58 protein-coding genes (1 of these 58 cut by a window edge) are annotated in these 55,824 nt (G+C 68.3%); 16 read left to right on the forward strand and 42 right to left on the reverse strand.

Features of this window, described 5'->3' with window-relative positions; genetic code table 11:
- Positions 1–55: 55 nt before the first annotated feature.
- From BJG92_RS02620 to lysS, 3 genes are all read right to left on the reverse strand, one after another.
- Positions 56–382 (reverse strand): Lsr2 family protein, encoded by a 327-nt coding sequence (locus BJG92_RS02620; protein WP_232082465.1) that lies wholly within the window; start codon positions 380–382, stop codon positions 56–58.
- Between the two features lie 134 nt (positions 383–516).
- Positions 517–708, reverse strand: a complete 192-nt coding sequence (locus tag BJG92_RS02625) for a hypothetical protein (protein ID WP_232082466.1) — start codon at positions 706–708, stop codon at positions 517–519.
- A 2-nt stretch (positions 709–710) separates the two neighbouring features.
- The gene (gene lysS, locus BJG92_RS02630) at positions 711–2,243 is read right to left on the reverse strand and encodes a lysine--tRNA ligase (protein WP_232082467.1); all 1,533 of its coding nucleotides are present in this window, start codon (positions 2,241–2,243) and stop codon (positions 711–713) included.
- Positions 2,244–2,432: 189 nt separating this feature from the next.
- On the opposite strand from lysS, the gene BJG92_RS02635 reads away from it, so the two are divergent.
- Together BJG92_RS02635 and BJG92_RS02640 are read left to right on the forward strand one after the other, a co-directional pair.
- The gene (locus BJG92_RS02635) at positions 2,433–3,059 is read left to right on the forward strand and encodes a thymidine kinase (RefSeq protein WP_232082468.1); all 627 of its coding nucleotides are present in this window, start codon (positions 2,433–2,435) and stop codon (positions 3,057–3,059) included.
- 61 nt (positions 3,060–3,120) lie between these two features.
- Positions 3,121–3,954, forward strand: a complete 834-nt coding sequence (locus tag BJG92_RS02640) for an alpha/beta fold hydrolase (RefSeq protein ID WP_232082469.1) — start codon at positions 3,121–3,123, stop codon at positions 3,952–3,954.
- 94 nt (positions 3,955–4,048) lie between these two features.
- Here BJG92_RS02640 and BJG92_RS02645 read toward each other — a convergent pair whose 3' ends face one another.
- The 15 genes from BJG92_RS02645 to dacB form a co-directional block, all read right to left on the reverse strand.
- On the reverse strand, positions 4,049–5,530 hold the full coding sequence (locus BJG92_RS02645) for a DHA2 family efflux MFS transporter permease subunit (RefSeq protein ID WP_232082470.1): 1,482 nt from the start codon (positions 5,528–5,530) through the stop codon (positions 4,049–4,051).
- Positions 5,531–5,730: 200 nt separating this feature from the next.
- A complete protein-coding gene (panC, locus tag BJG92_RS02650) occupies positions 5,731–6,630 on the reverse strand; it encodes a pantoate--beta-alanine ligase (protein WP_232082471.1) in 900 nt (299 codons plus the stop codon).
- A gap of 4 nt (positions 6,631–6,634) precedes the next feature.
- Positions 6,635–7,570, reverse strand: a complete 936-nt coding sequence (locus BJG92_RS02655) for a Rossmann-like and DUF2520 domain-containing protein (protein WP_232082472.1) — start codon at positions 7,568–7,570, stop codon at positions 6,635–6,637.
- The gene (locus BJG92_RS02660; RefSeq protein WP_374199752.1) at positions 7,563–9,161 is read right to left on the reverse strand and encodes a PH domain-containing protein; all 1,599 of its coding nucleotides are present in this window, start codon (positions 9,159–9,161) and stop codon (positions 7,563–7,565) included. Before BJG92_RS02660 ends, BJG92_RS02655 begins: the two co-directional genes overlap by 8 nt.
- 1 nt (position 9,162) lies before the next feature.
- The gene (locus BJG92_RS02665) at positions 9,163–9,675 is read right to left on the reverse strand and encodes a PH domain-containing protein (RefSeq protein WP_232082473.1); all 513 of its coding nucleotides are present in this window, start codon (positions 9,673–9,675) and stop codon (positions 9,163–9,165) included.
- On the reverse strand, positions 9,656–10,177 hold the full coding sequence (locus tag BJG92_RS02670) for a DUF3180 domain-containing protein (protein WP_232082474.1): 522 nt from the start codon (positions 10,175–10,177) through the stop codon (positions 9,656–9,658). The genes BJG92_RS02665 and BJG92_RS02670 overlap by 20 nt, the downstream gene beginning before the upstream one ends.
- Positions 10,174–10,704, reverse strand: a complete 531-nt coding sequence (gene folK / locus BJG92_RS02675) for a 2-amino-4-hydroxy-6-hydroxymethyldihydropteridine diphosphokinase (protein ID WP_232082475.1) — start codon at positions 10,702–10,704, stop codon at positions 10,174–10,176. The genes BJG92_RS02670 and folK overlap by 4 nt, the downstream gene beginning before the upstream one ends.
- Positions 10,701–11,060, reverse strand: a complete 360-nt coding sequence (gene folB / locus BJG92_RS02680; RefSeq protein ID WP_232082476.1) for a dihydroneopterin aldolase — start codon at positions 11,058–11,060, stop codon at positions 10,701–10,703. The genes folK and folB overlap by 4 nt, the downstream gene beginning before the upstream one ends.
- Positions 11,061–11,074: 14 nt before the next feature.
- The gene (gene folP, locus BJG92_RS02685) at positions 11,075–11,992 is read right to left on the reverse strand and encodes a dihydropteroate synthase (protein WP_232082477.1); all 918 of its coding nucleotides are present in this window, start codon (positions 11,990–11,992) and stop codon (positions 11,075–11,077) included.
- A gap of 11 nt (positions 11,993–12,003) precedes the next feature.
- A complete protein-coding gene (gene folE, locus BJG92_RS02690) occupies positions 12,004–12,651 on the reverse strand; it encodes a GTP cyclohydrolase I FolE (protein ID WP_232082478.1) in 648 nt (215 codons plus the stop codon).
- 9 nt (positions 12,652–12,660) lie between these two features.
- The gene (gene ftsH, locus BJG92_RS02695) at positions 12,661–14,727 is read right to left on the reverse strand and encodes an ATP-dependent zinc metalloprotease FtsH (RefSeq protein ID WP_232082479.1); all 2,067 of its coding nucleotides are present in this window, start codon (positions 14,725–14,727) and stop codon (positions 12,661–12,663) included.
- 247 nt (positions 14,728–14,974) lie between these two features.
- The gene (gene hpt / locus BJG92_RS02700) at positions 14,975–15,526 is read right to left on the reverse strand and encodes a hypoxanthine phosphoribosyltransferase (RefSeq protein WP_232082480.1); all 552 of its coding nucleotides are present in this window, start codon (positions 15,524–15,526) and stop codon (positions 14,975–14,977) included.
- A 29-nt stretch (positions 15,527–15,555) separates the two neighbouring features.
- Complete coding sequence (tilS, locus tag BJG92_RS02705) at positions 15,556–16,593, reverse strand: tRNA lysidine(34) synthetase TilS (protein WP_232082535.1); 1,038 nt, start codon at positions 16,591–16,593, stop codon at positions 15,556–15,558.
- 116 nt (positions 16,594–16,709) lie between these two features.
- Positions 16,710–17,828, reverse strand: a complete 1,119-nt coding sequence (locus BJG92_RS02710; RefSeq protein WP_232082481.1) for a zinc-dependent metalloprotease — start codon at positions 17,826–17,828, stop codon at positions 16,710–16,712.
- 82 nt (positions 17,829–17,910) lie between these two features.
- On the reverse strand, positions 17,911–19,401 hold the full coding sequence (dacB, locus tag BJG92_RS02715; RefSeq protein WP_232082482.1) for a D-alanyl-D-alanine carboxypeptidase/D-alanyl-D-alanine-endopeptidase: 1,491 nt from the start codon (positions 19,399–19,401) through the stop codon (positions 17,911–17,913).
- A gap of 152 nt (positions 19,402–19,553) precedes the next feature.
- On the opposite strand from dacB, the gene BJG92_RS02720 reads away from it, so the two are divergent.
- From BJG92_RS02720 to BJG92_RS02735, 4 genes are all read left to right on the forward strand, one after another.
- The gene (locus BJG92_RS02720; protein ID WP_232082483.1) at positions 19,554–20,042 is read left to right on the forward strand and encodes an inorganic diphosphatase; all 489 of its coding nucleotides are present in this window, start codon (positions 19,554–19,556) and stop codon (positions 20,040–20,042) included.
- A 156-nt stretch (positions 20,043–20,198) separates the two neighbouring features.
- Positions 20,199–21,533, forward strand: coding sequence for a carboxylesterase family protein (locus tag BJG92_RS02725; RefSeq protein ID WP_232082484.1), 1,335 nt, complete (start codon positions 20,199–20,201; stop codon positions 21,531–21,533).
- 60 nt (positions 21,534–21,593) lie between these two features.
- A complete protein-coding gene (locus tag BJG92_RS02730) occupies positions 21,594–22,349 on the forward strand; it encodes a DUF429 domain-containing protein (RefSeq protein WP_232082485.1) in 756 nt (251 codons plus the stop codon).
- A gap of 139 nt (positions 22,350–22,488) precedes the next feature.
- The gene (locus BJG92_RS02735) at positions 22,489–23,088 is read left to right on the forward strand and encodes a helix-turn-helix domain-containing protein (protein WP_232082486.1); all 600 of its coding nucleotides are present in this window, start codon (positions 22,489–22,491) and stop codon (positions 23,086–23,088) included.
- A 34-nt stretch (positions 23,089–23,122) separates the two neighbouring features.
- Here the strand turns inward: BJG92_RS02735 and BJG92_RS02740 are convergent, their stop codons facing one another.
- The 4 genes from BJG92_RS02740 to serS all read right to left on the reverse strand — a co-directional run bounded on the left by BJG92_RS02740 (position 23,123) and on the right by serS (position 26,799).
- Positions 23,123–23,515 carry a DUF1761 domain-containing protein gene (locus BJG92_RS02740; RefSeq protein ID WP_232082487.1) on the reverse strand — a complete coding sequence of 131 codons (393 nt, stop codon included), beginning with the start codon at positions 23,513–23,515 and terminating at the stop codon, positions 23,123–23,125.
- Between the two features lie 49 nt (positions 23,516–23,564).
- Positions 23,565–24,494 carry an AraC family transcriptional regulator gene (locus BJG92_RS02745; protein ID WP_232082488.1) on the reverse strand — a complete coding sequence of 310 codons (930 nt, stop codon included), beginning with the start codon at positions 24,492–24,494 and terminating at the stop codon, positions 23,565–23,567.
- Between the two features lie 29 nt (positions 24,495–24,523).
- Complete coding sequence (locus tag BJG92_RS02750) at positions 24,524–25,417, reverse strand: HAD family hydrolase (protein ID WP_232082489.1); 894 nt, start codon at positions 25,415–25,417, stop codon at positions 24,524–24,526.
- A 101-nt stretch (positions 25,418–25,518) separates the two neighbouring features.
- Positions 25,519–26,799 (reverse strand): serine--tRNA ligase, encoded by a 1,281-nt coding sequence (serS, locus tag BJG92_RS02755; RefSeq protein ID WP_232082490.1) that lies wholly within the window; start codon positions 26,797–26,799, stop codon positions 25,519–25,521.
- A gap of 78 nt (positions 26,800–26,877) precedes the next feature.
- On the opposite strand from serS, the gene BJG92_RS02760 reads away from it, so the two are divergent.
- Positions 26,878–27,942, forward strand: coding sequence for a diacylglycerol kinase family protein (locus BJG92_RS02760; RefSeq protein ID WP_232082491.1), 1,065 nt, complete (start codon positions 26,878–26,880; stop codon positions 27,940–27,942).
- Here BJG92_RS02760 and BJG92_RS02765 read toward each other — a convergent pair.
- From BJG92_RS02765 to BJG92_RS02775, 3 genes are all read right to left on the reverse strand, one after another.
- A complete protein-coding gene (locus tag BJG92_RS02765) occupies positions 27,939–28,175 on the reverse strand; it encodes a hypothetical protein (RefSeq protein ID WP_232082492.1) in 237 nt (78 codons plus the stop codon). The two genes, BJG92_RS02760 and BJG92_RS02765, sit on opposite strands and share 4 nt — an antisense overlap.
- Positions 28,176–28,269: 94 nt before the next feature.
- Positions 28,270–29,250, reverse strand: coding sequence for a prephenate dehydratase (gene pheA, locus BJG92_RS02770; protein ID WP_232082493.1), 981 nt, complete (start codon positions 29,248–29,250; stop codon positions 28,270–28,272).
- Positions 29,251–29,268: 18 nt separating this feature from the next.
- Positions 29,269–29,595: a rhodanese-like domain-containing protein gene (locus tag BJG92_RS02775; protein ID WP_232082494.1), complete on the reverse strand. Its 327-nt coding sequence runs from the start codon at positions 29,593–29,595 to the stop codon at positions 29,269–29,271.
- Positions 29,596–29,706: 111 nt separating this feature from the next.
- On the opposite strand from BJG92_RS02775, the gene BJG92_RS02780 reads away from it, so the two are divergent.
- The 5 genes from BJG92_RS02780 to BJG92_RS02800 all read left to right on the forward strand — a co-directional run bounded on the left by BJG92_RS02780 (position 29,707) and on the right by BJG92_RS02800 (position 35,814).
- Positions 29,707–30,561 carry a peptidase E gene (locus BJG92_RS02780; protein WP_232082495.1) on the forward strand — a complete coding sequence of 285 codons (855 nt, stop codon included), beginning with the start codon at positions 29,707–29,709 and terminating at the stop codon, positions 30,559–30,561.
- Positions 30,554–31,996, forward strand: coding sequence for an amidase (locus tag BJG92_RS02785; protein WP_232082496.1), 1,443 nt, complete (start codon positions 30,554–30,556; stop codon positions 31,994–31,996). Before BJG92_RS02780 ends, BJG92_RS02785 begins: the two co-directional genes overlap by 8 nt.
- An 89-nt stretch (positions 31,997–32,085) precedes the next feature.
- Positions 32,086–33,207 carry an alcohol dehydrogenase catalytic domain-containing protein gene (locus BJG92_RS02790; protein WP_232082536.1) on the forward strand — a complete coding sequence of 374 codons (1,122 nt, stop codon included), beginning with the start codon at positions 32,086–32,088 and terminating at the stop codon, positions 33,205–33,207.
- 167 nt (positions 33,208–33,374) lie between these two features.
- A complete protein-coding gene (locus BJG92_RS02795) occupies positions 33,375–34,880 on the forward strand; it encodes a peptide MFS transporter (RefSeq protein WP_269461669.1) in 1,506 nt (501 codons plus the stop codon).
- Between the two features lie 4 nt (positions 34,881–34,884).
- Positions 34,885–35,814 (forward strand): phosphotransferase, encoded by a 930-nt coding sequence (locus tag BJG92_RS02800; RefSeq protein WP_232082497.1) that lies wholly within the window; start codon positions 34,885–34,887, stop codon positions 35,812–35,814.
- On the opposite strand, the gene BJG92_RS02805 is transcribed toward BJG92_RS02800, so the two are convergent.
- Positions 35,765–36,376, reverse strand: a complete 612-nt coding sequence (locus BJG92_RS02805; protein WP_232082498.1) for a DUF4190 domain-containing protein — start codon at positions 36,374–36,376, stop codon at positions 35,765–35,767. The two genes, BJG92_RS02800 and BJG92_RS02805, sit on opposite strands and share 50 nt — an antisense overlap.
- Before the next feature lie 135 nt (positions 36,377–36,511).
- Between BJG92_RS02805 and pgm the strand changes: the two genes are divergently transcribed.
- Positions 36,512–38,185 (forward strand): phosphoglucomutase (alpha-D-glucose-1,6-bisphosphate-dependent), encoded by a 1,674-nt coding sequence (gene pgm, locus BJG92_RS02810; protein WP_232082499.1) that lies wholly within the window; start codon positions 36,512–36,514, stop codon positions 38,183–38,185.
- A gap of 43 nt (positions 38,186–38,228) precedes the next feature.
- On the opposite strand, the gene BJG92_RS02815 is transcribed toward pgm, so the two are convergent.
- On the reverse strand, positions 38,229–39,392 hold the full coding sequence (locus BJG92_RS02815) for a diguanylate cyclase (RefSeq protein WP_232082500.1): 1,164 nt from the start codon (positions 39,390–39,392) through the stop codon (positions 38,229–38,231).
- Positions 39,393–39,715: 323 nt separating this feature from the next.
- A complete protein-coding gene (locus BJG92_RS02820; RefSeq protein ID WP_232082501.1) occupies positions 39,716–40,321 on the reverse strand; it encodes a malonic semialdehyde reductase in 606 nt (201 codons plus the stop codon).
- A gap of 201 nt (positions 40,322–40,522) precedes the next feature.
- Between BJG92_RS02820 and BJG92_RS02825 the strand changes: the two genes are divergently transcribed.
- Complete coding sequence (locus BJG92_RS02825; RefSeq protein ID WP_232082502.1) at positions 40,523–41,878, forward strand: uracil-xanthine permease family protein; 1,356 nt, start codon at positions 40,523–40,525, stop codon at positions 41,876–41,878.
- 117 nt (positions 41,879–41,995) lie between these two features.
- Here BJG92_RS02825 and BJG92_RS02830 read toward each other — a convergent pair whose 3' ends face one another.
- Complete coding sequence (locus BJG92_RS02830; protein ID WP_232082503.1) at positions 41,996–42,238, reverse strand: hypothetical protein; 243 nt, start codon at positions 42,236–42,238, stop codon at positions 41,996–41,998.
- A 257-nt stretch (positions 42,239–42,495) separates the two neighbouring features.
- On the opposite strand from BJG92_RS02830, the gene BJG92_RS02835 reads away from it, so the two are divergent.
- Positions 42,496–43,002: a DUF6328 family protein gene (locus BJG92_RS02835; protein ID WP_232082504.1), complete on the forward strand. Its 507-nt coding sequence runs from the start codon at positions 42,496–42,498 to the stop codon at positions 43,000–43,002.
- A 157-nt stretch (positions 43,003–43,159) separates the two neighbouring features.
- On the opposite strand, the gene BJG92_RS02840 is transcribed toward BJG92_RS02835, so the two are convergent.
- The 12 genes from BJG92_RS02840 to BJG92_RS02895 all read right to left on the reverse strand — a co-directional run bounded on the left by BJG92_RS02840 (position 43,160) and on the right by BJG92_RS02895 (position 54,177).
- Positions 43,160–44,284: a glycerate kinase gene (locus BJG92_RS02840; protein ID WP_232082505.1), complete on the reverse strand. Its 1,125-nt coding sequence runs from the start codon at positions 44,282–44,284 to the stop codon at positions 43,160–43,162.
- Between the two features lie 39 nt (positions 44,285–44,323).
- Positions 44,324–45,121 (reverse strand): glycerophosphodiester phosphodiesterase, encoded by a 798-nt coding sequence (locus BJG92_RS02845; protein WP_374199753.1) that lies wholly within the window; start codon positions 45,119–45,121, stop codon positions 44,324–44,326.
- A gap of 67 nt (positions 45,122–45,188) precedes the next feature.
- On the reverse strand, positions 45,189–45,437 hold the full coding sequence (locus BJG92_RS02850; protein WP_232082506.1) for a hypothetical protein: 249 nt from the start codon (positions 45,435–45,437) through the stop codon (positions 45,189–45,191).
- 132 nt (positions 45,438–45,569) lie between these two features.
- Positions 45,570–46,388 carry an HAD family hydrolase gene (locus tag BJG92_RS02855; protein WP_232082507.1) on the reverse strand — a complete coding sequence of 273 codons (819 nt, stop codon included), beginning with the start codon at positions 46,386–46,388 and terminating at the stop codon, positions 45,570–45,572.
- 54 nt (positions 46,389–46,442) lie between these two features.
- A complete protein-coding gene (locus BJG92_RS02860) occupies positions 46,443–46,955 on the reverse strand; it encodes a YbhB/YbcL family Raf kinase inhibitor-like protein (RefSeq protein ID WP_232082508.1) in 513 nt (170 codons plus the stop codon).
- A gap of 13 nt (positions 46,956–46,968) precedes the next feature.
- Entirely contained in the window at positions 46,969–47,937 is a 969-nt protein-coding gene (locus BJG92_RS02865; RefSeq protein ID WP_232082509.1) for a carbohydrate kinase, read from the reverse strand.
- A 61-nt stretch (positions 47,938–47,998) separates the two neighbouring features.
- Entirely contained in the window at positions 47,999–49,363 is a 1,365-nt protein-coding gene (locus tag BJG92_RS02870) for a rhodanese-like domain-containing protein (RefSeq protein WP_232082510.1), read from the reverse strand.
- Between the two features lie 71 nt (positions 49,364–49,434).
- Complete coding sequence (locus BJG92_RS02875; protein ID WP_232082511.1) at positions 49,435–49,737, reverse strand: rhodanese-like domain-containing protein; 303 nt, start codon at positions 49,735–49,737, stop codon at positions 49,435–49,437.
- Positions 49,738–49,837: 100 nt separating this feature from the next.
- Complete coding sequence (nhaA, locus tag BJG92_RS02880) at positions 49,838–51,187, reverse strand: Na+/H+ antiporter NhaA (RefSeq protein ID WP_232082512.1); 1,350 nt, start codon at positions 51,185–51,187, stop codon at positions 49,838–49,840.
- Between the two features lie 75 nt (positions 51,188–51,262).
- The gene (locus tag BJG92_RS02885; RefSeq protein ID WP_232082513.1) at positions 51,263–51,958 is read right to left on the reverse strand and encodes a TrkA family potassium uptake protein; all 696 of its coding nucleotides are present in this window, start codon (positions 51,956–51,958) and stop codon (positions 51,263–51,265) included.
- On the reverse strand, positions 51,951–53,342 hold the full coding sequence (locus tag BJG92_RS02890; RefSeq protein ID WP_232082514.1) for a TrkH family potassium uptake protein: 1,392 nt from the start codon (positions 53,340–53,342) through the stop codon (positions 51,951–51,953). Before BJG92_RS02890 ends, BJG92_RS02885 begins: the two co-directional genes overlap by 8 nt.
- Before the next feature lie 43 nt (positions 53,343–53,385).
- On the reverse strand, positions 53,386–54,177 hold the full coding sequence (locus BJG92_RS02895; RefSeq protein WP_232082515.1) for an alpha/beta hydrolase: 792 nt from the start codon (positions 54,175–54,177) through the stop codon (positions 53,386–53,388).
- A gap of 244 nt (positions 54,178–54,421) precedes the next feature.
- On the opposite strand from BJG92_RS02895, the gene BJG92_RS02900 reads away from it, so the two are divergent.
- Positions 54,422–55,528: a GTP pyrophosphokinase family protein gene (locus BJG92_RS02900; protein WP_232082516.1), complete on the forward strand. Its 1,107-nt coding sequence runs from the start codon at positions 54,422–54,424 to the stop codon at positions 55,526–55,528.
- A gap of 13 nt (positions 55,529–55,541) precedes the next feature.
- On the opposite strand, the gene BJG92_RS02905 is transcribed toward BJG92_RS02900, so the two are convergent.
- Positions 55,542–55,824, reverse strand: partial view of a protein-tyrosine phosphatase family protein gene (locus tag BJG92_RS02905; RefSeq protein ID WP_232082517.1) — the 3' portion only. The gene runs 158 nt beyond the window's last position; 283 of the gene's 441 nt are visible here — the last part of the coding sequence; its start codon lies off the right edge, out of view — the gene reads right to left on this strand; the stop codon is at positions 55,542–55,544.

The raw sequence follows: 55,824 nt of genomic DNA on the forward strand, positions 1-55,824 counted from the left end.
CACGGCGATGCCCCCGCCGGAAGGGCGGGGGCATCGTCATTGCCGGAGCATAAGTCTAGGAATTCGCCTGTTGGTAGGCTTCCTGAATTTCAGCCTGGATACGCCCGCGGCTGTTTACCGCATAGCCGTTGTCGCGGGCCCACTGACGGATCTGCGCAGAGTCTTGATTCCTGCCGGTCGATATCTTGGTGCGGGTGGCACGGCCGCTGGAAGTCTTGCGTGCGTGTGAAACAAAGCGCTCAACTGCAGAGCGGAGTTCTGCAGCATTGCCGGAGGACAGGTCAATTTCGTAACTGACGCCGTCCAGGCCGAACCGGACAGTCTCGTCCGCGGATCCCCCATCCAGATCATCAACGAGGATGATTTTAACTTTCTGTGCCATTAAAGACTCTCTTTCCATGAAGGACGAGCATTTAGAAAAGCAGGATGTATCTGCTTTAAGTATCCTCCGCTTTACGGCAGTGAGTCAAAGCGGTAAATATTTTCTAAAGAAAATCCAAAGGAAGGAATAGTCCGCTATTTGTTCATACCGGGCGAATGGCCGTTGTCCGGCGCGTTATCGGCCCCGGGCGCCTTTCCCTCGGCTTCGGCCTGGGCGCGCGCCTCGGCCTGGCGCTCCGATTTGTCCGCATTGAAAATCGATTTCATCGCGAACCAGAAAATCAGGCCGACGACGGCGGAGGGCAGCAATACGGCGATGTACTCCACAGTCAGTGTCCTTCGGGCTTCAGCAGGGGGAACAGGATGGTCTCGCGGATACCGGCCCCGGTGAAAAGCATGACAAGGCGGTCGATGCCCAGGCCTATGCCACCCATGGGCGGGGCGCCGTACTCCAGCGCGCGGAGGAAGTCCTCGTCCAGCTGCATGGCCTCGACATCGCCGGCGGCGGAACGGCGGGATTGCTCGGTCAGACGTTCGCGCTGGATCACCGGGTCCACGAGTTCGGAGAACGCCGTGCCGCGCTCCATGCCGCCGATGATGAGGTCCCAGGCCTCGATCAGCCGGTCATCCTCGCGGTGCTGGCGGGCCAGCGGCTGGGCGGACGGCGGGTAGTCGTAGACGAAGGTGGGGTTCAGCAGGGTCGGCTCGACGAGTTCACCGAAAAGTTCGACGACGAGCTTCTCGGCATCCCAGGTGGCGTCGACCTTGACCTCGTGCTTGGCGGCGAGCGCCAGCAATTCCGCGGCCGGCGTTTCCGGGGTGATGTCCTGGCCTAGGGTTTCGGAGAGTCCCGGGTACACCGCCATCCAGGCCCAGTCGCCGTCGAGGTTTATCTCACCGGCCTCGGTCTGCAGCACCCGGCCCACCCCGGCGGCGTCGGCGGCGTCGAGGATGAGTTCCTTGATCCGGTCCGCCATGACGAACTGGTCGGCCCACGCCTCGTAGCTTTCCAGGGTAGTGAATTCCGGGCTGTGGGTTGAGTCGACGCCTTCGTTGCGGAACACGCGGCCCATGTCGTAAACACGGTCGATCCCGCCGACGACGGTGCGCTTGAGGTACAGCTCGGTGGCGATGCGCAGGGTCATCTTCTGGTCGAAGGCGTTCATGTGCGTTTCGAAGGGGCGGGCCGTGGCGCCGCCGTGGACCAGCTGGAGCATCGGGGTTTCCACCTCCACGTAGCCCTGGCGGTGCAGGGTCTCGCGGATGGACCGCGTGATCGCGGCCCGCGTGTAGACCATTTCGCGGGCCTCGTCGCGGACGATCAGGTCCACGTAGCGCTGGCGGACGCGGGTTTCCTCGTTGAGCTCTGCGTGCAGCACCGGCAGCGGGCGCAGCGCCTTGGACGCCATGGACCAGGAATCTGCCATGACGGACAGCTCGCCGCGGCGCGAGGAGATGACCTCACCCGTGATGAAGACGTGGTCGCCCAGGTCCACGAGGGCCTTCCAGTCGGCGAGCGACTCCTCGCCAATGTTGGCCAGGCTCAGCATGACCTGCAGCCGGACGGCCTTGCCATCGACGCCGCCCTCCTGGAGCGTGGCGAAGCAGAGCTTGCCGGTGTTGCGGATGAAGACGATGCGGCCGGTCACGCCGGCGACGTCGCCTGTGGTTTCGTCGGCCTGGAGGTGGGCGTATTTTTCGCGGATTTCAGTCAGCGAGTGCGTGCGCCCAACACCCACCGGATACGCCTCGATGCCGCGCTCAATCAGCTTGGCGCGCTTCTCCATGCGGATGCGCGTCTGTTCGCTGGCGTCGTGGTGCTCGGCGGCGGTGTTCGGGGCGGGGGTGTTTTGGGAAGTCACAATCCCCAAGTTTACCGGGAGATCCGGCCGCACGGGTTCTGCCCGGCGTGCGCCCGGCGTGCGCCCGGGCAGCGCCCGGTCTGCGGGAGTTCGGGATCAGGCCGGACGGGCGCGCAGGCGCCCGCCCGGGCCGGGCCGTTCGGGGCCCGGGCCTTACAATCGGTGGGCGACCCTTTCGAAAGGACCCCCTTGGCCAAGCTCTACTTCCGCTACGGCGCCATGAACTCCGGCAAGTCAACGGGCCTCCTGCAGGCGGCGTTCAATTACGAGGAGCGGGGTCAACGGGTCCTGCTGGCCAAGCCGGATGTGGACACCAAGGGCGACTCGGACGTCGTTTCCCGCCTGGGCATGACCCGCTCGGTGGACTTCCTGATCCCTGCCGGGGCTTCCGCGCGCGACTTGTTCACCGCCCAGGCCCACGGGGACGACCCCGATGCCCTGCTGGAGCATGTGGACACCAAGCCGGTGGCCTGCCTCCTGGTTGACGAGGCCCAGTTCCTCGCACCGGAACAGGTGGACGACCTCTTCCGCATTGCCGTGATGGACAACGTGCCGGTGCTCGCCTACGGCATCCGCACGGACTTCCGCACCCGCGCGTTTCCCGGGTCGCTCCGGCTCCTGGAGATTGCGCACACACTCGAAGAACTCAAGACCATCTGCCGCTGCGGCCGCAAAGCCATCTTCAACACCCGCCGGGTGGGCAGCCAGGTGGTGTTCGACGGCGACCAGGTCGCCATCGACGGACAGGACGTCTGGTACGAGTCGCTCTGCGGCTCCTGCTACCTCGAGGTTTCCGGCGGCCGGCTCGGCAACTAGCGGAACCCGTCCGGCAGGGACCCTACTGCCCCGTAGCAACGGCCTCGGCTAGGCTCGGGGCATGACCCGCGAGAACATCAGAACCCCCGACGGCGGAACGATCGAGCTTTTCAGCACGGGCGCGGAGCTCGCCGCGGCGGGCTCCGGCGTCGTCGTCGTGCAGGCATCAATGGTGACGGCCGCGGATTACACGCGCTTTGCGCAGAAACTCAGCGCGTCGCTGGGCCGGCCGGTGCACACCTTCAACCGGCGCGGGCGCGGCTCCTCGTCCCCGCAGCCGGAGGACTACACCCTTGACGTGGACATCCGCGACCTCGACGCGGTGATGAAACATACCTCCAGCACGGACGTGTTCGGGCACAGCTTCGGCGGGGCGGTGGCCCTGCACGCGGCCCGCACCCTGCCGGTGGAACGCCTCGCCGTCTTCGATCCGGCGGTTTCGGTCAACCACTCCGTCTCGGCGGACTGGACCACCGAATATGAGCGCGCGACGGCGGCCGGCGAGGACGACCGCGCCCTCGCCGTCCTGCTCAAGGGCCTCGAGACGGGCAGCGCGCTGTCGCGGATGCCGCTGTCCATGCTGACGCTGGCCAACAAGCTCGCGGCCGGCACCCCGATCGGCAAGCAAATGCGGGAGCTCATGAAGACCGGCGTCCGGGAGATCAAGGCCATCATCGCCGCGGACATGCCTGCCGAGCCGTTCCTGGATCTGCCGCTGGAGACGGTGATCATTGTGGGCGAAAAGAGCCCGGCCTACTTCGGCGTGGCCTGCGCCCAGATCCACGATGTGCTCTCGGGCTCGAGCTACACGATCCTGCCGGGCATGGGCCATGACGGCGCCATCAAGGCCCCCGACAGGCTCATCTCCGAGCTGAGTGAGTTCTTCGCAGGCTGACCCCAACGCCTGAAACCAACGCCTGAAACCAACGCGGGGTCACTTGGCGCCCATTCCGGCCGGTCGGATGGGCGCCAAGTGACCCCGCGTTGCGTTAGTGGGGGGCCGGTTGGTCCGCGCCGGCGGTCTTGCGCATCATGGCGGACAGTACGACGGCGGCGAGGGCTATGACCGCCGCCGTCAGGAACGCGGCATGCATGCCGGCGATGCTTCCGGAGGCCGCGGACACGACGGCGTAGATCGAGACCAGGAGGGCCGTGCCGGCAGCACCGGCCACCTGCTGCAGTGTGCTCATGATCGCCGAACCGTGGGAATAGAGGTGCGGCGGCAGCGGATTCAGGCCGGTGGTGAAGGCCGGGGTCAACACGAGCGCCAGGCCCAGGCTCAGCCCGACGTGCAGCGCGATGATCCAGCCCACCGGCGTCTTGGCGTCAAGCAGGGAGAACTGGAACAGGGCCACGACCATCAGTGAGGAACCCGCCAGGGTCAAGGGCAGGGGCCCGACCTTGTCGAAGAGGCGGCCGATAACCGGGCCCAGAAGACCCATCGCGAGGCCGCCCGGGAGCAGGGCCAGGCCTGTTTCCAGCGACGTCAGCCCGCGGATTTCAAGCAGGTAGAGCGGAAGCAGGATCACGGCACCAAACAGGGCGATCATCGCGACGACGAGCAGCAGCACGGAGACCGTAAACATCCGGAACGTGAAGGCGCGCAGGTCCAGCAGGGGCGCTTCAGCCTTCTGCAATTTCAGCTGCCGCAGTACGAACACCAGCATGGCCGCGATGCCGACGGCCAGCGCAACGACTGCCGGGGATCCAGGGCCGACCTGTCCCCCGCCGATCTGGCTCAGGCCGTACACCAGGCCGCCGAACGCGGGGACCGTCAGCAGCACGGACAGGGCGTCAAGCCGGGTCTTCTCGGTTTCGCCGATGTTCGTCAGGTACCTGGCGCCGATGGCAAACGCCGCAAGGGCAATCGGCAGCACAAACACGAACATGAAGCGCCAGGAAAAGTGCTCCAGGATCAGGCCGGACACGGTGGGACCCATGGCTGGCGCCACGGAGATGGCTATACTCACGTTGCCCATCACGGCACCGCGGCGCGAGATGGGAACCAGCGTGAGGATGGTGGTAATCAGCAGGGGAAGCATGATGGCCGTACCGCCGGCCTGAACCACGCGGGCCAACAGGAGGACTTCGAAGCCCGGTGCCAGGGCCGCGAGGAGCGTGCCGCCGGAGAACAGGCCCATCGCCAGCATGAAGACGGCCCGGGTGGACAGCCGCTGCAGGATGAAGCCCGTCGTGGGGATCACTACCGCCATCGTGAGCATGAAGCCGGTGGAGAGCCACTGCACCGTGGGGGCATTCACGCTAAGGTCCACCATCAGCCGCTGCAACGCGACATTCATGATGGTTTCGTTCAGGATCACCACGAACGTGGCCACCAGCAGCGTGCCGATGATGGTGACGGATTCCCGGGACAGCTTCTCCGGGGGCGCGGGCAGTGCCGCCCCGGCCGCGTCGGTCCGGGCGGCCTGCGTCGAATCGCCGTGGGCTTTTGAAGAGACTTCTGCTGGCATGGGTATTCCCTCAGGGAGTGCGGCGTGGGGTCCGGCGGCCGGGGCCGCCAACCCTCCTTCCAACCGGCGTCACCCCCCGGTAATTCCCGCCGGGAGCAACTTCCCGCCGTCGGAAATGCAACGCGGGGTCACTTACGGCCCGTGACAGGGCCGCCCATGGGCCGTAGGTGACCCCGCGTTGCTTTGGTGGTGGGGCTGCGTCAGGAATTCAGCGGGACGTTGTCGATCAGCCGGACGGGGCCCACTTTGGCCGCGATCAGGGCCAGGCCCTCCCCGCGGAAGGGCGTGTCTTTGCAGTTCTCGGCCAGCGGCTCCAGGGTGTGCGGATCCACCACCTCGAAATAGTCCAGCTGCACGAGCGGCTGCGAGTCCACGAGTGCCCGGGCGGATTCCAGATCGAGGGGCTCGTGGGCGTTCGCGCGGTCCTCGATGAGCAGGAGCGCGCGGGACAGGACCAGGGCGGCCTCGTGTTCCTCCGTCGAGAGGAAGCGGTTGCGGCTGGACAGCGCCAGGCCGTCCGCGGAACGCACGATCGGCACGGGGACGATCTCCACCGGGAAGTTCAGGTCTGCCACCATGCGCTGGACCAGCGCCAGCTGCTGGGCGTCCTTCTGCCCGAAATAGGCGCGGTAGTCGGGCAGTTGGGAACGGGCAGCCGCGCCCGGGGTTCCGACGTGGAGCAGTTTGGCCACCACGGTCAGGGCGCCGTCGAAGTGTCCGGGCCGGGACGCGCCCTCCCATTTCTCCGCCAACGGCCCCGCCGTGATCCGGACCATCGGTTCCCCGCCCGGATAGACCTCCTCCACGCCCGGCGCGAAGACCAGATCCACGCCCTCGGCCTCGAGGAGGGCCAGGTCAGCTTCCAGGGTCCGGGGGTAGCGCTCCAGGTCAACGGCCTCGCCGAACTGCAGCGGGTTGACGAAGATGCTGACGACGACGACGTCGTTCTGGGCGACGGCGGTGCGCGCCAGCTGGGCATGTCCCGCGTGCAGGGCGCCCATGGTGGGCACCAGGCCCTGCGAGGTGCCCCCCTTCTGCCGGAGCAGGCGCGCGCTTTCCGCGCGGAGGCCGGCGGCCGTGGTCACGAGTTGGATCGCCACGTTTCTAGTGTCCTTCCGGGGGTTGCCGGCCGTCGGGGTCCGGGTCGTCGGGGTCCGGGCCCTCGAGGGCCCGTGCGATGCCCTCGAGCTGGTCCGGCAACAGCTGTCCGCGGCTTCCTGCCCGGCGGGCAGTCGCCCGGGCCATGGCCAGGTACGCCTCCAGAATATCGCTGCCGGAGCCGCCGTCGTGCTCCCGCAGGGCGTCTGCGTGTGCCGCCACGGTCCCGACGTCCCCCCGGGCCACCGGGCCGGTGAGGGCCGATTCGCCCGAGGCGAGCGCGTTTTCCAGGGTGGCGCGCAGCAAGGGACCCAGCATCCGTTCCGGGGCCTCGACGCCGACTTCCCGGAGGAGCTGGGAGGCTTGCGCGACGAGTGTGACGAGGTGGTTCGAGGCGTGCGCGAGGGCAGCATGGTAGAGCGGGCGGTCCCCTTCCGCGATGGCGACGGGCTCTGCCCCCATCTCGACGACGAGGGCCTGCGCGATCGGAAGCATCGCGGCGTCGGCTGTGACCCCGAAGGTGCAATCGAGCAGCCGGGTGAGGTCCAGGCTCATGCCGGTGAACGTCATGGCGGGGTGCAGTGCCAGCGGGATGGCACCCACGGAGCGGATGGGGTGCAGGATCCCGACACCGAACCGGCCCGAGGTGTGGGCCACGAGCTGGCCGGGCTGCCAGGCGCCCAGTTTTGCCAGGCCGTCCACGAGGGGTCCGAGCGCATCGTCGGGGACGGCCAGGAGCACCAGTTCGGCGCGCTCGACGATGTCCTGAATGTCGAGGACCGGCACGCCGGGAAGCAGGGTTTCCGCGCGTTCACGGCTGGCATCCGAGACCGCCGAGACGCCGATCACGGCGTGTTCGGCACCGCGCAGGGCCGCCCCGAGGACGGCACCGACCTTGCCGGCTCCGATAATTCCGACGCCGAGTCGTCCTGGCTTAGCCATGGTGCGGGCCTTCCTTGTTGCTGGGTTCTTCCCGGGGTTCGGCCTCAACGGCCGGGGCTGGTGCAGCCACAGGCGGCCGGACCTGCTCCAGCCAGTGCTCGCTGGTCTGCCGTCTCCGCGCGGCGCGGGCCCGTGCCGACTGCGCCTCGAGCAGTGCCCTGCCCTCCTCGAGGCCGGCTTGGATGAGCCTCGGGGCAACAGGGCCGGCGGTTGTGTGCAGGACAAGGTCCACGACGCCGAAGCGGCGGGCCAGCGGCCCCTGCTCCAGAGCCATGGACTGCGTGCGCTGGTGCGGAACCAGCACGAGGTGCCGCCACCACCGGCCCGAACGGATCAGCAGCGCCGTGTCCGTGGCGGAGTAGCCGTTGCGCCGCCAGCCCAGCGGCGCCAGCAGCCGGGCGCGGCGCGGCGTGGTGACGAACCCGCCGTCGTTTGCCGGCGCGGCCCCGGACGCGGACGCGGACCCGGACGCGGGCGCCAGCCCGTTGACCCCGGCGGTGAAAACGCGCACCGGATCCGTGGTGCCCGGGTCGGGCAGGACCAGGGAGAGCATCGTCAGCACCTCTGCGAAGGTTCCCACCGGCAGCAGGGTGGTCCGCGCCGAGTTCTCGCCGTTGTTTCCGGCAGCGCCGTAGCCTGCGACGTTGACCTGGATGCGGTACCAGCCGAAGATCCGCCACAGCGGCGGCTGGCTGACCCGCAGCGCCTGAATCCGGCCCGGCGGCAGCGTCTGCGCCTGGGTGTCCAGGAGCCCGTAGCGCAGCCGGATGCCGTCCGGGGAAATGGCGGCCGTGAAGTTGTAGCCCTTGTTGAAGGAGGACCAGTACGCGGCCACGAGGCCCAGCGCGGCCGGGATCAGGTAGAAATAGAAGGACCGGTTCTCCGTCACGGCGGACAGCACCACGGACACGGCCCCTCCCAGCACCACGAAGAAGCTCTGCTCGCTCAGCAGCAGGGAACCCATGAGGCGCGGCGGCGGAACGCTGAGCACGGCGTGCTCGGGGGCCTCCGCGACGACGGCTTCGGGGTGGTCCGGATCGGCGGCCACTCCGGACGCGCGGGCCAGGATCGTGGCCCTGAGTGCCCGGGCCTCCCCTATCCGCAGGTAGGCCAGCCGCACTGCGGATGCGCCGGCGTCGGCCACCTCGAATTTGAGCTCGGCCAGGCCGAAGATCCGGGCCAGCAGGGGCTGCACGATGTCGATCGCCTGGACCCGGTCCAGACGGGCCTGGCGCTGCTGCTTGAAGAGGAAGCCGGAATTGACCCGGACGTAGCCCTCCGCCACCTGGTAGCGCGTGAAGTACCACCCCAGGATGTACCCGAGCACGGCGAGCAGCAGCACCGCTCCGCCGCCGAGAAGCAGCCACGGAGCCCGGCCCGCGATGTCCTGGTCGATCAGGGGACCGCCCCGGAGCATCCGCTCGAAGGTGTCGCGGCCGACGAAGAATGCGATCGCGGCCAGCGCGAACCAGCCACGCACAAACGGCGAGGCCGGATGCACACGCAGCCAGCCGCCGCCGGGGGTTCCCGCCTCGGCGCCGGCGCCGGCTTCCGCGGCGATCCCGGTGCCGCCGGGTTTCACAGCCGGCACGTCACAGCCCGGCCAGCCGGGCTTCGCCGCGGGCGGACAGCTGCTCGCGGAGCCGCGCTCCCTCCCCCGCGGGCAGGCCCGGGATTTCCGCGCTGGTTCCGGCGGAGGCGGTGTGCAGCTTGAGTGTGCACAGGCCCAGTCCGCGTTCCACGGGCCCGGCGCCGATATCGACATACTGCATGCGGCCGTAGGGCACCACGAGGGTGCGCTGGTAGAAGATTCCGCGGCGGATGAGCAGATCCTCGTCACGTTCGGCATAGCCGATGGAGCGCACCTGGCGCGGTATCAGCAACAGGCGCCACAGGGCGAGCAGCAGCATCACCGCCGGCACGGCAACAGCCAGCCACAGCGGCGGCCACGTCCAGGCCCCGGCAAGGACCATGACAAGGGGAACGGTCAGCAGCCCGACGACGATCAGGTTGCCGGCCGCCCAGCCGACGACGCGCACCGTGACGTATTTGGGGGACACCCGCAACCAGGTGATCCCCGCGGGGTCAATCGCCTCGGTATGCATATTCGCCTTCCGCCTCGGGCTTGCGCTTTTCCTGGCGACCCAGGGCTTCGTCGGCGTCGCCGTCCTCGGGCGGAATCCGGCAGAACCGTTCCACCACAAGGCCCACGATGATCAGCAGCAGCCCGCCGCCGGCCATGATCAGGGCCTGCCAGGTGAGGTCCTGGTTGCTGCGCAGGTTCCAGAGCCTGAGCTGGTCCAGGAAGATCCCCGCGTGCCAGCCCAGCAGCACCGCGCCCGTGTAAGCGCAGGCCTGGGCCAGGACCAGGGTCCAGGCTGCCAGGATCGGGTTGAGCATTTTCTTCCTTTTGCCGTTCCGCCAGCGGAGCACCCGGATGCCGAGCGCGAGGGTGAGGACCACAATCACGCCCATGGTGATCAGCCCGGTCAGGGGCAGCACGGGGGTGGCCAGGCTGTAGCGGGTGGTCAGCAGGGACGCGAGCCAGCCGGCAACGCCCACGGCCACACTGATGACAAGCAGGAGGAGGGGGCTGGTCAGCTTCACGGCTGCTCCGCCGCTCCGGCGCCGTGCAGGTCCTCGAATCCGTCGAACGGCACAAGGTCAGCGAAGTCGGCGGCCCTGGCCGCAAGATCGCCGACGCGTTCGCCGCCCAGCTCGGCCACCGGGTCGATCAGCGACCACGGATACAGCACGAAGGCCCGCTCCGCGGCGCGCGGATGCGGCAGAATCAGCTCCGGATCCGCACTGACCAGATCGCCGTAGGTGATGATGTCCACGTCCAGGGTGCGCGGACCCCACCGCACGTCGCGGACCCGCAGGTGTTTCTGTTCCACCGCGTGGCAGTGTTCCAGCAGGTCCTTCGGCGCCAGGATGGTTTCGACGGCGATCACCATGTTGAGGAAGTCCGGCTGGTCCGGCGGGCCGCCGACGGCCTTCGTCTGGACGATCGGGGAAATGGCCAGCAGGCGAACCTCCGGCGGGTCGACGAGGTCGGCGACGGCGGCCGAGAGGGTGTCGCTGCGCTCCCCCAGGTTGCTGCCGAGGGCTATGACGGACCGGACGTAGTTCATGGCTGCTCCCGGCGGACGCTGACGGCCACGTCACCGAACTCCACCTCGAGGGGGGCCTTGGGCTTGTGCACCGTGATGTCCACGGCAGCGACGGGAAACTTCCGGAGCACGTCGTCGGCGATCCGGACGGCCAGGGCCTCGATCAGGTTCAGCGGTTCCCCGGTAATCCAGCCCCGGATACACTCGGCCACTTCACCGTAGTGGGCCGTGTCGAGGACGTCGTCGGAGGCGGCGGCGGCGGTGAAGTCCAGGTGCAGTACGGCGTCAACAATAAACGGCTGGCCGTCGCGCCGCTCAAAATCAAAGACGCCGTGATGGCCGACGGCGGTGACGCCGCTCAGCTTGATCTGGTCCATGGCGGGCGGCCGTTTCAGCCGTGGCCGGGCGCGGCGATGCGGGCGGCAACCTTGACGGCGTCGAGGTTGGGGCCGACGTCGTGCACGCGGACCGCCCACGCACCCCGGTACGCGCTGATGGCGGTGACCGCGGCGGTGGCGGCCTCGCGTTCTGCCGGCGTGGCCGCCTTGCCGGCCACGGCCAGGAGGCCGCCGAGGAAGCGCTTGCGGGACGCGGCGACCAGAACCTTGTGGCCCATGGCCTGCAGCACCTCCAGATGCGTCAGCAGTTCCCAGTTCTGCACATCCGTCTTGGCGAAGCCCAGTCCCGGGTCAACGATGATTTGCTCCGGAGCGACTCCCGCGGCGTACAGCTTGTCGCGGACGCCGGCAAGTTCCGTGGCGACGTCTGCAGCAACGTTCCCGTAGTCGGTCAGCGAGTCCATGGTGTTCGCATCGCCGCGGCGGTGGGTCAGGATGTAGGGGGCCCCGCTCCGGGCTGCGAGCTCCGCCATCTCCGGTTCCATGGTGAGGCCCGAGACGTCGTTGATGATCGAGGCTCCGGCGGCCAGGGCGGCGGCCGCCGTGGCGGCATGGGTGGTGTCGATGCTGACCAGGGCGCCGGCCTTGACCAGGGCCGCGATGACGGGCAGTACCCGCCGTTGTTCCTCTTCGGGACTGACCGCCGTCGCGCCCGGACGGGTGGATTCCCCGCCGACGTCGATGATGTCCGCGCCGCCGTAGAACATCCGCAGGCCCGCCGCGATGGCGGTGTCTGCCGTGGCGTACTTTCCGCCGTCGCTGAACGAGTCGGGGGTGACGTTGAGGATCCCCATCACAAGCGTCCTGTCCGTGGGCAGGTCCTTGAAGCTCGCCGCCGGGCGCGCTTTGCGCACGACGGGCAGCGGCGAGGTCGCGGGACCTGTTCCTGGGGCTGCAGCTAGGGAATCCATAGTCTGTGTACTTACCTTCCGATAATGAGGCTCATGGCTTCGGCACGGGTGGCCGGGTCATGCAGCTGCCCGCGTACCGCGCTGGTGACGGTTTTGGCACCGGGCTTGCGGATGCCGCGCATGGACATGCACAGATGTTCGCATTCGACGACGACGATCGCGCCGCGGGGCTTGAGGTGGGTGACGAGGGCTTCGACGATCTGGGTGGTCAGCCGTTCCTGGACCTGCGGGCGGCGGGCGAACATGTCCACCAGCCGGGCCAGCTTGCTCAGCCCGGTGACCTTCCCGTCATGGGAGGGGATGTAGCCCACGTGCGCCACCCCGTGGAACGGCACGAGGTGGTGCTCGCAGGTGGAGTAGAACGGGATGTCCTTGACCAGGACCAGTTCCTCGTGGTCCAGGTCGAAGGTGGTCGCGAGGATCTCCGCCGGATCGTGGTGCAGCCCGGCGAACATCTCCGTGTAGGCGTTGGCGACGCGCTTCGGGGTGTCCACGAGGCCGCTGCGGTCCGGGTCCTCTCCGATGGCCAGCAGGATCTCGCGGACCGCCGCCTCGATCCGGGGCCGGTCCACCCGGTCTTGGCCGTGCTGGGCGGGTCCTCCCGCCGCCGGGAAACCGGCGGTGGCAAGAACGTCGTCGTCGTCGAAGAAAGAAGTCACGGGAGAAGCCTAGCCGGGATGGACGTCACGCCCGGTATCCGTCACGCCGCCCTGGAACGACTCCTGTCCGCCGACACCCTGGGCGTGGGGCGGCATTGCGTCGAGGGGTTCCTTGAGCCGGGCCGCCGTGGCGTCTTCCTGGGCTTCGCGTTCGGCCCTCTCCCGGCGGGACTCCACCGGACCCGCGGTCTGCAGCGGGCGGGTCTCCTTGGAGAGCCACACGTCGCGGAAATCGCGCTTCCGGATGTTGGTGAAGATCTGCGCGATCTCGGCCTGGTTGAGGGTTTCGCGCTCCAGCAGTTCCAAGGCGAGGTCGTCCAGGACGTCGCGGTTCTCCGTGAGGATGGCGTAGGCCTCGTCGTGCGCCCCGTCGATCAGGCGGCGCACCTCCTCGTCCACGATGTAGGCGATCTGGTCCGAGTAGTTGCGCTCGTGGCCGGCGTCGCGGCCCAGGAAAGGTTCGCCGCCGCCCTGGCCGAGCCGGACCGCACCGACCCGCTCGCTCATGCCGAATTCGGTGACCATTTTGCGGGCGATCCCCGTGGCCTTCTCGATGTCGTTGGACGCACCGGTGGAGGGATCGTGGAAGACGAGTTCCTCGGCCACACGTCCGCCCATGGCGTAGGCCATCTGGTCGAGGAGTTCGTTGCGGGTGATGGAGTATTTGTCGTTTTCCGGCACCACCATGGTGTAGCCCAGGGCGCGGCCGCGGGGCAGGATGGTGATCTTGGTGACCGGGGCAGAGTTCCGCAGCGCGGCTGCCACCAGGGCGTGGCCGCCCTCGTGGTAGGCGGTGATCTTGCGCTCGTGTTCCTTCATGACGCGGCTGCGCTTTTGCGGGCCAGCCATCACGCGGTCGATCGCCTCGTCGAGGGCGCGGTCATCGATCAGGTTGGCGTTGGAGCGGGCGGTCAGCAGTGCGGCCTCGTTGAGGACGTTGGCCAGGTCCGCGCCGGTGTAGCCGGGGGTCTTCTTGGCCACGGCCTTCAGGTCGACGCCGGCGGCCATCGGTTTGCCTTTGGCGTGGACCTTCAGGATCTGGTCACGGCCGATCAGGTCGGGGGCCTCGACGGAGATCTGGCGGTCGAAGCGGCCCGGCCGCAGCAGGGCGGGATCGAGCACGTCGGGGCGGTTGGTGGCGGCGATCAGGATGACGTTGGTCTTGACGTCGAAGCCGTCCATTTCAACCAGCAGCTGGTTGAGGGTCTGCTCGCGTTCGTCGTTGCCGCCGCCGATGCCGGCGCCGCGGTGGCGGCCGACGGCGTCGATCTCATCCACGAAGATGATGGCCGGGGCATTGGCCTTGGCCTGCTCAAAGAGGTCGCGGACACGGGAGGCACCCACGCCGACGAACATTTCGACGAAGTCCGAGCCGGAGATGGAGAAGAACGGCACTCCGGCCTCGCCGGCGACGGCGCGGGCCAGGAGGGTCTTGCCGGTGCCGGGCGGGCCGTACAACAGCACGCCCTTCGGGATCTTGGCTCCGACTGCCTGGAACTTTGCCGGTTCCTGCAGGAATTCCTTGATTTCCTCGAGTTCCTCGACTGCCTCATCGGCGCCGGCGACGTCACTGAAGGTGACCTGCGGCATGTCCTTGTTCACCAGTTTGGCCTTGGACTTGCCGAACTGCATGACCTTGGAGCCGCCGCCCTGCATGCGGGACAGCAGGAACCAGAAGAGGACACCGAGCAACAGCACGGGGATCAGGAGGGAGAACAGCCCGGCGAACCAGTTGTTTTCCAGCGGCTGGTCGGTGTAGCCGCTCGGTGGCTTGGAGTCGGTGACGGCCTTGACGACGTCGGCTGCGCGGGCGTTGACGTAGTAGAATTGGACGCTTTTGCCCTTGTCCTGCCCGTCGACCTGCAGGTTCTCCTTCAGGACCAGGTCCACGCGGTTCTCCGCGTCGAAGATCTTGGCCTGCTCGATTTTGCCGCCGGCCGTCAGCAGACCCAGACCCTTGTCCGTATCGATCCGGGTGGAACCGCCCGGGGCCAGGGTGGCAAAGGCCAGCAGGAGCATTCCGATAACAACGACAATCCAGATGCCCGGGCCCTTGAAGAAACTCTTAGCTTTCATCTGTTCGGGGCTGGCCCCGTCCCTCCTGGTAGTGCTGCACGGCGACCGATCTGCGCGCGTGTGGTACTGCATCAGCTTCTAGCTATACACCGTCCCACTCAGTCACGCACGGTGGGGGGCAAAAGTTCCCTCTGGGCGTAGCCGAGCCCGGCAGTCAACGCCGGCTGGCGCCGGGAAGTCGGCGCGGCGCGGCGGTTCGGTTCCACGGCTCGGCGCCGCGGCTCGGCGCGGCGCTGCGGCCTTGGCGCTACTCGTAGACGTGCGGCGCCAGGGTGCCGACGAAGTCCAGGTTGCGGTACTTCTCCGCGTAGTCCAGGCCGTAGCCCACGACGAACTCGTTGGGGATGTCGTAGCCGACGTACTTGACGTCGATCTGGACCTTGGCGGCCGTGGGCTTGCGGAAGGCGGTGCAGATTTCGACGGAGGCCGTGCCGCGTGATTCCAGGTTGGTCTTGAGCCAGGACAGGGTCAGGCCGGAGTCGATTATGTCCTCGACGATCAGGACGTCTTTGCCCATCAGGTCGGTGTCGAGGTCCTTGAGGATGCGGACAACGCCGGAGGACTGGGTCCCGGAGCCGTACGAGGAGACGGCCATCCAGTCCATCGATACGTGGCTGTGCAGGGCCCGGGCCAGGTCGGCCATGACCATGACGGCACCCTTGAGCACACCGACGATCAGCAGATCACGGCCTTCGTAGTCTTTGTCGATCTGGGCAGCGAGTTCGGTGATCCGGGTCTGGATCTGCTCCTTGGAATACAGAACGTGCTTAAGGTCTGCCTGGACGTCGTTTGAATCCACCGATAACTCCTGTGTAGATGCGGGGTCGACTATATTTGGGGCGGTTTTTGAAGCCGGAATACAAGCTTCCCACAGCGGGCGCCCTCGCGGGGAACGCCCGGGGGCGTGGATGGGCCGTCGGCGAGCAGCTGCGCGAGCGAGAGCCGGTAGACGCTGACGCCGCCCGGGAGCTCCACCGGGCCGGCCGATCCCCGCCGGCGCAGCAGTGCTTCGGCGGCGAGCAGCCGCTGGTAGCTGGGCTGCTGGCCGCCGACGGCGGCGGCGGCCCTCGCGATGACCCGGAATCTCACGGCCGGGGCCAGTGCGCGCAGGGCTTCCTCCGGGAGGCTGACCGTGGAACCGGATTGTTCTTGCAGCCGGGCGAAGGTGTCATTGGCCACGCCCTCGAGGTAATCGGCGTCGAGCTGCAGGATCGCGGCGGTCCTGGCCAGTGATTCGGCGACCCCGGGGCCGAGTTTTTCCTCCAGGAGCGGCAGTACTTCGACCCGGGTCCGGGACCTCGCAAAGGCGGGGTCCGCGTTGCTGGGGTCATGCCAGGGCTCAAGGCCTTCGGCCGCGCAGATGGCCAGGGTGTCGGTTCGCCGCAGGCCCAGGAACGGCCGCAGCAGCCGCCCGCGGACCGGCCGCATCCCTGCCAGGGACCGGGTCCCGGAACCGCGCGCCAGCCCCAGCAGCACCTGTTCGGCCTGGTCGTCCAGGGTGTGGCCGAGCAGGATCACGGACGCATTGGCCGCTTCCGCGGCCGCCTCGAGGGCGGTGTGGCGGGCGTCCCGGGCGGCCGCCTCCGGTCCTATCCCGGTGGCGGCGACCTCCACGGTCCTGATGTCGACGGGGGACAGTCCCAGGTCCCGCAATGCCGCGGCGGCGGTGGCGGCGACGGCGTCGGAACCGGGCTGCAGCTGGTGGTCGACGACGACGGCGCCAACCGAGATGCTGCGGCCGTCAACGTGCCCGCGGCGGGCGAAATAGGCGGCGACAGCGGCAAGGGCGAGCGAATCGGGTCCGCCGCTGCAGGCGACGAGGACCCGTTCCGGGTAGCCCGCCCCGGCCAGGGCGTCCTGCAGCATCTTCCGGGCGGTGCCGACGACCGGCACCAGCCGGCCGGGCCGGCGTCGTCCGTCCGGGGCTGCGGGGGAAAGGGAGCCGGGGGAAACGGCGGGCGGCTTGCTGGCGGGCACGGGGACTAGAGCCCCATCCGTTCGAGCCAAAGCTTGGAATCGTGGATTTCCGGCTCGCTGGGCAATTGTTCGGCCGACTCCCAGACCTTGTTAAAGCCTTCCATCCCGGCCACGTCGACCACTTCGCGGACGAACTTGGCGCCGTCGCTGTACTGGCGCATCTTGGCGTCGAGGCCCAGGAGGCTGCGGATGAACTTTTCCACCACGCCGCGGTCCTGGCCGCGGGAAGTGAAGCGCTGCCTGATGGTCTTGACGGACGGGACGATGCTGGCGTCGACGGCGTCCATGACCACATTGGCGTGGCCTTCGAGCAGGCTCATCAGTGCGGTCAGACGCGAGAGAGCGGCCTTTTCCTCCGGGTTCTGGAGCAGGTCAAGGATGGCGCCGCGGCTGGGGACAGCCCCGTTCCCGGTCCGGTCCTTGAGTGATTTCGCGGCAGCCGCGGCCCGTTCCATCAGGGAATCGACGTTTCCCAGCAGCTGGCCGCTGAGGTTCTCGATCTCGTCCAGCATGTGGTGGCGGAGCCAGGGCGCCGCCGCGAACTGCACGCGGTGGGTCTGTTCATGGAGGCAGACCCAGAGCCGGAAGTCAGCAGGTTCGACGTTGATTTCGCGTTCAACGGAGATGATGTTTGGTGCTACGAGCAGGAGCCGTCCCGCGGCGGGGGCCGTGGAGTTCCCGGCGAGGGCGGAGAAGGGATCGTACTGGCCGAGGACCTTGCTGGAGAGGAACGCGAGGATGGCGCCCAACTGACTGCCGGTAATGGCGCCGCTGACGCTGGCCGCGCCGGGGCTCACGGTGCCGCTGCGTCCTTCCAGCATCTTTTCCATCGCCGGTTGCAGCATCACGGCAAAGCTTTGAGTGTTGGCCTTGGCCCAGGATGCGCGGTCCACCACAAGGACGGAGGAATCCCGCAGGTCCCGGGCGGCCTCGAGGCCGGTGATGTCATGGACGTGGGGCACGGAAAGGTCCGCCATGAGCCGCAGGTTGTCAACGGCGGCGCCGATCTCGGCGGGCTTAAGGACGGGCCCGGGAGGCGTGAGCCGGGCGGCCGTTGAAGCGGCAAGCTCCCAGTTGATGAGGGCTTGGGCTTGGGCTGATGTCTCGGCTGCAGAGGACTCCATAGGGTCCATCAGATCACAGGGCCCCGTGCTTGCGCCTTAAATTGCGCCGAACGGCGAACGCTGACGACGGCGGGTCCGCCGGTCAGCGGCAGCCGCAGCCGGCCAGGACTGACGCGGTGCGGTCCAGCACGGTCTTGTTGGCGGCACCCGGCGTCAGGCCGTTGCCGATGAAGGAGAACACGAGGAGCCGGCCGTCGGCGTCCACGACGTAGCCGCTGAGCGCGATCACAGTATTCAGGGTGCCCGTCTTGGCCCGGACCAGGCCGGCGCCGCGGGACGTGGAAACATCTGTGTAGCGGTCCCCCAGCGTGCCAGTGAGTCCGGCCACCGGGAACCCGGCAAGAGCGGACCGCAGCCGGGTGTCCGGGCCGGACGTGATGGCGCGGACCACCTCGGAGAGCTGCCGGGCCGTAACCCGGTTGGCCAGGGCCAGGCCGGACACATCAGCGGCACGGAGCGTTTCCGCGGGAATTTCCAGCTCCCCGAGCTGCGCCAGCACGGTGACGATGGCGCCGTCGTTGCTGGCCGGCTTGCCGCTGGCCAGGGCCGCCATCCGGCCCATCACCTCGGTGAGGTAGTTGTCCGAGGTCCGCAACATCAGGTCCACCTGCTGCGCTACCGTGGCCGACTGGACCACGGCCAGGACCCTGGCGGCGGGGCCCTCCGCTCCTTCCGCCCGGGCAGGGATCCGCGCCACGCCGGGCGCCACGCCGAGCCCGGCAGCCCCTGCGGCGGCGGACAACTGGACGGAGAACGCCTCGGCGGCGGTCAGCGCGGAGTCCTGCGGGCGCGGGCCGGTGGACTTGGCCGGGTCGAAGCGCGCCGAGTTCAGCGCCAGGGGAAACAGCGGGGCCGTCTCGCCGGCCGCCACATCATCCGGGCTCCAGGCCGGGCTGAGGGACGGGCCGTCAAACAGGGAGTCGTCCAGCTGCACGGTCACGGTGCCCGAGACGCCGTCGTTCTGCAGGGCGCGGACCGTCGACTGCGCGAGGGTGGCCAGTCCGGCGTGGCCCAGCACCGCGCCGGGGGTCGATTCACCGGCGGCCAGGAGCACGTCTCCTCCGCCAGTGAGTACCACGGTTCCGGGGGCGGAACCGGCCACGACGCGGGTGCTGAAGCGCCGCTCCGGGCCCAGGGTACGCAACGCCGCAGCGGCGGTCAGGAGCTTCATATTCGAGGCGGGAACCCGGGGCTGGTCGCCGGAGCGGTCGAAGAGGACCTCCCCGGTGATGGCGTCCTGCACCACCCCGGTGAAGTCTCCGGCGCCGTCGGCGTTCAGGGTCTCGTTGAGCTGGGCGGCGAGGGAACCCGGAGCGGGAACGGGGGCCGCGTCACTGAGCGGCCGGATTCCGGCGGGGTTGTCGCCGGTCAGGGTTCCCGGCGCCTGCTGCCAGGGCGGGACGGACGGTGCGGGCTCCGCGGAACGGTCCGGGCCAAGAAAAGCCGGGGCGATGGCGGCCCCGGCGGGGACGGCGAGCGCTAGGACCAGGAGGGTCTGGAGCACCAGCGGCAGGATCCGCGGGGGCGGCCCGGGCGCCGGGTCCGCGCCGGCGCGGCTCGTTCTGCGTTTCATGCTGCTGATGGTCCTTTAGTCCTGAAATGTCCCCATTGGTTCCTGAAACCAGGCCCTCTCGCTATATCCTCAATAGTAGTCGGCGGCACCGGCACTGCTTTCTGGATGTCACGGGTGCCGCGAACCCCCCAGAATTCGTCAAGGAGTATTCCATGAAGCATGACGTGACCATCGAGATCCCCAAGGGATCGCGCGTCAAGTACGAAATCGACCACGAGACCGGACGCGTCCGCCTGGACCGTGTCCTGTTCACCTCCATGCAGTACCCCACTCACTACGGTTTCTTCGAGAACACCCTGGGTGAGGACGGCGATCCGCTGGACGCCCTGGTGTTGCTGCAGGACTTCGACCTGCACCCCGGCGTTATTGTCGAGTCCCGCCCGATCGGCGTGTTTAACATGACCGACGACGGCGGCGGGGACGCCAAGGTGCTGTGCGTTCCGGCGGACGCGCGATTCGACCACATCAACGAGATCAGCGACGTCAGCGAATACCTGATCAAGGAAATCGAGCACTTCTTCACCCGTTACAAGGACCTGGAGCCGGGCAAGTGGGTCAAGGCCGAAGGCTGGGGCGACCGCGCCGCCGCCGAAGCCGAGCTCGAGGCATCCATCAAGCGTTACGTTCCGCACACGCACTAACACCCCACCTCCAACGCGGGGTCACTTACCGCCCATCCGACCACCGGAGATGGGCCGTAAGTGACCCCGCGTTGCTGTTAGGCCACGACGGCGGTTGTCTGTGTCGTGGATGTGACATGTCAGGGGTGTGTCAGGAAACTGTGAAATCGTTGGCTCATGAACTCCGAGCCTGCCTTTAGCCCGCCCTGTGGTCCGGTCGCCGGATGGCGGGAGGGCGACGTCCTGCGCGCGACGGGCATTCCGTACGCCACAGCGGAACGTTTCCAGCCACCGGTCAGCGCACCCGATTGGACCGGAGTGCTGTCGGCCACCGCCCCCTCCCCGGCGTGCCCGCAGGCCCCGGTGCCGTTCCTGGACGATATTCTGGGCACCCGTTATGGCGAGCTCCCCGGGAGTGAGCACTGCCAGCAGCTCTCGATCACCCTGCCGGCGGACCTGGCCGAGGATGAGCATGTCCCGGTGATGGTGTGGCTGCACGGCGGGTCCTACACCTCCGGTTCCGGCGACCTGGCGATCTTTGATCCGAAGGCCCTGGTGGCTGAAAACCGGGTCATTGTTGTGTCCGTGACGTACCGTCTGGGCCTGTTCGGCTATCTGGCCAGCGGCACGGGACGGCCCGCGAACCTCGGACTCCTGGACCAGCTCGAAGCGTTCCGCTGGGTCCAGCGCAACATCAGCGCCTTCGGCGGCGACCCCGGAAACGTCACCGCCTTCGGACAGTCCGCCGGGGGCGACGCCGTCGCGCACCTCATGGCGACTGCGGAAGCCCCGGCCCTGTTCCAGCGCGCCATCATCCAAAGCGCACCCCTGGGCATCACCCGGGGACGGGAAAAGATGAGCGCCGCCATGGGCATCGCAGCGGAAACCGTCACCGAGGACACCCCGGCGATGGACGTTGTGGAGATTGAGGGGCAGGTCTCGCAGGTGGCCCGGAAGTTCGGGCTGATCGCGGCCATGCCCTTCGGTACCCAGTACGGGCACGCTCCCCTGCCGCCGGAATCCGGCATCGAGGATGCCTGGAACACCATCGCGCCCGGGATCGAGGTCCTGATCGGACACACCTCGGAGGAGGCCCGGATGTTTTTGCCGCGCAACCGCGCCGTCAGCCGCCTGGCCAAGTTCCCGGTGCTCGGAACCGCCGTCGTTAAGGCCATCAACTGGGGCGTGACCGAGGCAGTGTACGGCCGGTCCGCCAGGAAGTTCGCCCGGCGGCACGCCCGGGCCGGCGGCACGGCCTACAGCTACGTGCTGTCCTGGGCCGCCCCGGGAAACATCTACGGAGCCGCCCACACCGTTGATCTGCCGCTGCTGTTCGGAGACGAAAAGACCTGGGCGGGCGCCGGGCTGGTTGCGGGCGCCACCTGGGAGGAAATCCACGCCCAGGGCCGGGCCCTCCGCGCGGTGTGGGCGCGGTTCGCCCACGGGGACGGCCTGGATAACCGCGGCGGGATTCCCGGTGCCCTCCGGTACCGCGCGGTCGGAGCCGTTTAATCCCGTGCCCACGCCTCTTCTCCCAGGTTCCCCTCCGCCTTACCGTTCGGACGGCCCTCGGTGAGGACCCTCGGCGTCGACCTCGCCGCGGCCACCAGGAAGACCGCCGCCGCCGTCATCGAGTGGGGCAACGGCACCGCCCGCCTGGTGCACCTCTCCCTCGAGGTCGGTGACGAGGAGATTGTTCGGCTCTTCTCCTCGAGCGACATGACCGGCATCGACTGCCCTGTTGGCTGGCCCGACGCCTTTCTTCCCTTCATCGCCGGGCATTTGGCGCTCGACGCGCATCCGGTGCTGGACCACGACGGGATCGAGGGCCGCCGGCTGCTGGCCTACCGGGACACGGACAGGTTCGTCACCCGCCAGACCGGCTTGATCCCCCTCAGCGTCTCCGCGGACCGGCTGGCCCATCCGGCGATGCGGTGTGCCGTGATCCAGGCGAAGATCGCCCGGGATTACGGACCGCAGCCCAGGGACGGCAGCGGCCGGCTGGCCGAGGTCTACCCGGCGGCGTCCCTGAAGATCTGGGGCCTGCCGGCCCGCGGCTACAAAGGGCGCGGCGGCGCGGAAACGCAGCAGCTGGCCGGGATCCTTGGCGGGCTGAAGCACGCAGCACCCTGGCTGGACCTGGCCGAATACGACGACCAGCTGGCTGGCTCCGATGACATGTTCGATGCGCTCATCGCTTCCCTCACAGCCCGGGCTGTGGCCCTCGGCGCGAGTATCCGCCCCGACGCCGGCCACGCCCGGGCTGCCCGGACCGAGGGCTGGATCCATCTGCCCACCGGTGGGCTGCACGGGCTTAACCGGGGGTAACCCGGACGGCCCCGGCCGGCGGGCGATTGCGCCGATCCCGGCTCCCGCCAGGCGCTCCGGATGGTTGCACCGGTACACCTCCCGGGCTGCCGCCGGCTCCTGTTGCCTCCCATCTACCAGCGGGTAGTGTGGTCCAAGAATGTTCACGTTGACCATCAACCAAACCGACAGCCGGCGCGACGGCGATCAGGTGCCGCAGCTCCTCAAGGACCTGCGGCACATTCCGGCGCGCCTCGATTTCGACCGCTCCGTGGAAGACGAAGTCCAGGGCATCGTGGACTGTCCCCGGCAGGCCGTCGAGGCCGCAATGATCGCGCTGCGCAGCGGCAGGTGGTACGTCGGAATCGGCGTGGGCCCGGTTAACGAGCCGCTCCCGAACCAGATCAAGGACGCCTCCGGCCACGGCCTGATCTACGCCCGGCGCGCCGTAGACCGGCTGCGCAACGGCAAGGACCGTATCCCGGTGGCAGTAGAGGGCCCGCTCGCCGATGTCGCGGCCGAAGCCGAGGCCGTGTTGCGCCTGTTGGGCCACATCGTGCATGACCGCAGCCCCGCAGAGTGGCGCGTGCTTGACCTGCTGACCCCCGGGGTCCGCGGCCAGCAGAAAGCCGTCGCGGAGGAACTCGGCATCACCACGCAGGCTGTCAGCAAAGCCGTGGCCCGGGCGCAGTGGAACGAGGAACACGCAGCGCGCCCCGCCGCCGCCCGGCTACTGGGCCTCATCCTGGAGGTACGCTGACGGCTCCCCCGGACGGCGACTCCGGAGTCCACTGCTACTGCAGCGCGCCGATGATGGCGCCCATGGCTGTGAAGGTCACCATGTTGTAACCGGCGTTGATGGCAAACAGCGCCAGGCTCCGGCGCTCAAAGAGATAGTTGACGCCGAACGCGGCGGCCACCCAACCCACGCCGACAGCCAGGCCCGCCAATGCCCCGGACCCGACGTCGGCAGTGCCGATGAACGCGGCCAGCACGACGCTCGCCACCGCGGACAGCAGAAACGAACCGGCAAACACCCGCACGGTCCCGTGTTTGAGCTGTTCATCGGTGAGGCCTGCTGCGCGCTGCCACGCTTTCGCGAAGAGCACCGAGTACCAGAGGCCGCCCACCAGGAACCCTGCCAGCGCCGACAGCAGGACCGCCAGCCAGTTGATGTTCATTGCCATGTCGGCCTCCCGCGGGGCTGCGCCCCCGGAGCGGGGCGATGCACCCACGCTACCGGCCGGCCTCCCGGCGGTCTTGTATAAATCCCGCACCGGCAGCACTGCCTGGCCGTTCCCCCGCTGACCCTCCCGGCACCCCGGTGAGCGGCACGAACGTGGCGAACTCCGGCCCGTACTCATACACCACCCTCAGGTACTCCGACGGCGTATATCCGGCGAAGCGCCGGAACGCCCGGATCAGGTGCGGCTGGTCGTAGTAGTCGGCCAGGGCCAGCAGTTCCCGGCCCGCAGCGGCCCCTTTCGGGAGCGTGGACGCTGCGGTGACGAAACGGTGGAAACGGCAGACATCCGCATACGCCTTCGGCCCGACCCCGCACTCCCGGGCCATGATCCGCTCCAGCGTCGATTCGCTGACGCCGAGCCGGCCGGCAAGCACCCCCACCCGCACGTCCTCCGTGGTCAGGGCTGCGACGGCGCTGACGGCCCTTTCGTCGGAGCGGTAGGCCCCACGCAGCCTGTCGGTGAGGAAGGCGCCGAGCGCAGCAAAGGCCTGCGCCGGCGTCGGGTCCCGGAGTTCCGCCCGAAGACCGCTGAAGCCGGGGAAGATGAGGTCGGCGTCGACCACCCGGCCCTGCAGTGCCGCCGGCGGCTCCGCCGTGAACGCGGGCAGGCCGAATGGTGCGAGCACCGCGCCGATGTTGAAGATCCGCTCCGGGTTCTCGCTGATCAGGAAGCTGCGCTGCAGCCCGGCATGGAAGCCGGCGGTCATCTCCGTAGCGGCCGGCCGGCCCGGGCCATCCGGGCCGGGACCGCGGCGAAACGGCTCGATCACGCGGTACGGTTCCGACAGATTAAGCACCAGGTGCGAGGAAGGGCCAGGCAGGATCTTCTCGTACCGGGCCGCCGGTTCTCCGCGGACCAGCCAGAAGGCAGCGACGAAGGGCTGCAGGGCCGGCGGCGCGGGACACTCCTCGTAGAGCACAGCCCCAGTCTAGGACCGCCCTGGCCCGGCTAGAGCAGGATGCTGCGCAACACGTGGGCGGCGCCGTCGTCGTAGACCGAGTGCGTGACCTCATTCGCGGCGGCGATGACTTCCCCGGGTGCCTGTCCCATGGCGACGCCGCGGGCCGCCCAGGTGAGCATTTCGATGTCATTGCGCCCGTCGCCGACGGCGACCGTTCGGTGGTTGGCGATGCTGAGCCGAAGCCGGAGCTGTTCCAGGGCGCTGGCCTTGGTGACGCCGGCGGCGGCAATGTCCAGCCACGCGGTCCAGCCCACCGAGTACGTCACGCCGGCCAGTCCGATGTGGCGGATGGCGGTGTTGAACTCCTCGGGGGTGTTCTCCGAGCTGAACACCACCACCCGCACCGCGGTGGCCTCCAGCATGGTCTGGAAGTCGACGCCGATCGCCTCAACCCCGAAGCTGGCGTCCTGGAAACGCTCGGTGGACAGGAAGTTGCCGTCCTCGTCCTCCAGCGCGTACTTGGCCGAGGGCAGCCGTTTGCGCAGGGCGCGCAGGGCCGGACCGGGATCGAAGGTTGCCTTGTGGATGACCTCGTAGCCATCGGCCAGGCTGGAATCGAGGCGGAGGGTCACGCCGCCGTTGGAGCACACGGCAAAGCCGTTCTCGATGCCGATGTGCTCGATGATGGGCAGCGTGGCGTTCAGGGAACGGCCCGTCGCGATCATGACGTGGTGGCCGGCGGCCACGACGTCCTGGGCGGCGTCGCGGACGGGGACCGACATGTGGCCGTCGTGGTCCACGAGCGTCCCGTCGACGTCCAGGGCAATCATCATCTTGTCGCCAGCGTTGATTCGGCTGGCGGTGTTTTCGCTGGCGCTGTTCTGGTGGCTATCTCGCCGGTCATCGTTGCCGGCGACTGAGGTTTCAGTCAATGTTGTCATCTAACAAGTAGACCAGACACCCCAGACGGCCGCTAGGATCCACGCCACAGCAGGCCGTTAACTGATGGTGAACACCTTGCGCGCCGGCACTCGGCCCCGGCTCAGATGACCGGGAAGACCGTCATGCCGCCGAGATGCCTTTGCAGTGCCTTGGGGATGTTCACGGAGCCGTCCGGGTTCTGGTGGTGTTCCAGGATGGCGACGATCCACCGCGTGGTTGCGAGGGTGCCGTTAAGCGTCGCCACGGCGCGGGTGCCCTTGGGTGCACCGTCCTCGCCGAGCGCGCGTTCGCGGATGTTGAGCCGGCGGGCCTGGAAGGTGGTGCAGTTGGAGGTTGAGGTCAGCTCGCGGTAGGCGCCCTGGGTGGGGACCCAGGCCTCGCAGTCGAACTTGCGGGCCGCGGAGTTGCCCAGATCACCTGCAGCCGTGTCGATCACACGGTAGGGCAGCTCGCACTTGGCCAGCATTTCCTCTTCCCAGGCCAGCAAGCGCGCGTGCTCGGCGTCGGCCTCTTCAACCGTGGTGTAGACGAACATCTCCACCTTGTTGAACTGGTGCACGCGGATGATGCCGCGGGTGTCCTTGCCGTGCGAGCCGGCCTCGCGGCGGTAGCAGGAGCTCTGTCCGGCATAGCGGACCGGGCCGGCGGAGAGGTCCAGGATCTCGTCCGAGTGGTACCCGGCCAGGGGCACTTCCGAGGTGCCCACGAGGTAAAGGTCGTCTTCGGCGAGGCGGTAGATCTCGGCGTCGTGCTTGACGTCGAACCCGGTGCCCTGCATGATCTCCGGGCGCACGAGGGTGGGCGTGATCATGGGCACGAAGCCAGCATCGATAGCCTGCTCCATGGCCATCTGCAGCAGGGCCATTTCCAGCCGTGCCCCCACGCCGCGCAGGAAGTAGAAGCGTGACCCGGAGACCTTGGCGCCGCGTTCCATGTCGATGGCGCCGATCAGCTCGCCGATCTCCAGGTGGTCCCTGGGCTCAAAGTCGGTGAATTCGCGCGGCGTGCCGACGGTCTTGACCACAATGTAATCGTCCTCGCCGCCTTCCGGGACGCCGTCCCCGATCAGGTTGGGGATTCCGCGGAGCAGTTCCTCGTGCGCGGCCTGGACGACGTCGGCCTCGGCGGAGGCGGCCTTGACCTCGGCGGCGAGGGCCTTGACCTCTGCCAGCAGGGCCTGCTTCTCCTCACCCTTGGCCTGCGCGACCTTTTTGCCGAAGGCGTTCTGCTCGGCCCTGAGGTTCTCGAAGCGGATCAGGGCTGCGCGGCGGGCTGCGTCTGCGGCGATGATCGCGTCCACCACGGATTCGTCTGCGCCGCGGGCGCGCTGGCTTGCACGGAACTTGTCCGGATTTTCGCTGAGGTCTTTTACGTCGATCACCCGCTAAGACTATCCAATCCGGTGCCCACCGGTGGGCAATCCGGCCGCCGTGCCGGTGCGGGATAGGGTTGGAGCAGAATGCGTGACTGGCTGCTGTACCTCGTCATCGCTGGAGTCCTGGTGTTTGCCGTCTCCAGTTGGTGGGGAGTGCGCCGGTTGAGGGCCAGGCACACCCGGAGCGCCGTCTGGGAGGAAACCCACAGCCCGGGCCTGGGCCAGCAGAAGGTCGCCGTCGTCATGAACCCGATCAAGGCCAAGTCCGACGAGGCACGCGCCCTGATCGAGCAAGCGTGCGCCGCGGCCGGCTGGGCGCCGCCGCGCTTCTTCGACACCACCGCCGAAGACCCCGGATCCTCGCAGGCCCGTGCAGCTGTGGAGTACGGGGCCGACGTCGTCCTGGTGGGCGGCGGTGACGGCACGGTGCGCGTCGTGGCCGAGATTCTCGCCGGCACCGATATCGCCATGGGCCTGATTCCGCTCGGCACCGGCAACCTGCTGGCACGCAACGTCCACCTTGAGCTGAACGACCTGAACGACTGCGTGCAGACGGCATTGTTCGGGCACCAGCGCTTCATCGACACAGCCCGCATGCGAGTCGAGAATTCCCGGACCGGCACGGCCTCGGAGCACACTTTCCTGGTGATCGCGGGCATGGGAATGGATGCCGAAGTGGTGGGCGACACCAGTGACGGGCTCAAGAAGGCTGTGGGCTGGCTGGCCTACACCGAGGCGGGGGTCCGGCATCTTCCCGGGCGGCGGAAGAAGGTCTCCATCGCCCTCGACGACCAGCCCGAACAGTCCCGGAAAATCCGGAGCGTGCTGTTTGCGAACTGCGGCCTGATCCCGGGCGGGATCGACTTTATCCCCCAGGCCATGATCGATGACGGCATGCTCGATGTGGTGGTGATGAGCCCGCGCAGCGCGATCGGCTGGCTGGCCATGTACTGGAAGATCGTGCTCAAGCACAAGAGAACCCTACCGGTGATGACGTATTACCGTTCCGGCAGGATTTCCATTCGCTGCGCGGAACCGATGCCCACCCAGGTCGACGGCGATCCGTCCGGCCCGGCTACCCGGGTCACCGTGCAGGTGGCGCCGGGTTCACTGCTGGTTCGCGTCAAGGAAGGCGCCGCAACGGATTAGGCGCTGGCTGCCTTCTCCGCGGCTTCCTTGTCCGCGTCTGCGGTTTTCTTCGCTTCAGCGGCCGCCCTGGCGGCGCGCGCTTCGGACTGCTCGCGGATCATCGCCTGCTCCTCTTCGAAGCGCAGGCGGTCCGCGCGGTCGGCGTCGTCGCCGTCCCAGTCCTGGTTGTCAGCGGTCGGCTTGGGATTGACAATCATTCCCTGTCCGTCATTTTCGAGGCTGGAACCTGACATGGCCTGCTCCCTCCGGTAGAGGACTTCCCCAATATGGATCAGGCAAGCATACGCATAGTTTCAGAGGGGCGGAAGTGCCTGCTGTGGCATTTGTCTACGCTCTCGGCGAAGCCTCCGGCGCATATTCCGGCAGCAAAGATGCTCCGGACAGGATGTTTTTCACCCACGCCTGTGCGGCCCGGAACGCCTGGTCGGAGGTGTGGGGTGCCACAACTGCCCGCTGGCCGTCGGCGCGGCTGTAGGACCCCAGGAATCGCGTGGCAGGGCTGATCCGGTGCAGTCCGGCCAGCGCGTCCGCCACACGGGCGTCGGCCACGTGGCCGTCGGCGTCGATACTGAAGAAATAGTGGCCCAGGTACTGGCCCGTGGGCCTGGACTCGATCCGGCTCAAGTTCACGCCGCGGGTGGCGAACTGGTCGAGGATCTCCATCAGTGCACCCGGCCGGTCCTCCGGGAGGGGTACCACCACGGTGGTCTTGTCCGCGCCGGTGGGCCCGGGCAGTTCGCCGGGCCGGCCGACCAGGACGAAGCGCGTCACGGCACCCGGGTTGTCCCCGATGTTCTCCGCCAGCACCGACAGACCCGGCTGCTCGGCGGCGACGATCGGGGCGCAGATCGCCGCGTCGTAGTGTGCGCCGTCCTCGAGAAGTCCCATGGCGGCCGCCGCTGTTGAGGAGCCCGGGATGTATTCCGCGTGGGGAATATTAGTCTCGACCCAGAGCCTGCACTGGGCCCAGGCATGGCCGTGGGTGGACACCCTACGGATGTCCTCGATCCGGACGCCGGGCCGCGCCACGAGGACGAAGCTGATCGGGACGAGGGCTTCGCGGAGGATCCGCAGCTCCTTGCCGGTGGCGATCGCGTCCAGCGTCGCCGTGACGCCGCCCTCCACGGAGTTCTCGATCGGCACCATGGCAGCGTCCGCAGAGCCGTCCCGGACCTTATCAAGCGCCGTGTTAACGTTCGAGGCCGGGATGCGGATGGCGTCCACGGCCCCCGGAACCTGCATCAGGGCGGCCTCCGTGAACGTGCCGGCGGGTCCGAGGAACGTGTAGGTGGGAGGGGAAGCGGGCATCGGCGCTACTTTCTTTGATTACAGGATGACGGGTTTGAGGCCGTTGTCGGACACCAGCGGCCTGCCGGTTTCAATCCACTGGTCCATGCCGCCGGCCACGTTCAGGGCCGAGTACCCCAGCCCCACTAGCCACTGCGCGGCGCGGAACGACCGGCCTCCTGTGCGGCAGATGACATAGAGGTCCTCGTCGGGATCCAATTCGTCGATCCTGCCCGGCAGCTGGTCGAGCGGAATGTGCAAGGCACCCTCGGAGTGGCCCGCGGTCCATTCATAGTCTTCGCGGACATCCAGGATCCTGGCACCCTCGGGGATCTCGGACACTGTGACGGTGTCGAAGTCGCTCATGGTCGTCCTTTCCGCAAAATGCATGGTCTGTCTCCAGCGTATCGCCAGCCGCCTGCGCCGCGCCCCTGCGGGCAGCACGTTACGCTTCTGGAATGGCGCACAGGAGACACCATGACAGCTGATCAGCCCACCATTCTGGCGACGTCCGGCGGTTACCGGGCCGGGAGCCGCAGCAGGCTGGAGTTCGACCGCCTGGTCCACCACGCCGTCGAGCTCTCCGGGGTGGGCGGACGCGCCCCGCGGATCACGCACATCGGCACTGCCTCGGGAGACCAGCGCTCGTTCAACGCCGAACTCGACGAGGCCGCCCGGATCGCGGGCTTTGACTTCAGCCACCTCAACCTCTTCACCATGCCCAACCATCCGGACCCCGAGTCGCACCTGCTGGAACAGGACGTCGTCTGGGTCAACGGCGGTTCGGTGGTGAACCTACTCGCGGTGTGGCGGGCGCACGGACTGGACAGCATCCTGCGGCGTGTGTGGCAGCAGGGCGTGGTCCTGGCCGGCGTCTCGGCGGGATCGATCTGCTGGTTCCAGGGCGGCACCACCGACTCGTTCGGCCCCGAGCTGGCCGCAGTGACCAACGGCCTGGCGCTGCTTCCCTACGCCAACGGCGTGCACTACGACTCCGAGGCACGCCGCCGCCCCCTGGTGCACCGCCTTGTGGCCGAGGGAACCCTCGGCGAGACCCATTGCACGGACGACGGCGTGGGACTGGTCTATCAGGGGACCGAACTTGTCGAGGCCGTGAGCGAGACCAGGGGCAAGGGCGCGTACATTGTGCGGCGGCTCGCGGGCGCCACGGGGGACATGTCCAGCGCCCTGCCGCGGACATGCCCTCCCCCGGGTGCGGGGACCGGGCATAGTGCCACCATGTCCACCCGGGAGGCCGGGGAATGGGCATGTCCCCCGGGCGGGGAGGCCGCCGCGGCCGAGGAACGGCTGGAGCCGCGCTTCCTTGGCTGACATCCATGAACTTTCGGCCGTGGAGCTGCGCGATGCCCTGCGCTCCGGCGACCTCTCGGCACGGCAGGCCGCCCGCCACTTCCTGGACCGCATCACGGCCCAAAACCCGCAGCTGGGCGCCTTCATCACGGTCACAGCCGAACAGGGCATGCTTGATGCGGCAGCGGCGGATGAGCTCTTTAGCCGTTCCCGCCGGGACGGGGCGGGGCTGCCAGCGCTGCACGGGGTGCCCGTAGCATTCAAGGACCTGACGGACGTCGCCGGCGTCATCACCACTCATGGCAGCGCAGCCCTCGAGCACAAGCCCGCGCTGCTCGACGGCGCCCCGGCCGCCGCGCTCAGGGCCGCCGGCATGATCTCGCTGGGCAAGACGCAGGTTCCGGAGTTCGGACTCACGGCGTACAGCGAGAACCGGATCGCGCCGCCGTCGCGCAACCCCTATGCCCTCAGCCGCAGCTCGGGAGGCTCCTCCGGGGGCAGCGCAGCCGCCGTTGCCGCCGGGCTGGTGCCGTTCGCGCCCGGATCCGACGGCGGCGGTTCCGTCCGCATTCCGGCCGCCGCCTGCGGGCTCGTCGGCCTCAAGCCGGGCCGGGGGCTGGTTCCCGCGGGGGAAAGCACCGGCGATCCCGCCGGACTCGTTGTCACCGGGCCGCTGGCTCGCTCCGCCGCGGACGCGGCACTGATGCTGGACGCGCTGGTGCCTGCTCCTCCGCCGGGGAGTACGGGCGAATCCGCGCCCGGCTACCTCGAACGTACCGGCCGGGAACCCGGCAGGCTGCGCATCGGGGTGAGCCTGGACAGCCCGTGGCAGATGATCTTCCCTTTCGCACCGGACCGCGAGGCCGTTGAGGCCCTCGACGCGGGCATCCGGCTGCTGGAGGCGGCCGGGCATGAAACCGGCGAAGCCGCGATCCGCTACGACAACCGCTACCCGGACGCTTTCACGACGGCCTGGACGGCCGCCGTCGGCAGCGCCCGGATCGTTCCGCAGCGCGAGGCGCTCCTGACCCCGCTGACCCGGACCTTCCGGCGCCGCGCCCAGCAGCGCAGCCCGGCCAGACTCAACGAGTCTCTCCGCTTCCTGCGTCAGTTCCAGCAGGACACGATCCTCCAGTACGGCGGCTGGGACCTCATGCTGATGCCGGCACTGGCGCAGACCCCCCGTCCCGTCGGCTGGTTCACGGGGGCGGCCCACGGCGACGACTATTGGCCGGCGGCCGAGTGGGCCGGAGACGCCGACGGCGACTATCGCAAGCAATGCGAGTACGCGCCGTGGTCCTCGATGGTGAATGTGTGCGGACTGCCGGCCATCACCATTCCGGTGCACTGGACCGGCGGCGTGAAGGGCTGCGGACTGCCGATGGGCATCCAGCTGATCGGGCCGATGGGATCAGAGGCGCTGCTGCTGCAGGTGGCAGCGCAGCTGGGGTTCTAGCGAGGGGGCCGCTGTACGGTGGACATGTCCACTCTTGAACGGCCGCCCTCCGGAAAGCAGCGGAGCCGGAAATGAGACGAAAGGGATCGATGAAGATCACCGGTGCAGTACTTGAGGAAATCGGCCGCCCGCGCCCGTTCGCGGACTCCAGGCCCATCACCATCTCCGAGCTGGAGTTGGACGGTCCCGGACCCACCGAAATCCTCGTCCGGATCGAGGCCGCCGGCATCTGCCACTCGGACCTGAGCGTTGTTGACGGGAACCGCGTACGGCCGGTGCCGATGCTGTTGGGGCACGAGGCCGCCGGACGGGTGGTCGAGGTCGGCTCCGAGGTCACGGATCTGCGGCCGGGCCAGCGTGTGGTTATGTCCTTCCTGCCGCGCTGCGAGCAGTGCGAAAACTGCGCCGAGGACGGCCGGCTGCCGTGCAGCACCGGCTCGAAGAGCAACGGCGAGGGAACGCTGCTGCACGGCTCGATGCACCTGAACCGGGACGGCGAGAAGATCTACCACCACCTCGGCGTCTCCGGCTTCGCCACCCACGCCGTCGTGGACCGGGCCTCGGCCGTGCCCGTCGGCGATGACATCCCCGCGGATATCGCCGCTGTCCTGGGCTGCGCCGTGCTCACCGGTGGCGGCGCAGTCCTCAACGCGGCCCGGCCCAGGCCGCAGGACAGCATCATGATTGTGGGGCTCGGCGGCGTCGGCATGGCGGCGCTGATCACGGCCATCTCGCAGAATGTCTCCCGGATCATCGCCGTGGACACGATGGAGGAAAAGCTCGCGCACGCCGGCCGGCTCGGCGCCCACGAAACGTACACCCCGCAGCAGGTCGCCGAGCAGGGCATCAAGGCCAGGTACGTGATCGAGTGCGCCGGCAACCCGCGCGCCTTCGAGACCGCGTTCGCGGCCACCGCCGTCGGCGGCACCACCATCACCGCGGGGCTGCCGCACCCGGACGCCCGCGCCCGGATTTCCCCGCTGACCGTCACCGCGGAGGCCCGGACCGTCGTCGGAAGTTACCTCGGCTCGGCGGTGCCCGCGCGGGACATCCCCAAGTACGCCCAGCTCTGGCGTGACGGAAAACTGCCCGTCGAGGAACTGATCTCCGCGCGCATCGCGCTGGCGGATATCAACGAGGCCATGGACCAGCTGGCCGACGGGAAAGCGGTCCGCCAGGTCATCATGTTCGACGCCGCCGACACGGCGTAGGAGACCCGGCAGGGAACACGCGAAGGGGACACGCGTGGGGGACGGCCCAGACGGCAGGGGCGTTGCCGGCGAAAGCCCGGGATGGAGAGGCAAAACACGGCCCGGGTTGCTTGCCCCAGACCCGCTCCAATGTGACAATCGCGCGTCATAATGTCACCATTAAGTAAATGAGCACAACTCATTTATCGAATCCCCCCGCTGTAACGCCGGGCGATTCCACGTCGAATATCCCCGCTACGCCGCCGGGCGACACGTCCTTCTTTGGCCACCCGAAGATGCTGGCCAGCCTCTTCTCCGTAGAAATGTGGGAGCGCTTCTCCTTCTACGGCATGCAGGGCATCCTCCTTTACTACATGTACTTCACGGCCGCCCAGGGCGGCCTGGCGATTGAGCAGGGCCTTGCGGCCAGCCTCGTCGGCGCCTACGGCGGCGGCGTCTACCTCTCCACGATCCTCGGCGCGTGGCTCGCGGACCGGCTCTTCGGTTCGGAGCGTGTGCTGTTCGGCGCCGCCGTCATGATCATGGCCGGGCACATCGCCCTCGCCGTCGTCCCCGGCGTGTCCGGGCTCATCGCCGGCCTCGTGCTGGTGGGCGTCGGCTCCGGCGGCCTGAAGGCCAACGCCACCGCGCTGGTCGGCAGCCTCTACGGCGAGAAGGACGAACGCCGCGACGCAGGCTTCTCCATCTTCTACATGGGCATCAACGCCGGCGCCCTGATCGGCCCGCTGGTCACCGGCTGGCTGCAGGACAGCCAGGGCTTCCACTGGGGCTTCGGCGCCGCCGCCGTCGGGATGGCCCTGGGCCTGGGCATCTACGCCCTGGGCCGCAAGAAGCTGCCTGCGGACGCCCACCGGGTGTCCAACCCGCTGCCCCTTGCGCAGCGCACCAGGTACGGCTTGATCTTCGCCGGCATCGCGGCCGTCATCGCCGTGCTGCTTGCCACCGGCACGGTCAACGCGGAAAACCTGGCCATGTCCATGGCCTACGCCGCCATCGGTGCGTCGGTGCTGTACTTCGCCCTGATCTTCAGCAGCAAGAGGGTCGACGGCACCGAGCGCAAGCGGGTGGTTGCCTTCATCCCGCTGTACATCGCCTCGGCCGCGTTCTGGGCCCTGTTCCAGCAGCAGTTCACGTTCATTGCGGTCTATTCGGAAGAGAAGCTGGACCGGAACCTGTTCGGCTGGGAAATGCCGGCCGCCTGGGTGCAGTCCATCAACCCGGTGTTCATCATCATCTTCGCGGGCGTCATGGCCGCGCTCTGGACCCGGCTGGGACGCAAGCAGCCCGGCTCCGCGCTGAAGTTCTCGATCGGCCTCTTCGTGATGGGCCTCGCTTTCCTGGCCTTCATCCCGCTGGCCGGCGGCGGCAAGACCCCCTTGCTGGCGCTCGTCGGAATCCTGTTCCTGTTCACGCTCGCGGAACTGTTCCTCTCCCCCATCGGCCTGTCGGTGACTACCAAGCTCGCCCCCAAGGCCTTCCACACCCAGATGGTGGCGCTGTTCTTCCTCTCAGTGTCACTGGGCACCACCCTGGCCGGCATCCTGTCCGGCCTGTACAACCCGGCTGATGAACTGCCGTACTTCATCGGCATCGGCGGAACCGCAATGCTCCTGGCCGTCGGCCTGGCAGCGGCCTCGCCGGCGATCAAAAAGCTCATGGGCGGCGTACGCTGACCCGATGAGCCCCAGGCACCGCACGCCGCTTGAGTCACGCGTCTACGTCCCCGCCCCCGGCGAGGGGTCCGACGTCGAACTTATGCCGGCTGGTGATGTCACCGACGGCGTGGTGCGGGTGGGCGGAACGATCCGCCGCCCGCACCAGCCGCAATCGCTGGCCGTAGCCGGGTACCTCGACTGGCTGGACGACGCCGGGTTCGAGGGCTCGCCGCGGTTCCTGGGCCGGGACGCCGAGGGCAGGGACGTCCTGACCTTCCTGCCCGGGCAATGCGCCGGCGCCGTCCCCGAGGCCTGGGTGCAGCCCGAAGACCTGCTGGTCTCAGTGGCGCAGCTGGTCCGACGCCTGCACACCGCCTCGGCCGGATTCGTGCCGAGGGACCACCCCTTCCCGCCGAAGCCGGTCCGCCCGGACACACCGCCGCAGGATTCGGCAGCGCTGGTCTGCCACCTCGACGTGACCCCGCAAAACGTGGTGGTCCGCGACGGCGTCGCCGCCGGACTGGTGGACTTCGACCTCGCCGGACCCTCGACGGCCTTCAAGGATTCCTACAACGCCGCCATGCACTGGATCCCGCTCAGGGACCCCGCCGACCTCTGGCCGGGCTGGGAACGGACGGACCCGTTCCGGCGGTTGCGGGTTTTCGCCGACGCCTACGGCTGGAGCGAGGAGGAACGACGCCGGCTGCCGGCCTCTGGGGTCGAGGCCGCCGCGCTGAGCCGTTCACGGATGCGGCACAACGCCAGGACTCTCGGCGGGGGCTGGGCCCGAATGTGGGACGACGGCGTGGGCGGACTCATCCGCCGCCGGGGGGCCTGGCTGGAGGCCAACGCCGGGCAGCTGGTCGAGGCACTCACCGACGCTTCACACGAAAAACCGACTTTTAGGCCCCGGAACCGGTGTACCGCGCAGCGCTGGCGACCAGCGAGATGATCACGATGACCAGGACCGTGAGTGCCAACGCCACGTAGCCCAGGACGAGTCCGGCGATGGCCATGCCCTTAGCGCCCGGCTCGCGCCTCAGCGCCAGGTGCCCCAGGATCACGGCGGCGATCTGCGGCAGGATGAAGAAGCCCAATCCCACAAACGCGGCGACTCCACAGCACAGGCTGGCGATGCTCAGGCCCTTGGGTTCGGGCTGCACGCCGTAGTAGGCCGGCTGTCCGTAGGCGTTGTAGGGGCCTCCCGGCTGGAGGTAGGGCGGCTGGCCGTACGGCTGTCCGGGCGCGCTGTAGGACGGCTGGTCATACGGCTGTCCGGAGGGCCGGGCGTACGGCGGCTGGCTCGGCGCACCGTAGGCCGCAGGGTAGGGGCTTGTGGGCTGGCCCTGCGCACCGTGGGTCTGCTGCTGTTCGTAGTCCGGCTTCTCGAAGCTCAGCTCTGCGGGCGGGGCGGGCCGGGCGGGCGGCGGCGCAGACTCCTGCGACGGGGTGTAGGACGGCGGCTGGTAACCCTCAGGCGTCCCGTCGTCGGCATGTTTGGGCTGGTCAGTCATTGATTTTCCCCTTTGGAAGTCCCTGGCTTCAGCGTACCGCCGCAACGTTCCGATGGGCAGGATATTTCTTCGCCATGGTGGCCTGATTCCGGCCAAACCGTGTTGCACCCCGCCGCCGTCTGGCATGCTGGTGCAATGGCTAGCCGCGCGGGCACTGTTGCCCAACCCCATGACCTTGTTGATCTCACTGCGCTCCTGGACGCGTACTACGACGTATCCCCTGATCTGACGGACCCGGGCCAACGGGTGGCTTTCGGTACTTCCGGCCACCGCGGCTCGAGCCTGAAAGCCTCCTTCAACGAACCGCATATCCTCGCCATCACCCAGGCGATCGTCGAATACCGGGCAGGCCAAGGCATTACCGGCCCCCTGTACATGGCCAAAGACACCCATGCGCTGAGCGAACCGGCGCAGAATTCCGCCCTTGAGGTGCTCGCGGCCAACGGCGTGAACGTCCTGATCGACGCCCGGCACGGCTATACCCCCACTCCGTCGCTGAGCCACGCCATCCTGACGCACAACAACAACTCCCCCGCCGGGTCGCCGCAGGCGGACGGCATCGTGGTGACCCCCAGCCACAACCCGCCCGGCGACGGCGGCTTCAAATACAATCCGCCGCACGGCGGACCCGCGGACACGGACGCCACCGGCTGGATCGCCAACCGCGCCAACGAACTGCTGGAGAACGGCCTGCGCGGGTTGAAGCGGATACCCATCGCGCAGGCCATCAGCGCCGGCACCACAGGCAAGTTCGATTTCCTGAGCAGCTACGTGGACGATCTCCCCTCCGTCCTGGACCTCAATGCGATCCGCGACGCCGGCGTCAGGATCGGCGCGGACCCTATGGGCGGTGCGTCCGTGGACTACTGGGGCGAGATCGGTGAACGCCATCACCTGAACCTCACCGTGGTCAACCCCACCGTTGACCCGCAGTGGGCCTTCATGACCCTGGACTGGGACGAGAAGATCCGGATGGACTGCTCCTCGCCGTCGGCGATGGCCTCCCTGATCAACAGGATGTCTGCTGGTGCGGACGGGTCCGCAGCCTTCGACGTTGCCACCGGTAACGACGCCGACGCTGACCGGCACGGTATCGTGACACCTTTTGTTGGGGGTCAGGGCGGGCTGATGAACCCGAACCACTACCTCGCCGTCGCGATCGACTACTTGTACCGGCACCGGACCGGCTGGAATCCGCAGTCAGTGATCGGCAAGACCCTGGTCTCCTCCTCGATCATCGACCGCGTGGCCGAGAGCCTGGGCCGCAAGCTGGTTGAGGTGCCGGTGGGCTTCAAGTGGTTTGTTCCCGGGCTGCTCTCCGGCGAGGGGGCGTTCGGCGGCGAGGAATCTGCAGGTGCTTCGTTCAACAAAAAAGACGGCAGCGTGTGGACCACCGACAAGGACGGCATTCTGCTGGCGCTGCTGGCGTCGGAGATCACGGCGGTGACGGGCAAGTCGCCGTCGCAGCTGTACAAGGGCCTGACCGACCAGTTCGGCGACCCCGTCTACGCGCGGATCGACGCAGCGGCCACCCGGGAGCAGAAGGCCGCCCTGGGTAAGTTGTCGCCGTCGGATGTCACCGCCACGGAACTGGCAGGCGAAACCATCACCGCCAAGCTGACGAAGGCGCCGGGCAACGGTGCGGCGATAGGCGGTCTCAAGGTGGTCACCGAGAACGCCTGGTTCGCGGCGCGCCCCTCCGGCACCGAAGACGTCTATAAGATCTACGCCGAGTCCTTCAAAGGGGCCGAGCACCTGAAGCAGGTCCAGGCCGAGGCGAAAGCCCTCGTGGACAGCGTCATTTCCTAGGCGCGCTGTCCCCCCGGGGGAACCCGGTTCCGCCTGCCGGCAGTCAGGCTGATTTTTCCTCAGCAGGGCTGCCGGCCAACACCGAACGGTCCCGGCCCAGGATTTTGGCCCGGTACAACGCGGCATCCGCGGACGCGATCAGCGCCGCGAGGTCCGGCTGGCCGGGGACAATCTCAGCGATGCCGTAACTGACTGTGGGCAGGCGTGGAATGGTGGCCGGCCGTGAGGCAGCAAGCCGGCGGCTGACGTCAGCGGCAATCTCCCTGGCCACCTCCGGCGTCACTCCGGGCAGCAGCAGGACGAATTCCTCGCCGCCGTACCGGCCCGCGAGGTCCGTGGACCGGACCGTCGATGTGCAGGCCTTCGCAAAGGTCTGCAGCGCAATGTCGCCGGCCGCGTGCCCGAATTCATCGTTGATGGCCTTGAAATGGTCCAGATCGGCCAGCACCAGGGAACCGGCGGTCCGGGCGCGGTGAAGTCGGCGCAGCTCGTGCTCGGCAAGGTCAAGGAACGCCGCCCTGTTCAGCAGCCCGGTGAGTCCGTCGAACGTCGCCCGCGCCCGCAAATCCTGGGTCAGTTGCTCGTTGCTCAGCTCGGCCATGGTGAAGGAGGCCACCACCAGGACCACCGCGGACAAGAGGGTCGTCGTCGCCGATCCGAAGACTGCCAGGAAGACGGCCCCGTCCCGCCCCTCCGCCGCGAAGGCGGCAACGCGGCCCAGGTAGAAGAGGGCGAGGAGTCCGGCCACCACGGCGAGCGCACGGTGCACGCGTGAATAATTCCGGTCCAGCAGGAACAGCTCCCGGCACGCGAGACCCAGCAGCCCGGCCATGACCGCGAGGTACACCAGGCCGCCCGCCCAGACATTGGTGGCCGGTTCGTCGGTCACGGACGCCACGGCAGTCACGGCCGGGCCGGCCGCAAGATACCAAAGGCTTGGGAGGTCGGTCCGCAGCGAACGGGCACCCGCCCAGATACTCGCCGCGGCTGCCACCATCAGAACGTTGCCCAGCGGGTTTGCCCATACCTGCTGGGCCGTGCCGTCAAGAAGATAGGCGGCGTTGCCCACCAGGAACAGCAGCAGGGCCAGGCACCAGCAGCCGCTGTAGGCCGAACGGGTCCGGCGAAAGGTGATGAAGAAGAAGAGCAGCAGCAGGGTCAGGTCGACCACTGCCAAGGCGACGCGCAAGGTCGCGGTGTCAAGCATCGAGTTGTGGCCCCCTTCGGCTCATGCCAGGCCGGTTTTCTCTCTACCAGGCGCCGCGCGTGACCTCAGTATCGCACCTGCCTGAATTGTGGCGGACATCACGGCGCGCTATGTAGGGCTGCCCGGGTCGGAAGTGGCTGGTCCGATGTGCGGCGGCCGCCCCTGTGGTTAAGGCCCCGATGCGGACTAAACTGAACTGCGGCCCCGGATGCGGCCTTGCGCTCAACCGCAGAATAGCGTCCCGAGTGCCTCCGGCCTGTCCCCCATGGTGCCGGAGGCACCTCCGCGAGTGCACGACGCCGGAGGCACCTCCGCGAGTGCACCTATACGGTGCGGACTGCGTCCTCGTAGGCGAACTTAGGCTTTGCCGCGCCCCAGGCATCGGCGGCGGGCTGGCCGATGTTGACCACCAGGAAGCTCTTCTGGCCCCCGTCGGGGAAGAACACTGCGTCAATCGCGGCGAAGTCCGCCCCCGTCATCGGACCGGCGGCGAACCCGAGGGAGCGCACGGCGAGGATGAAGTAGCCGGCCTGCAGGTGGGCATTGTTGTTGCCCGTGCTGGCGGCGAGCTCGGGGTCGGCGTCGTACATGGCTTTGGGGGCGTTGTAGCCCGGAAGGAAGCTGTCCCACCGCTCATGCCAGGACGTGTCGTAGCTGAGGATGGCGACCAGGGGCGCGGAGGCCGTCTTGGCACGGTTGCCCTTCGCGAGCGTGTCCACGAGGCTCGCGCGGGCTTCAGCCGAGCGGACATAGGTCACCCGTAGCGGCTGTGAGTTGAAGGCGGTGGGGCCGAACTTGGTGAGCTCGTAGATGGCGCGGGCCTGTTCGTCCGTGACCTCGCCGGTGAAGGCGTCGGCGGTGCGGGCCTCGGCAAAGATGACGTCCACCGCGGCGGCGTCGATTACTGCTTCGTCATGGGCGATCGTCATTCGCGTCCCTTCGATTGCCTGCCCGGGATGGGCCGGCGTTTGTGTTATCAATAGTTGCAACTTCAACTGACCCCGGCAGCTTCCCTGGACGCCGCGTGATGTAAGGCACAGCGGGACCGCCCGCCGGAGCGTGCCGGAAACCCGGCGCGGTAAAGTTGCTCCGGAAGATTCCTTCCACACATTCTCTGAAAGGCTCCGGCAATGAGCATGCTCGGTACCAAATGGAAGCTCCACGGCAACGGCAAGTCCATCCGCCCCGGCGAGGTCGTCAAGCCGGATGAGCGCCTCGCGTGGCCCCTTACCATCGGCGTCGGCATGCAGCACGTCGTCGCCATGTTTGGCGCCACCTTCCTGGTCCCGATCATCACGGGCATGCCGCCGGCCACCACCTTGTTCTTCTCGGGCGTCGGCACCCTGCTTTTCCTGGTCATCACCAAAGGCCGGGTGCCCAGCTACCTCGGCTCCAGCTTCGCCTTCATCGCCCCGATAATGGCCTCCCAGCAGCAGTACGGCGTCGCCGGGGCGCTTGGCGGCGTGGTGCTGGCCGGCGTCGCCCTGGCAATCATCGGCGCGGTGGTGCAGAAGTTCGGCGCAGACTGGATCAACCGGCTCATGCCGCCGATCGTCACGGGCGCCATCGTGGGGCTGATCGGCCTTAACCTCGCGCCCGCGGCCAAGAACAATTTCGACGCCGCTCCGATCACGGCCCTCATCACGCTGGCCACAATCATTGTGGGCAGCGTGTTCTTCCGCGGGATCCTGGGCAGGCTGAGCATCCTGGTGGGCGTTGTGGTGGGCTACCTCGTGGCGATGATCCGCGGCGAAGTGGACTTCACCAAGATGGACGCCGCGGCGTGGGTTGGCCTGCCGTTCTTCCAGACCCCGGAGTTCCACGTCGGCGTGGTGGGCCTGTTTGTGCCGGTGGTCCTGGTGCTCGTGGCGGAGAACATCGGCCACGTGAAGTCCGTGTCCGCCATGACCGGCCGGAACCTCGACGACGTCTCCGGACGCGCGCTGCTGGCCGATGGAGCCGCAACCGTGCTGGCCGGCCTGGGCGGCGGCTCGGGCACCACCACCTACGCGGAGAACATCGGCGTCATGGCCGCGACCAAGGTCTACTCGACGGCGGCCTACTGGGTGGCCGGCGTCTTCGCCGTGGTCCTGAGCTTCTCGCCGAAGTTCGGCGAACTCATCGCCACCGTCCCCGCAGGCGTCCTGGGCGGCGCCGCCACCATGCTGTACGGCATGATCGGCGTCCTCGGTGTGAAGATCTGGGTGCAGAACAAGGTCAACTTCGCCAACCCGATCAACCTGACCACGGCCGCCGTCGCCCTGATCGTGGGCATCGCCGACTACACGTGGACCATCGGCGACCTCAAATTCACCGGCATTGCGCTGGGCTCCGCCGCGGCGCTGGTGATCTACCACGGAATGAAGGCCATCGCGAAGGCCCGCGGCACTGTCACGGAGCCGGAAACCGAAGAGCCGGCCGTTGTTGCTGCGGTCAGGTCAGCGGCGAACGCGGCAGCAAAGCGCGCGCCGAAGAAGCGGCGCTAAGCGCTCCCCGGGGCCTGTCCCGACTGTCAGGCTTAGAGGCCGGCCTCCTGCCACCGCGTGATGCGTACTGGCAGGAGGCCGGCCTTTTGCTGTTCCGGCCTTTGCTCCAGCGACCGTTTATCCGGCGTCGAAGGCATCCTCGTCGTCGCCGTCGCGGTCCTTGGGGGCCTGGTCCTCGGGCAGGTCCGTGCCGGAGCCGTCGGGCAGTCCCGCGGCATCCTGGCCCGGCTCCGAGGAAAACGGCCGCCCGGCGTCGGGCTTCTCGGTGTTGGACTCATCCATCTCGGCATCCGCGGACGGTACGGCGGCACCGCTGCTGCGGCCCGCATCGGATCCGGTACCGGCGTTGTCTGAACTCATGTGATCCTCCGTATCTCCGGGGCGTCATGCTCCGGCTTGGGCTGTTCTGGTCACGGCGCCGAACACCGTTCAGGGCTTCTGCCGCCAATCACGGGCAGCACTTCCCCTTCGCGTCTGGTCCGGCCGGAATGACATTTCCACCTTACCCGGGAAAGGTCAGCAGGCTTAGTACCTGTTTGAATTTAGCAAGCCTCAAGCATAGGTTGAGTGCTAGCAGCCACCAGCAGTCCGATCCTCAGTCATCCGGAGGTGCGCCAGTGTCCAGTACCGACGATTCCGCCCGTGACGGAAGGCACGAGTCTGCCGCCGAAAAACTGGATCGAAACTGGATGGAGCTCCTGCAGGAACTCAGGGTGCTGCAGACCGGCGTGCAAATCATGGCGGGCTTCCTCCTCACCCTGCCGTTCCAGGCCCGGTTCGGGACACTGGACGATTTCCAGATCACCCTCTACCTGGCCAACGTGACGCTGGCAGCGCTCACGACGGCGCTGATCCTGCTGCCGGTGAGCGTGCACCGCCGCCTGTTCCGCCAGCACCTCAGGGCCGCCCTGGTGTCCAGCGCCGACAGGCTTGCCAAGGCGGCCCTGGCGGGCATCGGGCTCCTCAGCGTCGGCACCTCCGCACTCGTCTTCGATGTCACGGCGGGACGAACGGCGGGGTTGACCGCTGGCGCTGTGTTGCTGGCGACGCTGCTCATCCTGCTGGTCTATGTGCCGACGAGGCTCCGCCAGCGTGCCAGAAGGGGAAACCTACCCGGGGAATGACCCTCGAAAAATTGCACGCCGGCAACGCAGCACACTGCAGGGAGGAACCGTAGGCTCCTGGGTCACGGTCGCCGCCCGCGGCAGGTCCGGCGAAGCGGCTGCGTCCTGTGAAGCTCCACGGCCGCGGATCCGCACTACGAGGCCGGCACCTGGGGCCTCAGGCGCCTTCGAGTACTTGGCTGGTGGCCCAGGTGAGGTACTTCGCGGCGTTCGAAATGGCGTCGGCCGGGCTTCCGGCGAGGTCCAGGAGCTGCGCGGCGGCCACCACGCCGTGCCGGGCGAGGTCCTCCGGCGTGACCAGGATCCGTCCGGCGACCACGATCACGGGAATCCCGAGCCTCTGCGCGGCGTCGGCCAGCGCAATCGGCGCCTTGCCCGTGAGCGACTGGGAATCCATCGACCCCTCGCCGGTGATCACGAGGTCCGCCCCGGCGAGTTTTCCGGCCAGACCGGTGAGCCCGGCGACCAGCTCGAAGCCGCCTTCCAGCACGGCGTTGCCGAAGGCCAGGAACGACGCCGGGAAGCCGCCGGCCGCTCCGGCCCCGGGGACGTTGACGTCCCGGCCGGTCACCTCGCGCAGCACCGAGGCCCAGTTCCTCAGCCCGGCGTCCAACAGTTCCACGGCGTCCCCGTCGGCACCCTTTTGCGGGCCGAAAACATGGGCTGCCCCGTCGTTTCCGAACAGCGGGTTCCGGACGTCCACGGCGAGACGGAACCTCACGGAGCTGAGCCGGGGATCCAGGCCACTCGCGTCCACGGTCACCACATCCGCCAGCGAGCCGCCGCCCAGGGGCACCACGTTTCCGGCGGCGTCCAGCGGTTTGAGGCCGAGCGCGCGGAGGGCGCCGCTTCCGCCGTCGCTCATGGCCGAGCCGCCCAGGCCCAGCACGATCTCGGTGGCGCCGGCGTCCAGCGCGGCAGCGATGAGCTGGCCGCAGCCGTAGCTGTGGGCGCGCAGGGCGTTCGCCGGGGCGGGCTCCATGTGCGCCAGGCCGGAGGCCTGCGCGGTTTCGATCACGGCGGTGCCGCCGCCGAAGGCGTCCTTCCGGAGTGCCCACGCGGCACCGACCGGAGCCAGGATCGGGCCGACGACGGCGTTGAGCCGCTCCTCGTAGCCGGCGGCGACGGCAGCCGCCAGGGTGCCCTCGCCGCCGTCGGCCACCGGAAACTGGAGCGCCTCGGCGTCGGGATAGACGCGCAGGGCGCCTTCGGCGATGGCGGCGGCGGCTTCGGCGGCTGTGAGGGAGCCCTTGAACTTGTCCGGGGCGATGAGGATACGCATGGCTCTATCCTGCCAGCCGGGACGGACGGCGGCCCCCTGCTAGCGCCAGTCGCCGCGTTCCTGCAGGACTTCCTTGAGCAGGTCCGCGCGGTCCGTCACGATTCCGTCGACGCCGAGGTCCAGGAGCCGGCGCATTTCAGCTGCCTCGTTGACGGTCCAGACGTGCACCTGCAGTCCCTGCCGGTGGGCGCGGCGGATCAAGCCCGGCGTCACCACGGTGAGCGCACCGTAACTAACGGGGACCTGAAGGGCCTGAACGCCGCGAAGGGCCCGGCCGGTGACCAGGCCCAGGAGGGACCCCGGCAGCACCGGGCCCAGCAGGACGAACAGGGCGTTGGAGACCAGGCCGGCGGAACCCGCGGCGGGACGGCTCAGCTGCTTCAGCACCGCACGGCGCCGGCGGTCCGAGAAGCTGGCGACCAGCACCCTGTCGTGCAGCCCGTGGCGTTCGATCGCGGCGGCCAGGGCGTTCACCGAGTTCCAGTCTTTGACGTCCACGTTGAGCCGGACGTCCGGAAAGGCGGTGACGAGTTCATCGAAGAGCGGGATGGGTTCGGACCCGCCGATCCTGGCACGGCCCACCGTCTCGGCGGAAAGCTCGGAGATCCGCCCGCTGCCGCCGGTCACCCGGTCCAGGGTTTCATCGTGGAACAGCAGCAGGACACCGTCGGCGGTGGTGTGGACATCCGTCTCGAGGTGCCGGAACCCGAGCTCGACGGCGGCGCGGAACGCGGCCATGGAGTTTTCCAGGCCGTCCCGGGAGAATCCGCGATGGGCCATGGCGACGGGCGTGCCGGGCACGCCGCCGGGGGCAAAGAAGGGGTGCGGGGTGGTCACACCTGAAGCGTACCTGAGCACCGAAGTGGCGGCACGGACGGTTCAGACGGGATGCGGCGGGCCCGGATCAGGAGGCGGGCGGGAGGATTTCGACGCCGTCGCTGCAGTGCAGCAGTGTCCGGCCGCGTCCGCCGTCGAGGTCAACCCACACGGCGGTCCGGTCGGCCGTCACGGCGTCCACGAGGCCGCCGGTCTCGTAGCCGGCGGCGAGGCGAACGTGCACGCGGTCGCCCTCGCGCAGGCTCTTCCAGCGTTCGTCCGGGTCCACCCGGCGCAGCGGCTGTTCATCCAGGTTGTGTGTGCGGTACTTGCCCATGATTTCCCACCATCAATCAAATCCGTCGTGAGATTTCACCGTAGGGGGCAAAGATGAACGCCAGTTGACCACCAGCTGGGAGTCCGGTGACCGGAGCCGGGCGTCAGCAACCGCCGGTCACGGAAGCGCCGGTCACGGAAGCCGGAGGCCCAGAGCGGCGAGCCTGGCCTCGAGGACCTGGGCCACGCCGTCGTCGTCGAAGTGCGGGGCCTGCTGGCCGGCGGCGCGGATTGCCTCCGGGTGTCCGCTGGCCATTGCGTAGCCGTCTCCGGCCCAGCGCAGCATCTCAATGTCGTTGGGCATGTCCCCGAACGCCACCACGTCGCCCGAATCGATCCCCAGGGAGGCGGCGTATTCGGCGAGGGTGACGGCCTTGTTCACGCCAGGCAACGACAGTTCCAGGAGCGCGATGTTGGGCGCCGAGTGGGTGGCTGCGGCCAGATGGGCGACGGCGGGCGTCACCTCGGCCAGGAACTCGTCGGCGGTGCCCTCACGGACGATGGCGAGGAACTTGACCACGGAGTCCGCCGCCGTGAGGGTGCTCTCCAGGGGCGCGGGGGTGAATTCTGCGAGCAGCGCGCTGGAACCGTTCTCGATGAACCCTGGTTCCACGTGGAAGCCGGTGAGGGTTTCGGCGGCGAACAGGGCCTCGGGGCGCAGGCGCTGGATGATGCGGCGGGCCTCGAACACGGCGTCGAGCTGGAGGGCCCGGGCCGAGACCATGCGGTCCGCCTCAAGATCCCAGACCACGGCGCCGTTGGAGCAGATGACCGTTCCGTTGTGGCCCAGCTGGTCCTGGAGGGGGTGCAGCCAGCGCGGCGGGCGTCCCGTGACGAACACCAGTTCGACGCCGGCGTCTCGGCAGGCGTGGAACGCACGCACGGTCCGGCCGCTGATTTTGCCGTCGTGGCCGAGGATCGTTCCGTCAATGTCACTTGCTACCAGCCGCATGCAGCCAGTCTACGTTGGCCGCGCCCGCGCGTTGGTGGGCCCGGCCGGGGGGACCTAGTGTCGCTCGAAGATACCGGTCAGGCTCGCCCGGGCCAGGATGTGGGCGCCGAGCCTCGAGTCGAGCTTGGCCGGGGACGCGGCGGCGTCCAGCCCGGACCGCGCTACGTCCAGCGCCATCACGGTGACGATGTAGCGGTGTGGCCCGTGGCCCTTGGGCGGCGCCGCGCCGAGGTACCCGGCCGACCCGCCGTCGTTCCTGAGCTGGAACGCTCCTCGGGGTAGGCCGCCGCCATGCCGGGACCCGGCTCCGGCCGGCAGGGACGCCGTGTCGGCCGGGATATCCAGCACGGCCCAGTGCCAGAATCCGCCGTGCCCGGGCGCATCGGGGTCGAACACAGTGACGGCGTAGCTTCGGGTTCCGGCCGGGGCGCCGCGCCAGCTCAGGTGCGGCGATTCGTCCGCTGCGCCGGGCCCGGTTGCGGCTCCGCACTGTGCCGGCGGCAGCGTCTGGCCGTCCTGGAATGACTCACTGCTGACGTGGAAGCTTGGAATACCGGGGTGTGCCATGACTGCCTTTCAGTTACAAGTTACTCGTGCGGTCAGCGGCCCGGGCCCCTTGCTCCGTCCGGTTCAGTTCCACCCTGGTGGGCGGGTTGGCGCCGGCCCGGGACACGGTGACGGCTGCCGCAAAGGCGGCGTGGGCCAGGAGATCGCGGAGCGTCCCGGCGGAAAGTTCACGGAGGCGCTTGCGGTTCTGCGCCCCGGACAAGCCAAGGTCCACCACCCCGGAGAGCAGCGCCGCCATGAATGAATCCCCGGCCCCGACCGTGTCCGCGACGGTGACCGAGGGTGCCTTGAAGTGCGCCTCCCCGGCGGCATTGACACCCCACGGCCCTTCGGCGCCGCGGGTCACCACCACCATGGCAGGGCCCTCGGAGCCGCCCACGGAGAGCCAGCGCCGGGCGGAATCCAGCGGATCCTCGCCGGGATACAGCCACTCCAGGTCCTCATCGGAGGCCTTGACCACGTCCGCGAGCGTGACGAACTTTTCCACCTGCCGGCGCGCATAGTCGACGTCGGTGATGATGCTGGGCCGGCAGTTGGGGTCGAAGCCGATCGTGGCCGAGGGATGGGCATGTTCGACGGCGGCCTGCACCTCGGCGGCGCCCGGCGCCAGCATGGTGGCGATCGAGCCGGTGTGCAGCAGGGTGGTCCCCTGCAGCATGAACGGCAGCCGGTCCATGAGACCGGGCAGCTCCCACGCGAGGTCGAAGGTGTAACTGGCGGCGCCGTCGTCGTCGATCAGGGCAGTGGCGACGGACGTGGGCAGCTCATCCGGCGCCAGCGGGAGCAGCACGGAACTGGATTTCAGGTGGGCAGCCAGCGCGTCGCCGTAGGCGTCGCGCCCGTAGCGGCCGATGAACTGCACCGGATGGTCCAGCCTGGCCAGGCCCACCGCGACATTGAGGGGGCTTCCGCCCACGTGGGCCTGGATACCTGAGGAGCGCTGGACCACGTCAACAAGGCCCTCGCCGATTACTGTGAGCATGCTCATACTCTGCCAGAGAACACGGCACCGCGCTCCGGCGTTTCGGGCCGGGATGTTTCGTTCAGCCCGAGGGCGCCCGGGCCGTGTCGATGCGGACCCCGGCCGCCTCCGCCTCGTCGAACCTCGCGTCCACGTGGGCCACGTCCCTGCCGGCGCGCTGCAGCAGGCTGGTGCCGATGCCCGCCCGGTACCCGGAGTGACAGTGCACCCAGAGCTTCCCTGCCGGAACCTCGTCGAGGCGCCGCAGCAGCTCGTGCAGGGGGATGTTCACGGCCCCGGCCACCCGCGACACGGCGAATTCATCGGCACGGCGGACGTCCAGGACGGTGTCCGCGGGGGCCCGCCCCGCAAGCAATCCGTCCCAGCCCACCCGGGGATAGGCCGCGGCGGCGGCCCCGGGTGCCAGCTGGCGGGGGTCGGTTCCGACGGCGGCATCCGGGGAGTCGACGCCGATCCGGGAGAGGTCACGGATGGCGTTCTCCACGTCCTGGCGGGAGCCGACCAGGGTCAGCGGCTCCGCCCACGGCAACACCCAGCCCAGGTAGGTGCTGAAGCTGTTGCCGTACTCGAAGCTCACGCTGCCGTTCAAGTGGCTGCTGGCAAACGCCACGCGGTGCCGGAGGTCCACGACCCATTCGCCGGCCGTGAGGCGCCGGGTGAGCTCGGCGGCGTCCAGCGATTCAGGGACGGCCAGTCGGGCCGGGCCGGGGCCCTGGAGGTTCCCGACCCCCATATGGGCGTAGTAGGAAGGGTAGGCCGTGAGGTTGGCGATGAGTTCCTGGACGAAGTGCTCCTCGTCCGGGTCCGTGATGGCGTGGTTGGCGGTGAGCTGCTCGCCGATGGTGGAGGACCCCGCACCGCTGGCCGGGCCCGAGGAGCAAAAGGAACCGAAGCCGTGGGTGGGGAAAAGCGCCGCGTCCTGCGCGGCCTCCCTGACGAGGCGCCGCACCGAGGCGTACTGGTCATGGGTCAGGCCGATAGTATCGGCGGCCGCGACGAGGTCGGTGCGGCCCACCGAGCCATAGAGCAGGCTGCCGCCGGAGAAGACGGCCTGCTGCCCGCCGTCGTCCACGATGAACGACAGGTGCGTGTGCGTGTGGCCCGGGGTGGCGACAGCCCTCACGGTCAAGGAGCCGACCCGGACCCTCTGGCCGTCGGTGATGGGGGTGCGCTCGAAGGTGACCGGGTCCGCGGCGTTGACGAGGTAGCTCGCGCCGTGCGCCTTTGCCAGTTCCAGGCCGCCGCTGACGTAGTCATTGTGGATGTGGGTTTCGGCCACATGCGTGATGGTCACGCCCGCGTCGCGGGCGGCCGCTTCGACGCGGTCCGTGTCCCGCTGCGGGTCGATGACAAGCGCCACCGCTCCGTCATGAACGAGGTAGCTGCGGTCCCCCAGCTGCGGGGTTTCGATGACAATCACTTCCATGATTCACTCCTGCCTGCCCCCTGCCTGCCCCCTCAGCCGACGGCGGCTGGGGGGTCAGTTCAGCGGCCCACTCAGCCGCGGTCGACCGGGAGTCCGTCGAGCTGCCACTCGTTGATGCCGCCGGTGACGTTGACGGCGTCGTACCCCTGGTCCGCGAGGTAGGCGGTGGCCTGGGCGCTGCGGGCGCCGGCTGCACACATCACATAGACGGTGCCGCCGGCGGGAACTTCGGCCAGGGACTGCACGAAGCGGGACAGCGGAATGCTCTGCGTGCCGGGCACCCGGACCTCGGCGAATTCGTCATCCTCGCGGACATCGACAATGGCGGCGTCCTGTCCCAGCGCTGCCAGTTCCTTGACGGAAATGCTCTTCATGGTTGTCCTTTCGGGCGATGCCGGGTGATCCGGCCGGCGTAGTCCCCCAATGATACCCCCTGGGGTATGAGGAGGTGCCGGGGCCTTGCGCGGGGCCCTCTCAGGTCCCCTGCTGGTAGACGTCAGGGATGCCGTCGTGGTCCGAGTCGATCTTCTCTGCTTCCTCGGCCTTCCGGTACTGCCGGTTCCGGGTCATCAGCACAGCGGACGCCAGCAGCGCCGCGAGCAGGGAGGCCGCGAGGATTCCCACCTTGGCATGGTCGTCGTGGAGGCTGCCCTGGCCGAAGCTCAGTTCGGCGACCAGGAGGGACACGGTGAAGCCGATCCCGGCCAGGAGCGCCACTCCGAAGATGTCGACCCAGGTGAACGAGTCATCCAACCGGGCCTTGGTGGCCTTCGTCAGCAGCCACGTGGTGCCGAGAATGCCGGCTGGTTTGCCCAGAACGAGGGCAAGGATGATGCCGATGGCCACGGGGTCCGCCAGCGCCGAGCGGAGCCCGTCCCAGCCGCCCACCGCGACGCCGGCGGAGAAGAAGGCGAAGACCGGAACGGCCACTCCGGCCGAGATGGGCCGGAACCGGTGCTCGAAGACCTCCGCCAGCCCGGGTCCGGCATCAGGTCCGCCGCTGGCCTGGGACCGGATCACCGGAACGGCGAATCCGAGCAGGACGCCGGCCACGGTGGCGTGGATGCCCGAGGCATGAACCAGCGCCCACGTGACCGCACCCAGGGGCAGCAGGATCAGCCACGCCGCAGCGGGCTTGGTCCCGAAGAAGCGCCGGTACTTCTGGGCCAGGAACGTGTACACCGCGAGCGGGATCAGCGCCAGCAGCAGAGGCGTCGGTTGCAGATCACTCGTGTAGAAGACGGCGATGATGCTGATGGCGAGCAGATCATCGACGACGGCGAGCGTCAGCAGGAAGATGCGCAGGGCGCTGGGCAGGTGCGAGCCGATGATGGCGAGCACGGCGACGGCGAAGGCGATGTCGGTGGCCGTGGGGATGGCCCAGCCGCGGAGGGTCTCCGGACTGGCGATATTGACCGCGGCGTAGATGAGCGCCGGGACCACCACTCCGCCGACCGCGGCAGTGACGGGAACGATTGACTTGTTCAGCTGCCGCAGATCCCCCGCCACGAATTCCCGTTTGAGCTCGAGTCCGACCAGGAAGAAGAAGATGGCCAGGAGCCCGTCGGCGGCCCAGGCCCCGAGGCTCAATTCGAGGTGCCAGGGCCCGTAGCCGACCGTGAAGTCGCGGAGGGCGAAGTAGCTGGCCGAGATCGGCGAGTTGGCCCAGATGAGGGCGATCACAGCGGCCGATACCAGCAGGGCGCCGCCGACTGTTTCCTTGCGGAGGATTTCGCCGATCCGGAGGGATTCCGCGTAGCTGCCGCGGCCGAACACGCTGAGGCGCGGCGGGGCGGGAGGCGGTGTGGAAGGGGGGGTGCTCATGCGGCAGTCCTAAAATTGGGTCGACGGAACTATGCCGACCAGACTTCCCGGCGCACCAGAGCCCACTCTACCGGGTCAGGGCATGATGCTGAATTGTTCAGCTTTTGCTTTGCTGCCTTGGACGATGATCTGGTCGTCGTCGTAGAGGGTGGTTTGGGCAGTGGTGTGACCCCAGGTCCCGCCGGGGCGCTTGACTGCCACGATCGTGACGCCGTACTTCTCCCGGAGTCCGAGCACGCCTAGCGGCCGGTCGCGGACGCTCGCGGGCGGGCTGGTCCTGATCATCACGAAGTCGTCCTCGAACTCGACGTAGTCGAGGATCGAGCCGAGGACCAGGTGGGCGACGCGCTTTCCCATGTCGTGTTCCGGCCGGATGACGTGTTCGACGCCGAGCTGGCCGAGGATTTCGGCGTGGGGTTCGCTGATGGCCTTGGCCCAGATCTGCGGATGGCGGAACGTCAGGATCCTCGACGTCGTGAGGATGCTCGCCTCGATGTCCGAGCCGATCCCCACCACCGCCCGGTCAAATTCATGGACCGAGAGCTGGCGGAGCACTTCCTCCTTGGTGGAATCGGCCCTGACCACATGGGTCAATCGGCCGTTGAAGGACTGCACAATCTCCTCGTTGGCGTCGATGCCCAGCACCTCGGTGCCCTGCGCCTCCAGCTCCAGGGCGAGGGAACCGCCAAAACGGCCAAGGCCGATGACCACCACGGAAGATGCCTTGGCGATCGTTCCGGCGCTGCGTGCGGAGAAGATGTTCCTAGCCAATGAGCGGCCTTTCTTTGGGGTACTCGTAGAGCGCGGGGCGTTCCCGCAGGGCCAGGGCGGCGCCCAGTGTGACCGGACCCAGCCTTCCGACGAACATCAGCAGAATCAGCACAAGTTGGCCGGCGGGCGGAATCCCGGCCGTGATCCCGGTGGACAGTCCAACGGTGGCAAACGCAGAGATCACCTCGAACAGGATCCTCTCCTGCCCGAAGTCCGTAATCACCATCAGGAACATGGTCGCCCCTGTGACGAGGGCGATCGCCAGCAGGACCACGGTGATCGCCTGGCGGTGCACCGCCCGGGACAGCCGCTTCCCGAAGATGTTGACGGCCGTGCCGCCCTGCAGTTCGGTGGAGATGATGAAGAACAGGACGGCAAAGGTGGTGATCTTCAGGCCGCCGGCGGTACCGGCCGGGCCGCCGCCGATGAACATCAGGATGTCCATCCCCAGCCAGGAGACGGGGTGCATCTGCCCGATGTCGATGCTGTTAAAGCCCGCGGTCCTGGTGATGACGGACTGGAAAAAGCCTGCCAGCACGCGCTCCGCAGGGGGAAGGCCGCCGAGCGTAGCGGGGTTGGACCATTCGACGGCGGTGAGGAAGACGGTGCCGCCCGCCAGCAGGACTGCTGAGCCCACCAGGACAAGTTTGGTGTTCATGCTCCAGTGGATGGGGCGCCGGTACTGGCGGCCCAGTTCGAAGAGGACCGGGAACCCGAGCCCGCCGATGATCACGGCGCCGGCGATCGGCAGGCACAGCCACGCGTCGCCGGCGAAACCCATCAGGTTGTCGGAGTACAGGGCGAATCCGGCGTTGTTGAAAGAGGAAACCGAGTGGAATAGACCGTGCCACAGGGCTTCGCCGGGCGGGTAGCCGTAGCCGGCCATGAATCGGGCCGCCAGGATCAGGGCCAGGCCCGCCTCCACGGCCAGGCTGATCAGGAGCACCCCGAGCAGCACCCGGCGGACGTCGCCGAAGCCGCTACTTTTGGTTTCGGCGGCTGCCGAGAGCCTGGACTTCAGGCCAAGCCGGCGCGCGGTCAGCACCCCGAGGAGGGTACCGAAGGACATCACGCCGAAGCCGCCGATCTGGATCAGCACCAGGATGACCACCTGGCCGAAGCCGCTCCAGAAGACCGGTGTATCAACGGTGATGAGGCCTGTTACGCACACCGAAGAGGTGGCAGTGAAAAGTGCCTCCAGGAATGTGGCGCCGCCCTCGCCGGCCTTGGCCACGGGAAGCAGGAGCATCCCGGTTCCCGCCGCGACCGCGCCCGCGAAGCCGAGCACAATGACCTGCGCCGGGTGGCGGGGTGCGAACGCTCTGACGAACTTTGTGAAGCCCGCTGCCGGGGCGCGCAGGATAGCGGGAACTTCAACGTGCATACGCGTCACGCTATCACCCGATGGAGGCAGTCACGGCGACGGCTCAGGTGAGCAGCCCCTGGACCAGCTCGCGGCATTTGCGGTAGGCCGCGGCCTTCGGGTCGATCAGCGCGAAGTGGTCACCCGGGACCTTCAGAAGCTGAACTGGCGCCCCCGCTGCTTTGGCTGCACCCGCGTACGTCTCGGATTGGCTCATCGGGACGGTGTCGTCTTCGGTTCCGTGGACCGCATAAACGGGGACAGCCAGGGGAACTGCGCTCATGGGGTCCGCGTATTTATGCCGCTTGGGGTATTTTTCCGAGGAACCGCCCAGCAGGTTGCTGACCGCCCCATTACTGAGGTTCAGCCGCTCGGCGGCGGCGAGGTTGAGCACTCCCGACTGGCTGACCACGCCAGTGAGCCGCACGGCGCCGTCGTCCCTGCGCAGCAGCTGGCGGTCCGCGTCCGGTGCGCCGATCTGTCCGAGCCGGTCCCGGCCGGCCGCCCAGACCGCCAGGTGCCCCCCGGCGGAATGGCCCAGGGCGACAACCCTGTCCAGCCCGAAGCCGTGCTCGACGGCGACGTCGCGCACCTTGTCGATCCCTGCCAGCACATCGGAAAAGGTGTGCGGCCAGCCACCGCCGTTGCCTGCGCGGCGGTACTCCAGGTTCCAGGCCACCATGCCATGCGCTGCAAGGTCCTTGGCCAGCGGCTCACCAAGCTCCGCGCCGTATTGGGAACGCCAGTAGCCGCCATGGATGACCACCACCACACCTTTGGGCGCGGCAGTTTCCGGCAGAAAAAGCTCACCCCACTGGCTCGGGTCATCGCCGTAACTGTACTTAAGCCGCTTCACGCTGTCCTCCTTGGGGCCCGGTGAACAGGCGGCGGAGATTGCCCCAATGTCACCGCCGCTGCGGCCGCAAGCAAAGCCCGACGCCGCACATCAGCCATGTGCAGAGCCTACCCTGCGCGCCGCCCGGCACGGCGAAGGCCCGCGGGGGCCCGTCGGCGGACGCCCGCTGGCCGCGATGCCCGCGCGACACCGCCCGCGGGGGTGTCAGGCAACCGCCGTCGTACCCCGGCCGTAAGCTGGACGCATGGCGAGCAACTGGGATCGGCTTGAGCCGAGCCTGCGCGAATCGGTGCAGGAGAACGTGGAACTCTACGAGCGGGTCCGTCCTGCCCTGAAGCTGGTCACCCGCGAGGTCCTGCTCACCCTGCGGAGCATGCTCAAGGGCACCGAGGTCACACCGCTGTTCGTCACCGGCCGCACCAAGACTGTCGAGTCGTTCCGCGAGAAGATCTCCCGGACGGAGGAGCCGCTGGAACCCGGCGGCCCGCCGGTGCTGAAGTTTCCGGATCCTTTCCGGACCCTCAATGACATGGTGGGCATCCGCGTCATTACCAAGCTGCCGGCCGAAAACGCGGTGGTGGCCAACCTGATCAAGCGCCAGCGCCAGCTCTTCGACTGCCGCGGGGACCGCGAGAAGGACATCGGCTCGATCGAGTCCGGGACCTACGGTTACTCCAGCCGGCACCTGATCCTGCGGACCCTCCAGAATGAGGCCGCTAAGGAGTACCAGCAGGCCTTCAACCCGGAGGTCCAGCCGAACGGCAGCTATTTCTTCGAATGCCAGATCCGCACGGTGTTCGCGCACGCCTGGAGCGAGATCGAGCACGACATCCGCTTCAAAGCCGAGGACCCCCGGGCCTGGACACCGCACTTCGACCGCCAGTTCACTGCGACGGCCGCGATGCTGGAAACCGTAGAGGGCGCCTTCTCTGACCTGCACGACCGCTACGAGGAAGTCCGCAGCTACTGGGACATGGACGGGGAGGGCGCCATGCAACTGACCCCGAACCGGATCCGGGACGTCTGGCGGACCCTGCTGCCGCACGTGGACCGCAAGGTCGACGACGACTGGGGCTGGGCCGCCGAACTCATGGCCGCCCACGGCCTCAACCAGACAGTCCAGCTCGCCGGGCTGCTCAGCGCCAATCGGATTACCGAGGTCCGCAAGGCCCTGGATCACCGCTACTCCCCCGGCCCGGACCGGCTGCTCGATGACTTGCTGCTCTGGCAGTTCGGCACCAGGCACATCGACCTCACCGCCGAGACCGCCGACGCCGTCCCGCACCCGCGGCGGGACAGCCTGCTGCGGCGGCTCAAGCAGATCGAGCGGTACCGGCTCACCCAGGGGTAGCGCGCCTCGCGCCTCAGGAACCTGACCCGCGGAACTGCGCCACGTACCGCCGCTGCCACGGCGTTTCCACCGCGCTGCGCCGGTAGTTCCGCCGCACGAAGGCCACGGCCTCGGCGGGCGGGACACCGTCGAGGACGGCGATGCAGGCCAGGGCAGTGCCCGTTCTGCCGCGACCGGCCCAGCAGGCGAGCTCCACCCGCTCCGTTTCTACGCGGCGCCAGGCTTCCTTGAAGGCATCCAAGGCATCGGCGCTGTCATCCGGCAGCCGGAAATCGTGCCAGCGGACCCAACGGGCG

It is taken from the genome of Arthrobacter sp. SO5 (genome assembly GCF_020532805.1).
Classification (GTDB): Bacteria; Actinomycetota; Actinomycetes; order Actinomycetales; family Micrococcaceae; genus Arthrobacter.

Coding starts and splice junctions, on each gene's coding strand:
- BJG92_RS02620 (WP_232082465.1), bottom strand. CDS start 382: ATGGCACAGAAAGTTAAAATCATCCTCGTTGATGATCTGGATGGGGGA.
- BJG92_RS02640 (WP_232082469.1), top strand. CDS start 3,121: ATGACCCGCGAGAACATCAGAACCCCCGACGGCGGAACGATCGAGCTT.
- BJG92_RS02645 (WP_232082470.1), bottom strand. CDS start 5,530: ATGCCAGCAGAAGTCTCTTCAAAAGCCCACGGCGATTCGACGCAGGCC.
- BJG92_RS02655 (WP_232082472.1), bottom strand. CDS start 7,570: ATGGCTAAGCCAGGACGACTCGGCGTCGGAATTATCGGAGCCGGCAAG.
- BJG92_RS02665 (WP_232082473.1), bottom strand. CDS start 9,675: ATGCATACCGAGGCGATTGACCCCGCGGGGATCACCTGGTTGCGGGTG.
- folK (WP_232082475.1), bottom strand. CDS start 10,704: ATGAACTACGTCCGGTCCGTCATAGCCCTCGGCAGCAACCTGGGGGAG.
- folB (WP_232082476.1), bottom strand. CDS start 11,060: ATGGACCAGATCAAGCTGAGCGGCGTCACCGCCGTCGGCCATCACGGC.
- folP (WP_232082477.1), bottom strand. CDS start 11,992: ATGGATTCCCTAGCTGCAGCCCCAGGAACAGGTCCCGCGACCTCGCCG.
- ftsH (WP_232082479.1), bottom strand. CDS start 14,727: ATGAAAGCTAAGAGTTTCTTCAAGGGCCCGGGCATCTGGATTGTCGTT.
- tilS (WP_232082535.1), bottom strand. CDS start 16,593: ATGCTGCAGGACGCCCTGGCCGGGGCGGGCTACCCGGAACGGGTCCTC.
- BJG92_RS02710 (WP_232082481.1), bottom strand. CDS start 17,828: ATGGAGTCCTCTGCAGCCGAGACATCAGCCCAAGCCCAAGCCCTCATC.
- dacB (WP_232082482.1), bottom strand. CDS start 19,401: ATGAAACGCAGAACGAGCCGCGCCGGCGCGGACCCGGCGCCCGGGCCG.
- BJG92_RS02720 (WP_232082483.1), top strand. CDS start 19,554: ATGAAGCATGACGTGACCATCGAGATCCCCAAGGGATCGCGCGTCAAG.
- BJG92_RS02725 (WP_232082484.1), top strand. CDS start 20,199: ATGAACTCCGAGCCTGCCTTTAGCCCGCCCTGTGGTCCGGTCGCCGGA.
- BJG92_RS02735 (WP_232082486.1), top strand. CDS start 22,489: ATGTTCACGTTGACCATCAACCAAACCGACAGCCGGCGCGACGGCGAT.
- BJG92_RS02740 (WP_232082487.1), bottom strand. CDS start 23,515: ATGGCAATGAACATCAACTGGCTGGCGGTCCTGCTGTCGGCGCTGGCA.
- BJG92_RS02750 (WP_232082489.1), bottom strand. CDS start 25,417: ATGACAACATTGACTGAAACCTCAGTCGCCGGCAACGATGACCGGCGA.
- BJG92_RS02760 (WP_232082491.1), top strand. CDS start 26,878: ATGCGTGACTGGCTGCTGTACCTCGTCATCGCTGGAGTCCTGGTGTTT.
- BJG92_RS02765 (WP_232082492.1), bottom strand. CDS start 28,175: ATGTCAGGTTCCAGCCTCGAAAATGACGGACAGGGAATGATTGTCAAT.
- pheA (WP_232082493.1), bottom strand. CDS start 29,250: ATGCCCGCTTCCCCTCCCACCTACACGTTCCTCGGACCCGCCGGCACG.
- BJG92_RS02775 (WP_232082494.1), bottom strand. CDS start 29,595: ATGAGCGACTTCGACACCGTCACAGTGTCCGAGATCCCCGAGGGTGCC.
- BJG92_RS02780 (WP_232082495.1), top strand. CDS start 29,707: ATGACAGCTGATCAGCCCACCATTCTGGCGACGTCCGGCGGTTACCGG.
- BJG92_RS02790 (WP_232082536.1), top strand. CDS start 32,086: ATGAAGATCACCGGTGCAGTACTTGAGGAAATCGGCCGCCCGCGCCCG.
- BJG92_RS02795 (WP_269461669.1), top strand. CDS start 33,375: ATGAGCACAACTCATTTATCGAATCCCCCCGCTGTAACGCCGGGCGAT.
- BJG92_RS02800 (WP_232082497.1), top strand. CDS start 34,885: ATGAGCCCCAGGCACCGCACGCCGCTTGAGTCACGCGTCTACGTCCCC.
- BJG92_RS02805 (WP_232082498.1), bottom strand. CDS start 36,376: ATGACTGACCAGCCCAAACATGCCGACGACGGGACGCCTGAGGGTTAC.
- pgm (WP_232082499.1), top strand. CDS start 36,512: ATGGCTAGCCGCGCGGGCACTGTTGCCCAACCCCATGACCTTGTTGAT.
- BJG92_RS02815 (WP_232082500.1), bottom strand. CDS start 39,392: ATGCTTGACACCGCGACCTTGCGCGTCGCCTTGGCAGTGGTCGACCTG.
- BJG92_RS02820 (WP_232082501.1), bottom strand. CDS start 40,321: ATGACGATCGCCCATGACGAAGCAGTAATCGACGCCGCCGCGGTGGAC.
- BJG92_RS02825 (WP_232082502.1), top strand. CDS start 40,523: ATGAGCATGCTCGGTACCAAATGGAAGCTCCACGGCAACGGCAAGTCC.
- BJG92_RS02830 (WP_232082503.1), bottom strand. CDS start 42,238: ATGAGTTCAGACAACGCCGGTACCGGATCCGATGCGGGCCGCAGCAGC.
- BJG92_RS02840 (WP_232082505.1), bottom strand. CDS start 44,284: ATGCGTATCCTCATCGCCCCGGACAAGTTCAAGGGCTCCCTCACAGCC.
- BJG92_RS02850 (WP_232082506.1), bottom strand. CDS start 45,437: ATGGGCAAGTACCGCACACACAACCTGGATGAACAGCCGCTGCGCCGG.
- BJG92_RS02855 (WP_232082507.1), bottom strand. CDS start 46,388: ATGCGGCTGGTAGCAAGTGACATTGACGGAACGATCCTCGGCCACGAC.
- BJG92_RS02860 (WP_232082508.1), bottom strand. CDS start 46,955: ATGGCACACCCCGGTATTCCAAGCTTCCACGTCAGCAGTGAGTCATTC.
- BJG92_RS02865 (WP_232082509.1), bottom strand. CDS start 47,937: ATGCTCACAGTAATCGGCGAGGGCCTTGTTGACGTGGTCCAGCGCTCC.
- BJG92_RS02870 (WP_232082510.1), bottom strand. CDS start 49,363: ATGGAAGTGATTGTCATCGAAACCCCGCAGCTGGGGGACCGCAGCTAC.
- BJG92_RS02875 (WP_232082511.1), bottom strand. CDS start 49,737: ATGAAGAGCATTTCCGTCAAGGAACTGGCAGCGCTGGGACAGGACGCC.
- nhaA (WP_232082512.1), bottom strand. CDS start 51,187: ATGAGCACCCCCCCTTCCACACCGCCTCCCGCCCCGCCGCGCCTCAGC.
- BJG92_RS02890 (WP_232082514.1), bottom strand. CDS start 53,342: ATGCACGTTGAAGTTCCCGCTATCCTGCGCGCCCCGGCAGCGGGCTTC.
- BJG92_RS02900 (WP_232082516.1), top strand. CDS start 54,422: ATGGCGAGCAACTGGGATCGGCTTGAGCCGAGCCTGCGCGAATCGGTG.